Origin of the sequence: Paenibacillus sp. S25 (assembly GCF_019454085.1) — a bacterium.
Classification (GTDB): domain Bacteria; phylum Bacillota; class Bacilli; order Paenibacillales; family Paenibacillaceae; genus Paenibacillus; species Paenibacillus polymyxa_B.
In genome coordinates this window covers 4008762-4066432 of record NZ_CP073683.1, presented here as the reverse complement: position 1 = coordinate 4066432, position 57671 = coordinate 4008762, and the positions used below count along the sequence as shown (strand labels likewise).

General features: G+C 46.1%; 55 protein-coding genes and 1 other annotated feature (2 of these 56 cut by a window edge). Of the genes, 47 read left to right on the top strand and 8 right to left on the bottom strand.

Going from position 1 to position 57671, the window contains the following annotated elements; genetic code table 11:
* From KAI37_RS17730 to KAI37_RS17720, 3 genes are all read left to right on the top strand, one after another.
* A protein-coding gene (locus KAI37_RS17730; protein WP_071641900.1) for an ABC transporter permease crosses the window boundary here: on the top strand, window positions 1-365 show its end. It extends 631 nt beyond the left edge of the window; only the last 365 of its 996 coding nucleotides appear in the window; its start codon lies off the left edge, out of view; it ends in the stop codon at window positions 363-365.
* An 18-nt stretch (window positions 366-383) separates the two neighbouring features.
* Window positions 384-1277, top strand: coding sequence for a carbohydrate ABC transporter permease (locus KAI37_RS17725; RefSeq protein WP_071641899.1), 894 nt, complete (start codon window positions 384-386; stop codon window positions 1275-1277).
* A gap of 102 nt (window positions 1278-1379) precedes the next feature.
* A complete protein-coding gene (locus KAI37_RS17720; protein WP_071641898.1) occupies window positions 1380-2921 on the top strand; it encodes an extracellular solute-binding protein in 1542 nt (513 codons plus the stop codon).
* A 127-nt stretch (window positions 2922-3048) separates the two neighbouring features.
* Here the strand turns inward: KAI37_RS17720 and KAI37_RS17715 are convergent, their stop codons facing one another.
* Together KAI37_RS17715 and exlX are read right to left on the bottom strand one after the other, a co-directional pair.
* The gene (locus KAI37_RS17715) at window positions 3049-5310 is read right to left on the bottom strand and encodes a helix-turn-helix domain-containing protein (RefSeq protein ID WP_071641897.1); all 2262 of its coding nucleotides are present in this window, start codon (window positions 5308-5310) and stop codon (window positions 3049-3051) included.
* A gap of 225 nt (window positions 5311-5535) precedes the next feature.
* The gene (gene exlX, locus KAI37_RS17710) at window positions 5536-6249 is read right to left on the bottom strand and encodes an expansin ExlX (protein ID WP_071641895.1); all 714 of its coding nucleotides are present in this window, start codon (window positions 6247-6249) and stop codon (window positions 5536-5538) included.
* A gap of 587 nt (window positions 6250-6836) precedes the next feature.
* Here exlX and KAI37_RS17705 point away from each other — a divergent pair.
* Complete coding sequence (locus KAI37_RS17705; RefSeq protein ID WP_013311208.1) at window positions 6837-7553, top strand: metal-dependent hydrolase; 717 nt, start codon at window positions 6837-6839, stop codon at window positions 7551-7553.
* Window positions 7554-7651: 98 nt separating this feature from the next.
* Here the strand turns inward: KAI37_RS17705 and KAI37_RS17700 are convergent, their stop codons facing one another.
* Window positions 7652-8731 carry a M42 family metallopeptidase gene (locus tag KAI37_RS17700; protein WP_023989539.1) on the bottom strand — a complete coding sequence of 360 codons (1080 nt, stop codon included), beginning with the start codon at window positions 8729-8731 and terminating at the stop codon, window positions 7652-7654.
* A gap of 185 nt (window positions 8732-8916) precedes the next feature.
* Here KAI37_RS17700 and spoVAC point away from each other — a divergent pair, with 185 nt between their 5' ends.
* From spoVAC to KAI37_RS17625, 15 genes are all read left to right on the top strand, one after another.
* Complete coding sequence (gene spoVAC, locus KAI37_RS17695) at window positions 8917-9423, top strand: stage V sporulation protein AC (RefSeq protein WP_023989538.1); 507 nt, start codon at window positions 8917-8919, stop codon at window positions 9421-9423.
* Window positions 9420-10442, top strand: coding sequence for a stage V sporulation protein AD (spoVAD, locus tag KAI37_RS17690; RefSeq protein WP_023989537.1), 1023 nt, complete (start codon window positions 9420-9422; stop codon window positions 10440-10442). Before spoVAC ends, spoVAD begins: the two co-directional genes overlap by 4 nt.
* Entirely contained in the window at window positions 10439-10795 is a 357-nt protein-coding gene (spoVAE, locus tag KAI37_RS17685; protein ID WP_013311204.1) for a stage V sporulation protein AE, read from the top strand. Before spoVAD ends, spoVAE begins: the two co-directional genes overlap by 4 nt.
* Before the next feature lie 215 nt (window positions 10796-11010).
* The gene (locus KAI37_RS17680) at window positions 11011-11970 is read left to right on the top strand and encodes an AAA family ATPase (protein ID WP_028540432.1); all 960 of its coding nucleotides are present in this window, start codon (window positions 11011-11013) and stop codon (window positions 11968-11970) included.
* Window positions 11971-11973: 3 nt separating this feature from the next.
* Window positions 11974-13221, top strand: a complete 1248-nt coding sequence (locus tag KAI37_RS17675; RefSeq protein ID WP_071641891.1) for a DUF58 domain-containing protein — start codon at window positions 11974-11976, stop codon at window positions 13219-13221.
* A complete protein-coding gene (locus KAI37_RS17670) occupies window positions 13218-15464 on the top strand; it encodes a transglutaminase TgpA family protein (protein WP_220029906.1) in 2247 nt (748 codons plus the stop codon). Before KAI37_RS17675 ends, KAI37_RS17670 begins: the two co-directional genes overlap by 4 nt.
* 146 nt (window positions 15465-15610) lie before the next feature.
* Window positions 15611-16141: a YqeG family HAD IIIA-type phosphatase gene (locus KAI37_RS17665; protein ID WP_013311200.1), complete on the top strand. Its 531-nt coding sequence runs from the start codon at window positions 15611-15613 to the stop codon at window positions 16139-16141.
* Window positions 16134-17261, top strand: a complete 1128-nt coding sequence (gene yqeH, locus KAI37_RS17660; RefSeq protein ID WP_023989533.1) for a ribosome biogenesis GTPase YqeH — start codon at window positions 16134-16136, stop codon at window positions 17259-17261. The genes KAI37_RS17665 and yqeH overlap by 8 nt, the downstream gene beginning before the upstream one ends.
* 105 nt (window positions 17262-17366) lie before the next feature.
* Entirely contained in the window at window positions 17367-18236 is an 870-nt protein-coding gene (gene aroE / locus KAI37_RS17655; protein ID WP_071641888.1) for a shikimate dehydrogenase, read from the top strand.
* Window positions 18237-18304: 68 nt separating this feature from the next.
* Complete coding sequence (gene yhbY / locus KAI37_RS17650; RefSeq protein ID WP_071641887.1) at window positions 18305-18601, top strand: ribosome assembly RNA-binding protein YhbY; 297 nt, start codon at window positions 18305-18307, stop codon at window positions 18599-18601.
* A gap of 17 nt (window positions 18602-18618) precedes the next feature.
* Window positions 18619-19209, top strand: a complete 591-nt coding sequence (gene nadD, locus KAI37_RS17645) for a nicotinate-nucleotide adenylyltransferase (RefSeq protein WP_220029905.1) — start codon at window positions 18619-18621, stop codon at window positions 19207-19209.
* Window positions 19193-19789, top strand: a complete 597-nt coding sequence (gene yqeK / locus KAI37_RS17640) for a bis(5'-nucleosyl)-tetraphosphatase (symmetrical) YqeK (protein ID WP_023989530.1) — start codon at window positions 19193-19195, stop codon at window positions 19787-19789. Before nadD ends, yqeK begins: the two co-directional genes overlap by 17 nt.
* Window positions 19786-20133: a ribosome silencing factor gene (gene rsfS / locus KAI37_RS17635; protein WP_013311194.1), complete on the top strand. Its 348-nt coding sequence runs from the start codon at window positions 19786-19788 to the stop codon at window positions 20131-20133. Before yqeK ends, rsfS begins: the two co-directional genes overlap by 4 nt.
* Window positions 20130-21038 carry a CvfB family protein gene (locus KAI37_RS17630; RefSeq protein WP_076293525.1) on the top strand — a complete coding sequence of 303 codons (909 nt, stop codon included), beginning with the start codon at window positions 20130-20132 and terminating at the stop codon, window positions 21036-21038. Before rsfS ends, KAI37_RS17630 begins: the two co-directional genes overlap by 4 nt.
* A 3-nt stretch (window positions 21039-21041) precedes the next feature.
* Window positions 21042-21815 carry a class I SAM-dependent DNA methyltransferase gene (locus KAI37_RS17625; RefSeq protein ID WP_071641879.1) on the top strand — a complete coding sequence of 258 codons (774 nt, stop codon included), beginning with the start codon at window positions 21042-21044 and terminating at the stop codon, window positions 21813-21815.
* A 72-nt stretch (window positions 21816-21887) separates the two neighbouring features.
* On the opposite strand, the gene KAI37_RS17620 is transcribed toward KAI37_RS17625, so the two are convergent.
* A complete protein-coding gene (locus KAI37_RS17620) occupies window positions 21888-22277 on the bottom strand; it encodes a tautomerase family protein (protein WP_071641877.1) in 390 nt (129 codons plus the stop codon).
* A 184-nt stretch (window positions 22278-22461) separates the two neighbouring features.
* Window positions 22462-22719 (top strand) — a binding site (T-box leader).
* A 61-nt stretch (window positions 22720-22780) separates the two neighbouring features.
* On the opposite strand from KAI37_RS17620, the gene leuS reads away from it, so the two are divergent.
* On the top strand, window positions 22781-25219 hold the full coding sequence (gene leuS, locus KAI37_RS17615; RefSeq protein ID WP_220029904.1) for a leucine--tRNA ligase: 2439 nt from the start codon (window positions 22781-22783) through the stop codon (window positions 25217-25219).
* Here leuS and comER read toward each other — a convergent pair.
* Complete coding sequence (comER, locus tag KAI37_RS17610) at window positions 25200-26045, bottom strand: late competence protein ComER (RefSeq protein ID WP_071641873.1); 846 nt, start codon at window positions 26043-26045, stop codon at window positions 25200-25202. The two genes, leuS and comER, sit on opposite strands and share 20 nt — an antisense overlap.
* 295 nt (window positions 26046-26340) lie before the next feature.
* Here comER and KAI37_RS17605 point away from each other — a divergent pair, with 295 nt between their 5' ends.
* From KAI37_RS17605 to holA, 8 genes are all read left to right on the top strand, one after another.
* Entirely contained in the window at window positions 26341-26988 is a 648-nt protein-coding gene (locus KAI37_RS17605) for a ComEA family DNA-binding protein (protein ID WP_071641871.1), read from the top strand.
* 88 nt (window positions 26989-27076) lie between these two features.
* Window positions 27077-27595: a deoxycytidylate deaminase gene (locus KAI37_RS17600; protein WP_069010453.1), complete on the top strand. Its 519-nt coding sequence runs from the start codon at window positions 27077-27079 to the stop codon at window positions 27593-27595.
* Between the two features lie 179 nt (window positions 27596-27774).
* Window positions 27775-27927 (top strand): hypothetical protein, encoded by a 153-nt coding sequence (locus tag KAI37_RS26515; protein ID WP_258383107.1) that lies wholly within the window; start codon window positions 27775-27777, stop codon window positions 27925-27927.
* Window positions 27857-30427 (top strand): ComEC/Rec2 family competence protein, encoded by a 2571-nt coding sequence (locus KAI37_RS17595; RefSeq protein ID WP_258383096.1) that lies wholly within the window; start codon window positions 27857-27859, stop codon window positions 30425-30427. Before KAI37_RS26515 ends, KAI37_RS17595 begins: the two co-directional genes overlap by 71 nt.
* Window positions 30428-30553: 126 nt before the next feature.
* The gene (locus KAI37_RS17590) at window positions 30554-31543 is read left to right on the top strand and encodes an iron-hydroxamate ABC transporter substrate-binding protein (protein ID WP_220029902.1); all 990 of its coding nucleotides are present in this window, start codon (window positions 30554-30556) and stop codon (window positions 31541-31543) included.
* 223 nt (window positions 31544-31766) lie between these two features.
* A complete protein-coding gene (locus KAI37_RS17585) occupies window positions 31767-32315 on the top strand; it encodes an RNA polymerase sigma factor (RefSeq protein ID WP_013311184.1) in 549 nt (182 codons plus the stop codon).
* Window positions 32312-33775 (top strand): anti-sigma factor, encoded by a 1464-nt coding sequence (locus KAI37_RS17580; RefSeq protein WP_220029901.1) that lies wholly within the window; start codon window positions 32312-32314, stop codon window positions 33773-33775. Before KAI37_RS17585 ends, KAI37_RS17580 begins: the two co-directional genes overlap by 4 nt.
* Before the next feature lie 213 nt (window positions 33776-33988).
* Entirely contained in the window at window positions 33989-35020 is a 1032-nt protein-coding gene (gene holA, locus KAI37_RS17575) for a DNA polymerase III subunit delta (protein WP_076293523.1), read from the top strand.
* Between the two features lie 141 nt (window positions 35021-35161).
* On the opposite strand, the gene rpsT is transcribed toward holA, so the two are convergent.
* Window positions 35162-35434 carry a 30S ribosomal protein S20 gene (gene rpsT, locus KAI37_RS17570; protein ID WP_013311181.1) on the bottom strand — a complete coding sequence of 91 codons (273 nt, stop codon included), beginning with the start codon at window positions 35432-35434 and terminating at the stop codon, window positions 35162-35164.
* A gap of 198 nt (window positions 35435-35632) precedes the next feature.
* Between rpsT and gpr the strand changes: the two genes are divergently transcribed.
* From gpr to KAI37_RS17540, 6 genes are all read left to right on the top strand, one after another.
* The gene (gene gpr / locus KAI37_RS17565) at window positions 35633-36634 is read left to right on the top strand and encodes a GPR endopeptidase (RefSeq protein ID WP_023989518.1); all 1002 of its coding nucleotides are present in this window, start codon (window positions 35633-35635) and stop codon (window positions 36632-36634) included.
* Between the two features lie 223 nt (window positions 36635-36857).
* On the top strand, window positions 36858-38117 hold the full coding sequence (locus KAI37_RS17560; RefSeq protein ID WP_104497085.1) for a stage II sporulation protein P: 1260 nt from the start codon (window positions 36858-36860) through the stop codon (window positions 38115-38117).
* Between the two features lie 27 nt (window positions 38118-38144).
* Window positions 38145-38657 (top strand): hypothetical protein, encoded by a 513-nt coding sequence (locus tag KAI37_RS17555; RefSeq protein ID WP_220029900.1) that lies wholly within the window; start codon window positions 38145-38147, stop codon window positions 38655-38657.
* 71 nt (window positions 38658-38728) lie between these two features.
* Window positions 38729-40543, top strand: coding sequence for a translation elongation factor 4 (gene lepA / locus KAI37_RS17550; RefSeq protein ID WP_025723342.1), 1815 nt, complete (start codon window positions 38729-38731; stop codon window positions 40541-40543).
* A 523-nt stretch (window positions 40544-41066) separates the two neighbouring features.
* Window positions 41067-42254: a radical SAM family heme chaperone HemW gene (gene hemW / locus KAI37_RS17545; protein WP_025723343.1), complete on the top strand. Its 1188-nt coding sequence runs from the start codon at window positions 41067-41069 to the stop codon at window positions 42252-42254.
* A gap of 164 nt (window positions 42255-42418) precedes the next feature.
* Window positions 42419-42895, top strand: a complete 477-nt coding sequence (locus KAI37_RS17540; protein ID WP_013311174.1) for an N-acetyltransferase — start codon at window positions 42419-42421, stop codon at window positions 42893-42895.
* A gap of 82 nt (window positions 42896-42977) precedes the next feature.
* Here the strand turns inward: KAI37_RS17540 and KAI37_RS17535 are convergent, their stop codons facing one another.
* Window positions 42978-43544 carry a hypothetical protein gene (locus KAI37_RS17535; RefSeq protein WP_258382993.1) on the bottom strand — a complete coding sequence of 189 codons (567 nt, stop codon included), beginning with the start codon at window positions 43542-43544 and terminating at the stop codon, window positions 42978-42980.
* A gap of 329 nt (window positions 43545-43873) precedes the next feature.
* Between KAI37_RS17535 and hrcA the strand changes: the two genes are divergently transcribed.
* The 10 genes from hrcA to KAI37_RS17485 all read left to right on the top strand — a co-directional run bounded on the left by hrcA (window position 43874) and on the right by KAI37_RS17485 (window position 54912).
* A complete protein-coding gene (hrcA, locus tag KAI37_RS17530; RefSeq protein ID WP_013372178.1) occupies window positions 43874-44905 on the top strand; it encodes a heat-inducible transcriptional repressor HrcA in 1032 nt (343 codons plus the stop codon).
* 121 nt (window positions 44906-45026) lie between these two features.
* The gene (gene grpE / locus KAI37_RS17525) at window positions 45027-45599 is read left to right on the top strand and encodes a nucleotide exchange factor GrpE (protein ID WP_220029899.1); all 573 of its coding nucleotides are present in this window, start codon (window positions 45027-45029) and stop codon (window positions 45597-45599) included.
* Between the two features lie 87 nt (window positions 45600-45686).
* Entirely contained in the window at window positions 45687-47531 is a 1845-nt protein-coding gene (dnaK, locus tag KAI37_RS17520; RefSeq protein ID WP_023989512.1) for a molecular chaperone DnaK, read from the top strand.
* 247 nt (window positions 47532-47778) lie between these two features.
* On the top strand, window positions 47779-48909 hold the full coding sequence (dnaJ, locus tag KAI37_RS17515; RefSeq protein ID WP_023989511.1) for a molecular chaperone DnaJ: 1131 nt from the start codon (window positions 47779-47781) through the stop codon (window positions 48907-48909).
* 155 nt (window positions 48910-49064) lie between these two features.
* Complete coding sequence (gene dcuS / locus KAI37_RS17510) at window positions 49065-50720, top strand: DcuS/MalK family sensor histidine kinase (RefSeq protein ID WP_220029898.1); 1656 nt, start codon at window positions 49065-49067, stop codon at window positions 50718-50720.
* Complete coding sequence (gene dcuR / locus KAI37_RS17505) at window positions 50713-51420, top strand: two-component system response regulator DcuR (RefSeq protein ID WP_220029897.1); 708 nt, start codon at window positions 50713-50715, stop codon at window positions 51418-51420. Before dcuS ends, dcuR begins: the two co-directional genes overlap by 8 nt.
* A gap of 121 nt (window positions 51421-51541) precedes the next feature.
* Window positions 51542-52888, top strand: a complete 1347-nt coding sequence (locus KAI37_RS17500; RefSeq protein WP_025723347.1) for a 2-hydroxycarboxylate transporter family protein — start codon at window positions 51542-51544, stop codon at window positions 52886-52888.
* 64 nt (window positions 52889-52952) lie between these two features.
* Window positions 52953-54149 (top strand): NAD(P)-dependent malic enzyme, encoded by a 1197-nt coding sequence (locus KAI37_RS17495; RefSeq protein ID WP_025723348.1) that lies wholly within the window; start codon window positions 52953-52955, stop codon window positions 54147-54149.
* Between the two features lie 178 nt (window positions 54150-54327).
* Entirely contained in the window at window positions 54328-54702 is a 375-nt protein-coding gene (locus KAI37_RS17490; protein ID WP_071641850.1) for a hypothetical protein, read from the top strand.
* A 24-nt stretch (window positions 54703-54726) separates the two neighbouring features.
* Complete coding sequence (locus tag KAI37_RS17485; RefSeq protein ID WP_071641848.1) at window positions 54727-54912, top strand: YfhD family protein; 186 nt, start codon at window positions 54727-54729, stop codon at window positions 54910-54912.
* Between the two features lie 85 nt (window positions 54913-54997).
* On the opposite strand, the gene KAI37_RS17480 is transcribed toward KAI37_RS17485, so the two are convergent.
* Window positions 54998-55417 (bottom strand): hypothetical protein, encoded by a 420-nt coding sequence (locus tag KAI37_RS17480; protein WP_025723349.1) that lies wholly within the window; start codon window positions 55415-55417, stop codon window positions 54998-55000.
* Window positions 55418-55612: 195 nt separating this feature from the next.
* Here KAI37_RS17480 and prmA point away from each other — a divergent pair, with 195 nt between their 5' ends.
* The 3 genes from prmA to KAI37_RS17465 form a co-directional block, all read left to right on the top strand.
* Window positions 55613-56578, top strand: coding sequence for a 50S ribosomal protein L11 methyltransferase (gene prmA / locus KAI37_RS17475; protein ID WP_076293520.1), 966 nt, complete (start codon window positions 55613-55615; stop codon window positions 56576-56578).
* A 2-nt stretch (window positions 56579-56580) separates the two neighbouring features.
* Window positions 56581-57273: a site-2 protease family protein gene (locus tag KAI37_RS17470; protein ID WP_023989504.1), complete on the top strand. Its 693-nt coding sequence runs from the start codon at window positions 56581-56583 to the stop codon at window positions 57271-57273.
* A 286-nt stretch (window positions 57274-57559) separates the two neighbouring features.
* Window positions 57560-57671, top strand: the 5' portion of a protein-coding gene (locus KAI37_RS17465) for a 16S rRNA (uracil(1498)-N(3))-methyltransferase (protein ID WP_103049600.1). The gene runs 653 nt beyond the window's last position; the window shows 112 of its 765 coding nt (coding positions 1-112); the start codon lies at window positions 57560-57562; its stop codon lies off the right edge, out of view.

The window sequence follows — 57671 nt, the reverse complement described above, 5'->3', positions numbered from 1 at the left end:
CGATAACGGGTATCAGTGATGAATATTATGAGGCAGCTAAAATGGATGGGGCCAACATTTTTCAACGAATCTGGTACATTACCGTTCCTATGCTTAAATCGACATTCGTTGTGCTGCTGTTATTTGCGCTTGGTAGTATTATGAAAGGTCAATTTGATCTTTTCTATCAGTTAATCGGCAACAATGGGGTGCTGTACAACACGACTGATATTTTGGACACTTATGTGTACCGTTCCTTGAAAGTGACTTTTGATGTGGGTATGGCTTCAGCGGCAGGTGTATATCAATCAATGTTCGGCTTTTTATTAATCATGACCGTGAACTACATCATCCGCAAGTTGAACGACGAGTATGCCTTATTCTAGAAAGGAGGACCCAAACGGATGGCGATCAAAGAGGATTTATACACTCATATTTTTAAAATTATTTCTTATGTGATTATCATTATTGCTTCCATCGCTTGTTTACTCCCGTTCCTACTTATTATTTCGGCTTCACTGACCAGTAATGAATCGATTATCAAGGATGGATATCACTTTATACCTCAGCAATTCTCACTGGAAGGTTACCGGACGGTGTTCACCTTTCCTAAAGAGGTATTAAGGGCGTACGGAGTGACGATTTTCACCACGGTTGTAGGTACTTCGTTGGGGTTATTTCTAATGACGATGGCAGGATATGTGCTGGCACGTAGAGATTTTAAATACCGTAATGCGTTTTCATTCTATATTTACTTCACGACGCTGTTTGGAGGCGGGTTGGTACCTTGGTACATTATGATGACGAAGTATTTAGGATTACTTGATACGTATACAGTGCTTATTTTTCCGGGATTGATGACCCCGTTTCTAATTATTTTAATGAAAAATTTCATTCGTTCCTCCATGCCAGAAGAGCTATTCGAGTCGGCTAAAATAGACGGTGCGGGTGATTTCAAAATTTATTATCGGATTGTACTGCCTTTATCTACGCCGGGTATTGCCACTGTAGGTCTCTTTCTGGCCTTGGCTTACTGGAATGACTGGTTCTCATCCTCACTCTTTATCAATGATCCGCATAAATACCAGTTGCAATATTATCTGTATAATGTAATTAACTCTATGCAATTTATCGCTCAAATGGGTGCAGGTACTGGCGTAACCCTATCTAGCGATATGCCGACAGAGTCGACCAAAATGGCAATGGCTATCGTGGTTACTGGGCCTATCTTATTTCTGTATCCGTTCGTACAGCGATATTTTGTTAAAGGCTTGACCATTGGTGCGGTAAAAGGCTAAAGTGACACTCAAGGGATGGCATGACGTGCTGACGTTATGCCATCTAAATAAGAAACATTGTAAGCGTTTTAATTAGACTACCATTTCAAAGGGAGGATTCACATGACATTTACAAAGAAAAGAAAACAACGCATGTCCATCCTGATTGCAGTAATGGTCATTATGGCACTATTAGCTGGATGTGGAGGCGGCAGCGGGAACAGCGCTCAAAAGGCAAATGGAGAGGATGATAAATCCCAGAAGGTACAGCTTCAATTTTATATGCTGGGTGATGCTCCTAAGGATCTACCTAGCATCGAGGCGGAGATTAATAAATTAGCGGAAAAGGATCTGAATACTACCGTCAAATTCAACTATACGACATGGACAGATTGGGATCAGAAATATAAACTGTTGCTGTCTTCTGGTCAACCTATTGACCTGATTTTCACTGCTGACTGGACGCAGTATCAAGCTTATGCGAAGAAGGGCGCATTCCTGCCACTAGACGATTTGCTGCCTAAGGCCGCACCTACCTTGCAAAAATTTGTGCCCCAAGACATGTGGGATGGAGTTAAAATCGGAGGCAAAATTTATACTGTGCCTGGCACGTATAAAGAATATGTCACAAACGGTTTTGTATGGCGTGAGGATTTACGTGAGAAGTACAATTTGCCTAAACCGACAGATATGAAGAGCTACGAAGCTTATATGGATGGGATACGTCAGCATGAGCCCAATATGAAAACCGTATCTCTAAACAGCGATATCAAGGGAAATCTGCATGACCGATATACTGAATTAGTAACAAAAAGCGTGGGCGCACTGCCTTACGGTATCGGTATTAAATACGAAAAACCATCAGAGGTATATAAATATTGGGGCTCGGATGAACAAAAGGAAGAGTTGAACACTTACAAACGATGGGCAGATAAGGGATTCATTCCTAAAAACGTATTGAATGTAAAAGATACACTTCAGGATCAAGTGACGTCTGGTAAAGCAGCGAGTATTTTCGGTGACAATCCAACCCGGTTTAATGATATGGTCATTAAGCTCAAAGCATCTCATCCAGACTGGAAGCTGGATTACTATCCATTCCCTCTGACGACAGGCTATGCAACTCCAGTGCATCCGATTCATAACGGCTTTGCGATTCCAAAAAGCAGTCCGAATCCTGCGCGTGCATTGGCCTTTTATGAAAAGCTGGTGACGGACAAACGCTATAACCTGCTCACTCAATACGGCATTGAAGGCAAAAACTACGAAGTCAAAGATGGTTACTACCAAATGATAGGCAGCGGTAGCACTAATGGATTTTCACGTGAAGGTATGAATAGCTGGGCTTGGCGTAACCCGAAATACATGCTTTTTGATTCAGGATTTGACCGTGTGAAGAAGATTTTTGCCGAGCTGGATAAAATTCAGAAGCCCGATATATTTACTGGCTTTGCAGAGGACTACACAACCTACCAAGCAGAAAAAGCAGCTCTAGAACAGGTTGAGAAGCAATATCTGTATCCGCTCCAAGCTGGACTGATCGACAATGTAGATCAAGGCTTGCAGACCTTCTTGCAAAAGGCAAACCAAGCTGGTTTGGAAAAAATTCAAACCGAATATACAAAACAATGGGAAGCCTATGTAAAGGAGAAGGGAATTAAATAAAACATAAAGAATTGTGATAAAGAAAAAAGCAAGTTTCCAGAAAGTTGGAGGCTTGCTTTTTTTAATGTCAGTCTATTTTTTTGAGAGCAATGTTCCGTTCTCGGAGCAGACGTGTAGAGCAGTTTACTTATTGCGCATTTGCTTTAGAACGGCGAAAATCTGTCGGTGTTACGCCCAAGCTACGTTTAAACATACGATGGAAATAAGAGCTACTCGCAAATCCGGTTTGTTCTGCTATGTCAGCTACGGACCAGTCGGTCTGTTCCAGCAGCTCACAGGCCTTGCGAATACGGAGTTGCTGGATAACGTCCACGATAGTTGACATGGTCTGTTGCTTATATAGCCTACTGATATAGATCGGCGACATATCCAGCTCTTCCGCAATCTGATTGAGACAAAAATTGGGATCCGTATAGGCTTGCTCCATTCGTTCATTAATTTGCCGTACCAGTCGTTCCTGCTTCGTGTTTCGTTTTTCCGAAAGACTGGAGCGAATATGATCAAAGACCAATTGATAATGATCAATAAGATTCTCAGCGGTCTCTAACCGATCAGCGGATGGTAATTCAGGTTTAGATTCTATAGCAAATCCATTGAGCTCACTGATATGCCGAACAGCATTATTTACACTCATGATGAGCCGGGATATCGCCACTTGAACAGAGGAAAAAGGATATTTTTCCATATGCATCAATAATTCTTTGAACATACTGTGTGCATCCTTTGTATGACCAGACAGTAGCATATCTAACATTTTTTTCTCTTTATCGGCTGGATATACGTAAGTATTTTGGATATCCCCGTCTGTAGTGTTTTGCGCATTAATAATGCATCTGTGCCCCTGAAAAAATCGGTGCATAGATGCGTCTTGTACTTGGCGATACAGCAGATGCAGCCGTTCTGGTTGACTTGTGATGGCACTGTAAGTCAGTGAAACGCTCAGCTTCAAATATTCAAAGCAAGCTTCACGTATTTGGCGTAATAAGGTTTCTAGCAGTACAGTGTCTGTATGCTCTGCGGGATCGAGAATGTTAAGCATCAGCAGTACACTGTCCTCATCCATATCAACGGTCTCCACCTGGTACGTCTGTCCGCATATTTCAGAAGCAATGTTCATGATTGCAAACTTATAGGGTAGCAGATCAGGTCCACGTTCGCTTTGCCATCGGGTATATTCATCTATGCGTAGCAGCACAAGGCGGTAGTCTTTGTCAAACTGGAACGTAATTCCAAGCTCGCGCAATCGTTCCGGTTCTTCACCGGCAGGAAGATTTCGGATTCCCCGGATCACATTTCTTAAAATGTTTTGGCGGATCGTGTACATACTGTTTCGTTTCTCCGATTCCAGTGAATTCATATGCACAACAATTTGGCCAATAGGCGTATACAGCATTTTGGACAGCAGCCAAGAAGCCACGAATCCTGCCAATGCAATGATGGCGGCTATCAGTAACATCGCATTACGAATAACACTCGCCATTTTGATAACGCTTTCATATGGTGTGACACTAATATACTGCCAACCTAGTCCATCCGGAGAGGTGTAGGAAATGAGTGATCTTTTACCATGAAAGTCTTCTACAAAATAGCCTGTTTCTTGTTTTTTGACTCTCGTGTGCAGCCATAGCTGTTCTTTTTCGTTCAAAGTTTCGTCTGTCAGTGTTGTACCAGACAACAGTCTACCCTGATCGTCTAAAATATAAGCTGTCCCGCCTGAGATTGGATTTGCCGCCATTTCCTTGTTCATCCATGCCGCCGACACATTCACAATCACAGCCGAATTTATTGCTTCGTTCGAGTTAATTGCGTCATAACATAAATACGTATAGGCTGCGATATGTGGGCTTGCTTGCTCTACTTCAGCTCTGGAGTCTGAGGCAGACAGCAGCGGATACGTGCGTGGAATAGGCGTAAAGGGTTTATAGTCCTGATAATGATCCAGCACGCGAATGATATCTGTATCAGCTAGTTCATGTTTGCTGAATAACCCGTTTTGACCTTGTGAGGACGCAATGTAGAAGGTGCCGCTTTTAGGGTTAAACACGTAGATGGATTCGATATACGGCATGGAGTTAAGATAATTGTTCAATTCGGTCATGGCAGCGGTTACATCATATACATTAGGTTTTGGATAATACAACAACTTGGACAGGGTACTGCTGCGATACATTTGGAATGCCAACGATTGAGCAATAGATGTCATGTTAATAACCTCTCTGCTTCTCAACGTCAAGCTGTTGTGATTGGCCTCGAATGCCTGCTCCTTTTCCACGCGAATATAGTAAAAATAATACACAGTGGTGGATACCAGCAATGTTAGCGTAATACATAACGTAATGCTGACCAGCAATTTGCTGTGAAGCTTGTGATGCTTTTTGAAATTGCTCATATGAACAGGCCTCCTGTCTGTGTGCACGTAGCTGTAAAGTACACCCTATTTATGTATTCATTATACGTGTGATCTTGTGAACAGGACAGTGAACAAACCGATTCTTTGTGAAAAATAATGATTTTTTCGTAAAAAGGCCAGGAACACTTATACGCATTGGATTGCGTCGGTTCCCGGCCGGGTTTGTCTATTCAAATAAAAGAAGGAAAGATGACGGTACTGCAATTAGTCAGGAAATTGAACGTTACCTTTAACGATATAGGCTCCGCCTGTACCATTTTCCGCTAGAGCTGGGATTGTATCGTTCAGGACGACACCGCGAATGTCCGTAATTCGTATTTTCAGAGGTTGTTTTCCTAGGTTAGTACCTAGAAAGTGGTTGTAATCCTGTTTTTCGAGATTGAGCCATTGTCCGTTTTGTTGGACTTCCATCTTCAAGACCGGATATTTATGATTGCGTACTTGAATAGCTGCCCACCATTGGCTGCTGCCTTCTTTAATGCGGTAGGAGACATTGCCGTTAACCGGAGCTTTGACAACTTTCCATGAAATATTGATTTTTCCGTCTATTTGATTGCCAATCAGGTTGAACGCGTTTGGGGACAGATCGAGCGCGCCACTTGGACCTTCAGGGTAAAGATCAGTTACATATACGGTTGTTTTCCCTTTGGGACCTTGAACTTCCAAATAGGCTCCAGCTAATGCAGCTTTGATTCCGTTATAATTCAGTTGTGTGCGGTTAAGCGCTGTAATTTTGGCATCCGAAGGGATGGGATCAAGCAGTAATGCCCCTCCAGAGTAACCTGATCCCGTATATGTGGCGTACCCCGTGTATGTATCATTCCAAGCAGCTGAAGCGGGAAGGGCGAATAATATAAGACTTAGCAACGATGTCAGACCGATGGTTTTGAACTTTCGGAACGTCGATTTTTTTTGCATAAGCATTTCCTCCTTATTCATTTAATAGATTCATATAGTAAATACAAACACTATATTACCTAATATTTCAAATTGTACAATAGGACTTTGAGGCAAAAAGAAAATATTGAAGATGTTTGTCAACATACTCATAGGCCATATGTCTTGTTTTTTGGAAAATGGTTGAACAGTGCTCTTTTTCGCAGAAAGTTTGCAGGGCAGCCGATAAGGTCAGGAAGATGTTGCCTTATAACAGAGGGCAGGGCTGACTGGAGAGTAAGGACAGAGGAGGGGGTTAATAATGGGGACGAATGTCTTTTATGTACCGCAGTAAATTTGATGGGAAGCGGATGCCTGTTAGCGGACAATGCCATGAAAGATGTGTGTGCCCCTGGCAATCCTTTTCAGCCGACCCAAGAGGAAGTTATTACTTTGTTCCAAAAAAATACTTTGGAGCGATTAAACTAGGACTTTTGAATGAAGTCTTTTAAATAGAATAAGCGAACTATTGTTCTCCTTTTGTTTGTCGTATACAATCGAATCATGCTGATTCAAATGGAGTGATGTTGAACTCTGTTGTATGCTGCAACGAAAGGATGTTTTGCACCATGATGGGAAGAGCCCATTTGATTATTGGAACCGGGGTCTCCCTGTCGGTATTAGCTCTAAGTGGATACGAAGTGACCCCGGCTGCCGTGGCAGCTGCTGTGGTCGGTTCACTGTTGCCGGATATTGACGAGCCTAACTCCATGCTCGTGAGCCGAGCGCTACCAACCAAAATGCTTAGGCTCGTACAGCTTCTAATGATTGGGGCTGCTGGTTGGGTATTTTTCACCCGTTTGGCTCCACCTCCATGGAATCTTGTGTTGGCTTTGCTGATGATCAGTGCTTCTTTTATGCCTTCACGATCCATGCGCAAGGTTATTATCTTTTTAATTGGTATCGGCCTAGCCTGGTATGGAGAATCATATGCACCTTGGAATTATATCGCCGGGTGCCTGCTGATCATTTGTACGCTAGTCCCACACCGGGGGTTGACACATACGGTATACGGGACCGTCGCATGGACTGCGCTGCTTTATGGTACGACACGTTTGCACGGTGACAGCATATGGCTGGCTGGAGGTATGGCGTACTTGCTGCATTTACTGGCAGATTCCTTGACGAATAATGGAATTAAACCTTTGCCGCCGTTTAAATGGAAGCTGCGATTTAAATTGATGAGTACTGGAACCCGGAAGGGAGCTAAGGTAGAAAACGTCTGCATTGCTTTAACTACTGTACTTGTAGTGATTGCTTTGCTTCGTTATAAGCATTTGATTTGATATGTTCTATCTTTTGTTTCTATTAAATTAAAAAAACAGTCAATGCACATTGTACGTGTCTTGACTGTTTTTTATAGATTGCGATTCTCTGTTACACCTTAAGCTCGTTCAATAATGGTATTCAGCGTTGTACGATCCAGATTTTGAACCAGCTTGATAATCAGCTCTTTGGCTGCATCATAATCATCAGTGTGAATAATGGACGAGGAAGTATGGATGTATCGTCCGCAGATGCCTATGACGGTGGATGGCACGCCAATTCCGCTCAAGTGCACTTGACCTGCATCGGTTCCCCCTGTGGAGATGAAATATTGATACTTGATTTTGTGAGTTTCCGCCATGTCTTGCACGTATTCCACAATCCCGCGATGTGTAATCATACCCGGATCAAATACCCGCAGCAGTGCGCCTTTACCGAGATGCCCGTAAGCATTCGGGTCGCCGCCCATATCGTTGGCCGCACTGCAATCCAGTGCAAAGAATATATCCGGCTGAATCAGATTGGCCGCTGTGCGTGCACCACGCAGTCCCACTTCCTCTTGAACAGTAGCCCCCGCATACAATGTATTGGGAAGCTTTTCTTTTTCTTTATGTAACGCTTCAAGTAGTTCAATAGCCAAGCCTACACCGTAGCGGTTATCCCACGCTTTAGCCATGATTTTTTTAGGGTTTGCCAGTGGAGTGAAATCACAGATCGGCGCAATGGCCGTTCCTGGTACGATCCCCAGATCTTGCGCTTCTTGTCTGCTGTCTACACCGATATCCAGATACATATGCTTGATGTCCATAGGTTTGCTGCGTTGCGATTCATCCAGCAAATGAGGCGAGACAGAGCCAACTACACCGATAACTGGGCCTTTTGGAGTCAATACTTGAAGACGTTGTGACATAATGGCTTGGCTCCACCAGCCTCCAACCGGCTGAAAACGAATCATTCCATTTTCCGTAATACCATTCACAATAAAACCGACTTCATCCAGATGGCCTGCCACCATTACACGTGGTCCACTCTCTTGACCGCGTAGCACCCCAAAAAGACTGCCCAATCGATCTTGAACGATTTCATCGGTATAGCCGGATATCCGTTCCTTAACCCATGCCCGCAACTCACGCTCATGCCCAGGAATGGAAGGAAACTCCGTTAAGGTTTTAAACAATTCCAATGTTTTTGATTCCATGCTGTATACCTCACTCCTTATTAATTAACCAGTGGTCGTCATGTATTTAGTATGAATGGATTTGTACGGAATGTCCACGATATCATTTTCCGGACATAACATTTCTCCAAAAAGCTCATAATGAAAAAGACCCAAGCAATTCGAACCGCCAAGCGCGAAAACTTACAGACAAGGGGTGGTGAATGATGCCAGCTAAATCAGGGCAGCGCGGTTTTCGTACCAATACGTCGCCGCTGTCCATAAATGAGAAGGACTATCAGAATATTTCACAAAAGCATGAACCCTCGAGAAAAGTATTTGCCAATTGTGTGCGCGCTTTTCTGGTTGGAGGCGGGATATGTGTGATTGGACAGGCGATTCAAGAGGCTTTTATGGCAGGAATGCACATATCAGCCAAGGAGGCCGCCCCGCCAACCTCATCCATGATGATCTTGCTGGCGGTCATATTAACCTGTATAGGGGTTTACGATAAGGTTGCCCAATGGGCGGGCGCGGGAACCGCTGTGCCAATTACAGGCTTTGCTAACTCCATGTGTTCGGCTGCATTGGAATATCGTTCTGAGGGACTGGTGCTCGGAGTGGGCGCGAATATGTTCAAGCTGGCAGGCTCAGTTATCGTATTCGGGGTGGTGGCCGCATTTATCGTAGGCGTTATATATGCCATCCTTGGTGTGGGAGGCAATCACTTATGAGAAGACAGGGAGGACAAACCTGGAAGTTTGAATCAAGACCGCGCATCATTGGAAGTGCCACTGTTGTGGGCCCGGATGAAGGAGAGGGGCCGTTGTCCACAGATTTTGATTATATTTATGACAATATAGAAATCAACGAGAAAACCTGGGAAAAAGCGGAACGTAGATTGATTGAGCATTCTACAGAGCTGGCGCTAATTAATGCCAATTTGAACAAAGAAGAAGTACAGTTTTTTATTAGTGGTGATCTGATGAATCAGATTATCAGTAGCTCTTTCTCGGCTAGCAAGCTGGCCATTCCCTATTTGGGTGTTTTTGGAGCCTGCTCAACATCAATGGAAAGCTTAGCCTTAGCCGCACTTATTGTGGACTCAGAGGCCGGTGACTACGTGATGGCAGGTACGACGAGCCATAACTGTACTGTAGAAAAACAATTCCGCTATCCTAATGAATACGGATCACAGAAGCCCCCTACGGCTCAGTATACTGTTACCGGTTCCGGAGCCGCAATTGTAGGACATGCCAAGTCAGGGACGGTGGTGGATTGTGCTACCATTGGACGTGTAATGGACATGGGCATTAAAGACCCCTTTAATATGGGCGGAGCCATGGCTCCCGCGGCTGCGGATACGCTGTTGTCTCATTTTCGAGATACTGGCCGTGACCCTGGTTACTATGATCTCATTGTAACGGGCGATTTAGCCTCAGTGGGGCTACCGATTGCCAAGGAGCTGCTCAAAAAAGATGGATTCGATATGAATCAGACGGAATTTAATGATTGTGGTTTACTGATTTACGATATTAATAAGCAAAAGAAAGTCATTGCAGGAGGCAGTGGTTGTGGTTGCTCGGCTGTTGTAACCTATGGGCATTTGTTGAAGCGGATCGAAAAAGGAGAGCTGCAAAAGGTACTGGTCGTAGCGACCGGAGCGTTATTATCTCCTTTGACTACACAGCAGGGTGAAAGCATTCCTTGTGTTGCACATGCTGTAGCTTTTGAAGCGGGAGGAACGGTATGATATTTCTATGGGCTTTTTTAGTGGGTGGTGCCATTTGTGTCGTAGGCCAGTTGATGATGGATGTGTTCAAAATGACGCCGGCACATACGATGAGTACGTTGGTAGTGGCAGGTGCAATTGCTGATGCTGTTGGGATATACGATCCGCTTATTAAATTTGCAGGGGCGGGAGCGACCATTCCAATTACCAGTTTTGGTAACTCACTTGTACACGGCGCATTAACCGAGTTGGAGAAGGACGGATGGCTGGGTGTCATTACAGGGATCTTTAGTCTGACAAGTGCAGGAATTTCCTCTGCGATTATTTTCTCTTTTCTGGCATGCTTGTTTGTTCGTCCAAAAGGAAGTATATAAAAGCAGCGGACTTTAGATTTGACATAGTAAAATAAATAACTGTATACATGTGCCCTTCGGATCTAATGACCGAGGGGTTTTTAATTGTTCTGCATATGAAAAATCGAAAGAAGGATGAAGTCTGAATAATACGGGCAGGGGGTTAAGTGTACTCTGTGCCCACCTTCATGTACAATAATAGGAAACATGTTGCTATCTAGGAGGTTTACAGAGCTATGCCCGTACGTCAAGAATCTGTGCAGATTGTATCTGCAATCCGTTCTAATCTGGAATCATGTATATTAGGTAAATCCTTTGAAATAAAATTACTGCTTACGGCTATGCTGGCGGGTGGACACATTCTGATCGAGGACGTTCCGGGTACGGGGAAAACGCAAATGATCAAGGCTCTTGCCAAATCCATGCGCGGTGATTACCGCCGTGTTCAATGTAATCCTGATATTCTCCCGAGTGATATTACAGGGGTATCCATATTTCATCCACGGGACGAGCGTTTTTATTTCCGTCCGGGTCCTGTGATGACTAATATTTTGCTGGCGGACGAAATTAACCGAGCGACGACGAAAACACAGTCGGCTCTGCTGGAGGTTATGGAGGAACGCAGTGTGACGGTGGATGGGGACACGCATATGTTGCCTCATCCTTTTATGCTGTGTGCGACACAAAATCCGATTGATTTTGAAGGCACTTATATGCTGCCGGAAGCACAGTTAGATCGTTTTATGCTCAAAATCAGCTTGGGTTACCCTGACATGGAGACGGAGCGAAACATGCTGCTTCATCATCAGGCAGGCCAGCCAGCAGACCGTCTGGAGGCTGTAGCTCATATGGAGCAGGTTGCTGACATCCAGCAGGAAATTAGAGGAATTTATATGGACGAAGCAGTGACGTCCTATTTACTTGATATCGTGCGTGCAACAAGAGAACATCCATCCGTGCTGCTGGGAGCTAGCCCCCGGGCGGCGCTTGCTTTTGTAATGGCTGCGAAGGCATACGCTTTTCTGGACAACCGTGACTATGTGCTGCCTGATGATGTGAAGGCGCTGGCACCTTATGTGCTAACGCATCGTTTGTTGCTGCGTCCCGAGGCGCGTCTGGACAGTTCCAATGCTCAGTCTGTGCTCCAAGCTGTCCTTCGGCAGGTTCATGTACCCGTACGAATGGAGCGTCCTTAGGGAATGAATATGGTCAAAAGGAAGCGCAGGCTTCCCCGGCTGTCAGGCCGCATCTGGCTTCTGGTGGTCATATGGGTGGTGTGCCTGCTATATTTGTTGTTTCAGGGCGGCAAGACGTCGGTCATGCTGTTGTCTATGGTTACGCTGTTAATCGTTTATTTATGGATTGTTGGTCTGAGCGGAGTTCGCCGTGTGCAAGGCTCCCGGCAGCTTTCGCAAGGCTCGGAGTTTGGAGAACTGCTGCATGCGGGAGATCAGGTGCATGTAAAGCTGAGCCTCAGCATTCCTGGTTTTCTTCCGTTACCCTATGTCATTGTCCGTGAGGTCCTCAAGCGGCATACAGGTGAATCCTGGTCGTTTGAGGACAGTGTCATTCCCAGTCTAAAAGGGGGCGGTCAGCTTACATTTCAGACTCCCGCTTTAGAGCGAGGAAGCTACCACTTTGAGGAAACTGAATGTGTGAGTGAGGACATCTTCGGTCTGTTGGAGCACAAAGGCAGCTTGAACGCACGCGGTGAATTTCGGGTGCTGCCCCGAACGGTATTCATTCCATATTGGCAGATGTATGACCGTCGCTCAAGGATGTCTGGACCGCAGACCGTTCAAACTCGAACGCGGCGTGAAACGACACAAATTAACGGTGTACGAGACTATGTATATGGAGATCGGTTTTCGCGCATCCATTGGAATGCGACGGCTCGTACAGGTAGCTGGAAATCCAAGGAATTTGAGCATGAGACCGTTCCAAAAACGATGCTTGTGCTGGACGTACACATGAAGCATTATGTAAACGCCGAACAGTTTGAGCTAGCTGTATCCTCTACCGCTTCATTGCTGGAATATGGTGGACGGGAGCGAATGGGGGTTGGATTGTGCACAGCTGGAGAAAAAGGCACTGTCTATCAGCCAAGTGAGCAGACATTGGAACGACAACGAATGATGCATCACTTGGTAGACATACACACAACTTCACAAGGTAGCTTGAAATCCGCTATAGAAAGCAGTGTGCGCCAGTTTCCGCAAGGCTGTTATTTTATACTGATTAGTCCACTGAAGGATTATCAGGCGATGGAGCTTCTTCGCTGGGCCGATACCCGAGGGATGACTCCGTGCCATGTCTATATCGGAGAAGGTTCTGCTGAGGGAGAAGCTGAAGAATGGATGAGCATGCTTCGTGCAAGGGGAATCAAGGGCTACGATGTTGAGAGCCTTGAAGAGCTCCCGGCTGTAATGGGGGGAGGGACACTATGAAGAGCTGGTTACAATCGTTAAAGGGTTCCTGGGCCCCCGCTTTTACATTTTTATGGATTATTATTATTGCCATGCAATGGGTTTCTTTTGCTTCCGAATTATGGCTGAAAGAGACAAGAGCACTTATACTGATGACCATTACAATGCTGGCTCTGGTGAAGATTGTACTACCATTTCGTCCTTGGATTGAATTTATTGTTAAGGCGGCGGCGCTGTTTTTTATTTTGTATCGGACATTGGTGTCTTACTCCATCATTATCCCCTTCGGAGGGGTAGCCAATCGCCTGGACCAATTTATATCCAATATGTCTCCTTATATTTGGTTTTCCCTCATCGCTTGGCTAGTTATTGAAATGGTGCCGCTCATCGTTACAACGAAGCAGCGGATTCTTGTTTTTGTGGGTATTAATATCGCCGCGCTGGCAGTGCTTGATTCCTTTACGCCAACTGTGCTGTGGGAGGAGGTTGCCTGGATCGTCTTTGCTGGTATGGGTTGGCTAGTGACACAGCATCTGCAGTATTTTCGGCAGCATTATCCTCAAGGGTGGAAGCATATTCGACGCTATCCATATAAAATAGCAGCCAATATTGCGGTCATTTTTGCGCTCATTATTATGGCTGGTGTCAATATGCCCGAGGTACAGCCAGCTTTGACGGATCCCTATACAGCGTGGACCCAGAGAAATAGCTCAATCACCGCCGGGATTAGCAATGGATCTGGGGCACTGAATCAGCGGATGAACACCGCATCAGGTTATAGTCGCCAGGATAATCGTTTGGGTGGAGGTTTTAATTTTGATTATTCTCCTGTCATGACCATAACGACCACTCAACGAAGCTATTGGCGGGGGGAAACGAAACGAACCTATTCCGGTACAGGCTGGAGTGACGGGGGAAACGATGATCAAACGCTAAATGATGTTCCAATGACCGCAGAGCTTGAAAACACACAAGAAACGCGGCATTCGACTGAGCAGGTCGTTCAGACCATTACGATGCAAAACGACCAGAGCTATCCTGTTTTGTTTGGTGCCTATTCGGTACAGCGTGTTCAATCGGTGGACAGAGATTCACGGGCAGACGGGTTACGGTGGAACCCGGAACAGGCGGAACTGCTTTGGAATCCATCCTCCCGAAGAACTGCTTATCCTAAAACGTATACTCTGGTATCACATGTCCCTGTGATCCCTGAGAAAGAGCTACGCACAAAAACTTTTAATGGGTTGTACGGAAAAAACAAACAGGATGCCTATCTACAAATTCCAGATGAGTTGCCACAGCGGGTTCGTGATTTGGCTCAGAACGTAACGTCAACGGCGAAAACGCCGTATGAAAAAGTCGGATTACTACAGCAGTATTTGCAGCAAAATTATGCATATACGAACAACCCGGACCTCTCACGGAAAAGAAGCAGAGATTTTGTGGATGCCTTTCTGTTTGAGATTCGGGAGGGCTATTGCGATTATTATTCCACCTCATTAGTCATGATGGCTCGCTCTGTTGGGGTTCCAGCCCGTTGGGTTAAAGGGTATGCACCTGGTCAGCAGACGTTTTCAGATGATGCAACAACGGGCGAAGGTGACGAAAATATGTCCTCTTACTCCGTGACAAATGCGGATGCTCATTCCTGGGCGGAAGTATATTTAGGTGAATACGGTTGGGTTCCTGTAGAAGCTACGCCGGGCTTTGATATGCCGCTGCTTACGGAACAGGAGGATTCAAAGACTCCAGAAGCCCCAGAGGTTAAAGATCAATCTGAACCAGAACAGCCTGAGCAGAACCCGCAGACTGATCCGGAGGAAGGTTCAAAGATTCATCCTGTAATTATAGGTTCTGCTGCTGCAATTCTGCTGCTGTGGGCTGCTTATATCGTCTGGCGTAATCGGGCAGACATTCACTTTTACCTGCTGCGATTACGCAGAGGTAAGCCGCTGACCCCGGATGAAAAGGTGGTCGTCGAAACTGAGCACTGGTTAAGGTACATGCGAAGAAAGGGATTTGTCCGTGCCAGTCACGAGACGCTGAGGGAATCAGTTAATAGATGGTCGCTAGAAGTACCAGAACACGCTTCAATTTTACATCAGCTGCTTGGACGATTTGAACAAGCGCGTTATAGTCCCTCATCCGTAACCGCAGAAGATTGGCATATGGTTCGCCAGCAGGCCTCTCTGTTACACAAAGAAGGATGGATAAAACGATGGGCTGGACGAAAAGCTGCGACGGATCAGAAGGATCAAGACTAGTCTATTTTTGATTAGGTTCAATTTGCCGTCTATTTTAATCTTTAGCTATATATTTAGTGAAAAAGCTGTCCGTTTGTTGCGGATAGCTTTTTACTAAGCCATAGTAATATGGTATAGTTTGTCGTATGAAACTGAGGTGACCGACGTTGTTTGAAATGCTGATGCCCAAATTACGGGTGAATACCGTCTTTGATATTGATCTTGAAGGCTTGTATGCTCAAGGATATCGCGGCATTATTACGGATCTGGATAACACGCTGGTCGGCGCAAAAGCGCCGAATGCGACTCCCGAGCTGGTGGCCTGGTTTGAGAAGGTCAAACAGGCGGGTTTTAAGCTTGTCATCGTGTCTAACAACAATATGGACCGTGTATCCGTGTTTGCTACGCCTTTGGACATTGAATTTATACATGCCGCACGGAAGCCTTCCAACTCGTCTTTTCGTAGAGCCATCCGTATGATGGGGCTGACTCCGGAAGAGACTATTATGGTCGGAGACCAAATGTTGACGGACGTATTGGGAGGTAACCGACTGGGATTGCATACGGTGTTGGTGCTACCGATATCCATTCATGATGAAGGAGTCATGACCCGATTTAATCGGCGGTTGGAGCGAATCGCGCTCACAAGGTTACGTAAGAAAGGCTTATGGCTTGAGGAGGAAAAGAAGAATGACTGAAAGACCTGACGGCGGCACTGCCGTCAAATGTAGTGGTTGCGGTATCACCGTGCAGACCACTAGCCCGGAGCTTCCGGGATATATCCCTGAAAAATTGCTTACTCGCGAACCTGTCATCTGTCAGCGTTGCTTCCGGATCAAAAACTATAATGAGACGTCTTCAGTGACGGTGGATCAAGATGAGTTCTTGAAGCTGCTCAGCCAGATTGGGGACAAGAATGCGCTTGTCATCCACATTGTAGATATTTTTGATTTTGAAGGTAGCTTGATTTCCGGTCTGCAACGCTTTGTAGGCTCCAATCCGGTTATACTGGCTGTGAACAAGACCGATTTGCTGCCTAAGGTAACGAATTGGAACAAGGTACGTAACTGGGTACAAAAGCAAGCGAAGGAGCAAGGACTTCGCACGGAAGAAATTGTTCTGTGCTCAGCTAAAAAAAATCAGGGCTTTGACCGTCTGTTGGATGTGGTATCTGAGCTCCGTGGTAACCGCGATGTATATGTGGTCGGAGCGACAAATGTGGGTAAATCCACGCTCATCAACCGCTTGATTCGTGATTATAGCGATATGGAGCAGGAACTTACAACGTCCCGTTACCCGGGGACTACACTCGATATGGTGAATATTCCGCTCGACGACGGCAAGCATATTATTGATACTCCGGGTATTGTATACCCTTGGCGATTCAGTGAGATCGTCTCCCGTCAGGACTTGAGTGCTATTATGCCGGATAAGCCGCTGAAGCCTGCTGCGTATCAGCTTGATGCCGGACAAACATTGTTTTTCGGCGGTATGGCCCGATTTGATTTTGTGGAGGGTCAGCACCAATCATTTACCTGCTACATTAACGGTGGTCTTAAAATACATCGCACGAAGCTGGAGCGGGCTGATCAGTTGTTCGCTGATCATGCCGGGGAATTGTTATCTCCGCCAACACGAGATCAATTGGCAGAAATGCCGGAATGGACAAGACATGAATTCCGCGTTCCACGCAAATCTCCATCGGACATCTACATTTCAGGTTTGGGATGGATCAGAGTGAATAGCGAGAACGGAGCTCTGGTTGCGGTTCATGCTCCTCGGGGAGTCCGTGTGCTTTTGCGGCCTGCGTTGATATAACGTTGCTGTAACCATGTTATAGGGCGGCAAGGAACAGGTACTGGTTCCTGCCGCCATTCATGTATTTGTGCGGCCTAATATTTTGCAATATGGGGGAGAGCAACGATGAACAGCGGGGAGTCTGAAGCGACCGAACAAGGTCTTGTACTATTGGGCGTATTGGGTGATCCGATCAAGCACTCCAAATCGCCTCTTATGCATAAAATAGCTTTACAGGCAGCGGGGATTGAAGGAGATTTTGTACCTCTTCATGTCAAACCGAATCAGCTGGAAGATGCCATGAAGGGGATTCGCGCTATGCATTTCCGCGGAGTCAATGTGACGATTCCCCATAAAGTCGAGGTTATGAAATATCTGGATGAGATTGATGAAGGGGCCAGACTCATTGGCGCTGTCAATACGATAGTGAATGACAATGGACGGCTTAAGGGCTATAACACGGACGGAATTGGCTACGTACGTTCCCTCAAAGAAGAGACTTCTGTCGATTTGAAGGGAGCAAGAATTGCTGTTCTTGGAGCCGGAGGGGCTGCTCGTGGCGTAATTCATGCTCTATTGGAAGAGCGACCGGAATCGGTTATTATTTTGAATCGAACACGTGACAAAGCTGAGCAACTGGCATTAGAGTGGACGACGGAGGCGATCCCAGTAAGGGGGTATTCCAACGAGGAGGCCAAGAGCGTGCTCGCCACAGTGAATGTGTTGATTAACACAACCTCGGTGGGAATGTCTCCTTTATCGGATGAACTTCCACTGGAAACGAGCTTGATTCCGGAGGGAATCATTGTGAGTGATTTGATCTACAATCCGCTGGAAACGAGACTTTTACGGGAAAGCCGTGAACAGCGCGGCTGCACTGTACATGGGGGCTTGGGTATGTTCGTGTACCAGGGGGCTGTGGCTTTTGAGTATTTTACAGGGGTTGTCCCTGCTGTAGAGCAAATGAGAGCGGCTGTGCTGAGTAGCCTGTCGTAGGTAAGATTGTACATTAAAATTATGGAAATGCTGCATTGCATATGTGGCGACGAAGGGGTTAAATATACATGTTAACAGGTAAACAAAAAAGATATTTGCGTTCAATGGCGCATCATTTGGACCCGGTATTTCAAGTAGGCAAAAACGGTACGAATGAGCATCTTATGCGTCACATCAACGATGCGATTGAAAAGCGTGAGCTGATGAAAGTGCAAATTTTGAACAACTGTTTGGACGACAAACATGAAATTGCGGAAGAACTGGCCACGGAGACAGGTTCTGAGCTTGTTCAGATCATCGGGAGCACTATTATTTTGTACAAAGAATCTCGTGATCATAAGGAAATCGAGTTGCCTAGAGGATAACACGCGGGGAGAAAATTATGAAAATCGGTATTATGGGTGGTACATTTGACCCGATTCATATTGGACATCTGCTGGCTGGAGAAGCGGCAAGAGATGCCTATGGGCTGGATCAAGTATGGTTTATGCCTTCTCATATTCCTCCGCACAAGCATCAGGCGGGGGCGAGCGGTAAGGAGCGTCTGGAGATGACGAGTGAAGCGGTAGCGGGTCATCCTGCTTTTGAAGTGCTGGATATTGAAGTGCTTCGCGGAGGAGTATCCTATACCATTGACACGATCAAGGAGCTTCAGGAGTTGCACTCTGCTGTGGATTTTTATTTTATTATTGGTGCGGATATGGTGAACTACTTGCCTCAATGGCAGGGAATTGAGGAACTGGCGCAGCGAATTTGTTTTATTGGTGTTCGGCGCCCGGGGTTCCAGCTTGCGTTGGATGAGTTGCCACATTATTTGCAGGACAAGGTACTGCTGGCGGATATGCCAGTGGTGGACATTTCGTCGACGGATATTCGAGAGCGTGCTGCGGAAGGGCGCACCATCCGTTATCTTGTGCCTGATCGTGTGCATGACTATATTACAAGGGGCGGTTTGTATGAAGTACAGCCGTGAGCAATTAATGGAAGCCGTATCTGGTCAAATGCCTGAAAAGCGCTGGAAGCACACACTAGGTGTTATGCATACCTCAGTGGAGCTTGCGCAGCGATATGGAGCAGATCCGGATAAGGCCGAACTGGCGGCTATTTTGCATGATGTAGCGAAATATTGGCCTGTCCAGCAGATGGAAGAGGTGATTCGCAGTCATCCCGAATGTGATCAGGAGCTTTTGGAACATGACAAGCAGCTCTGGCATTCAGAGGTAGGATACTGCGTTGCAGCAAGAGATTACGGAGTGGATGATCCGGAAATAAGGAATGCGATCCGCTGGCATACGTCAGGACGCGTAGGTATGAGCCTGCTGGATAAAGTCGTGTGTCTTGCTGATTACATCGAACCGGGACGGGATTTTCCCGGGGTGGAGCATATCCGTAAACAGGCAAAGAAAAGCTTGGAGCAGGGCCTTATCGCTGGATTTGACTCCACGATTACATTGTTGCTGGAAAAGAAAAAGGTTATTTTTCCACTGACAGTCTTGTCGCGCAATGACTTGATTCAACAACTAAAACAGAGAAAAACGGAGGTTCATGAATGACCCTAACTAATGAGCAATTAATGCAAACAGCGGTTGATGCTGCAAATGATAAAAAGGCAATGAATATTGTCGCACTGGATTTGCGGGGAATATCACTAGTAGCTGATTATTTTGTCATCTGCCACGGTAATTCGGATACACAGGTACAGGCGATTGCAACAGAAATTCGCAAACGCGCTCATGATGAAGGTGTAACCATCAAAGGAATCGAAGGAATGGATTCCGCCCGTTGGGTTCTAATGGATTTGGGGGATGTCGTAGTGCATGTCTTCCATCGCGACGAGCGCGAATACTATAACATTGAACGACTCTGGTCGGATGCTAAGGTTGTGGAAAAGGTATGAGTTTGATCGCCGGTACTTATGTCACCATTATGGTGGATCGTGAGGTATCTCCTTTCGGTTACTTTCTCACTGTTGGTGAGCAGGATGTGCTGCTGCATTATACGGAGCTGACACGTGAAATTGAAGTTGGTGAACGGTTGGAGGTATTTATTTTTCACGATACAGAGGACCGCTTGGCCGCAACCATGAAAAAGCCGTTCTTGTCGTTGGGCGAAATGGCAAAGCTTGAGGTGGCCGATGTGCATCCGCGTTTGGGTTGTTTCCTGGAGATGGGATTGGGTCGTCAGCTTTTGCTGCCGATTCGTGAGTTGCCAGAAAACCGAGATTTACATCCTCGGGTGGGCGATTACGTGTATGCCATTATGGAGCATGACAAGCAAGGCAGATTGCGAGCTAAGCTGGCAGGGGAACAGGAGCTGGCTCCATTGTGCTTCCACGCCCCTGATTCGTGGTTAAATACATGGGTGCAGGCGACTGTGTACAAGCCGCTTCAGATGGGCACATTCGTCCTGGTGGACGGAGGTGTGCTTGGTTTTGGCGCGATTGGAATGATTCATTCCTCGGAGCGTAATCGGATGCTTCGCTTGGGCGAAGAGGTCAAGGTACGGGTCACGCTTGTTCGGGAAGACGGTCGGGTCAATCTGGCGATGTCACCACGCAAGGAAGTAGGCCGTGATGAGGATGCGGATCGGCTGATTGCTTTTCTGAAAGAGCGTCCGGGCGGCGGCATGCCTTATTCCGACGCAACACCGCCGGATATTATCAAGCAACGGTTCGGTATCAGTAAATCCGCCTTCAAGCGTGCGATGGGCAAGCTGATGAAGGAAGGACTGGTTACACAGAAGGAAAACTGGACCTACCTGGTGGAGAATATACCTGAACCGAAGGACGGGAATGGGGAATAAAAAATGGCTTCTTACCGGAAGTTTGCCTATGTGTATGATGAGCTGATGCAGGACATGCCGTATCCAGACTGGTTGCGCTTTGCACGGCAGGCTTGGGATCAGTACGGTATGCCTCATACGGTGGCCGAGCTGGGCTGCGGAACGGGTTCAATTACGATCCCCCTAGTTAATTCGGGCTTCGAGGTGGCTGGAATCGACTTATCCTCTGACATGCTGGCAGTAGCCCGTCGCAAAATGGAAACCACTCCACAGGGACAGCGATTGTTTCGTGAAGGAAGCGTTCGCTGGATACAACAGGATATGAGAGAATGGATTTTACCCGAGCCTGTGGATTCTGTAATTTCTTTTTGCGATTGTCTGAATTACTTGTTGGAGGAAGAAGATATAATTTCTACTTTTCGCAGAACGCATGCTGGTCTGAAGCCTGGCGGAACCTTCTTATTCGATGTACATCATCCCCAGACGTTTTTACGTTATGATGAAGAGCAGCCTTTCGTACTGGACGAACGCTCTATCTCGTATATCTGGACATGTGCGTTGGACACTCCCCGTTGTGAAATTGAGCATCATCTTAGTATCTTTGCGAAAGCAGAACAAGAAGGACGCGATCTATACCAGCGTTTCGAGGAAATACATGTACAACGTGCCTATGACCCAGACTGGATGAAGGCAGAATTGTCCAAAGCGGGTTTTCGTGAGGTGAAGGTATATGCGGATTTTGAATGGGTAGAAGCAGAAGATGACGCGGCGAGACTGTTTTATGTTGCAGTAAAATAGCAAGGCTTCATTTAGCGAGTATGGGAAAAGAAAGACGCTTTTCATGATGACATGAAGGGCGTCTTTTTGCACTTATATATTCACTTTATAGTTCAACTGAAGCTCATCACCCGGTACACCCCGAATGCCCCAGTTATGTTTGGGCGTTTCAAATATAGTAATCTCAAGATCCTGTGGAGAAATACCCAAAAGATCGTTAATTCTTTGGAATAACAGGTTAATGAGTTGCTTCTTAGCTTCTGTCGTTCTGCCTTCAAAGATACTGATTTCAATAATGGTGTACGCCTCAGAGCGACCATCGGCATATATAAAGTCTTCCTGATCCATAGGAAAAAAACGATGAAACCTCTTGTCAGGAGGATATTTGAACGCATCCACCACAGCAGAATGAATCACCTCTGAAAGTTGCTTTTTGATTGGATTTAGAGTTTCTTTTATTCCGTAAATTTTTATCTGTGCCATTTCTCAGCTCACCTTTCTTATCTCAACTCATCTCAACTTGAAGCGATTTAACTCGGAATTATTATAAAACATTCGTATGCATGTGTCATGAACAATTAGTATGAAGAGGGTCTTTAACACCAAAGGTAGTCCTTATTTGACTTTTTTCGCGGTTTTCAATATAATAGTGCCATTATTAACGGTTAAACAATCGCTGATGAGGAATAGTAGCTTTGTCTGGACATGTAGAGAGCCGGCGGGTGGTGCAAGCCGGTTGACAGTGCAAAGTGAACTCGCCTCGGAGATATGCGTCCAACGCAGGAACGCCCTATACAGGTGCTTGTATCCTGTTATTAACCCGCATCGGATCACCTCCGTTATCAGGTGCAAAGGGAGTAGAACGCGAAGAACGCTTTCTGCTAACTAGGGTGGTACCACGGGAATATAACCTCTCGTCCCTAGCGCTGACACGCTACGGGATGCAGAGGTTTTTTTGTTGCATACCGTTTGAGGAGGAAAAGACAATGACAGACACACAGCCGAAGCACGGCTATCAACCGCAAAGTATTGAACCAAAATGGCAGAAATATTGGGATGAGAACAAGACGTTCCGCACCGGGGAAGAGCCGGGCAAACCTAAGTTTTATGCTTTGGATATGTTTCCGTACCCATCTGGAGCCGGCCTGCATGTAGGCCACCCGGAGGGCTACACAGCTACGGATATTGTTTCACGATATAAAAGAATGCGCGGCTACAACGTACTGCATCCGATGGGTTGGGACGCCTTCGGTCTGCCTGCCGAGCAGCATGCGCTAGATACAGGGGAGCACCCACGCGAAATTACGGTGAAAAATGTAAATAACTTTCGCCGCCAAATCAAATCGCTCGGCTTCTCCTACGACTGGGATCGTGAAATCAGCACGACGGATCCTGATTATTACAAATGGACACAGTGGATCTTCATCCAGCTGTACAAGCGCGGCCTTGCATATGTAGCTGAAGTACCTGTGAACTGGTGCCCAGCGCTGGGAACGGTGCTAGCGAATGAAGAAGTTATTGACGGTAAGAGTGAGCGTGGCGGTCATCCGGTCGTCCGTAAACCAATGCGTCAATGGATGCTGAAAATTACGGAATACGCGGATCGTCTGCTGGAGGATCTGGAGGAACTGGATTGGTCTGAGAGTATTAAGGATATGCAGCGGAACTGGATCGGTAAGTCTACCGGGGCAGAGGTTCGTTTTCCAATTGAAGGCTATGACGAGCAACTCACAGTATTTACAACCCGTCCAGATACACTGTTCGGCGCAAGCTACTGTGTGCTGGCACCAGAGCAGGAATTGGTGGATATTATCACTACGCCTGAGCAAAAGGATGCTGTACAACAGTACCGTGAACAAGCTGCTCGTAAAAGCGATCTGGAGCGTACAGATCTGGCCAAGGATAAAACAGGCGTATTCACAGGAGCTTATGCAGTGAACCCGGTGAACGGCGAAAAGCTGCCGATCTGGATTGCTGACTATGTACTTGCAGGCTACGGAACTGGAGCGATTATGGCTGTACCTGCTCACGATGCGCGTGACTGGGAATTTGCCAAGCAATTTGGATTGAATATCATTGAGGTTGTCCAAGGTGGAGATGTGGCTAATGAGCCATATACTGAAGATGGACCGCACGTCAATTCCGGCCCGCTGAATGGACTTACCAACGAGGAAGCGATTCCGAAGATGATTGAATGGCTGGAAGCTGAGGGCAAAGGACACGGCAAAGTCACCTATCGCCTGCGTGACTGGTTGTTCAGCCGTCAACGCTATTGGGGCGAGCCGATTCCGGTAATTCATCTGGAGGATGGAACGATCAAAACGGTTCCTGAGGACCAACTTCCGCTCGTACTGCCGGAGATGGACAATATCAAGCCTTCAGGTACAGGTGAATCCCCGCTGGCGAACGCAACAGATTGGGTCGAAACCATTGATCCTGAGACAGGTATGAAAGCACGCCGCGAGACAAATACAATGCCACAATGGGCAGGCAGTTGCTGGTATTACCTGCGCTTTATTGATCCGAAAAATGACAAAGAGCTTGTATCCAAAGAGAAACAACGTGAATGGATGCCTGTTGATTTGTACATTGGCGGAGCGGAACATGCGGTTCTTCACTTGCTGTATGCCCGTTTCTGGCATAAGGTACTGTATGATATCGGCGTAGTGGAAACGAAAGAGCCTTTTTATAAGCTGGTCAACCAGGGTATGATTTTGGGCAATAACAATGAAAAAATGAGTAAATCACGCGGTAATGTCATTAATCCTGATGATATTGTCAATACGTTTGGCGCCGATACGCTGCGTATTTATGAGATGTTTATGGGGCCGCTGGAAGCGACCAAGCCATGGAATGAGAATGGGGTAGAGGGAGCACATCGTTTTCTGTCCCGCGTATGGCGCCTGTTTGTTTCCGAGGATGGTAGCCTGAATGATAAAATTACAAATGACGGCGGTAGCGATGAGTTCAATCGTACTTGGCATAAAACGCTGAAAAAAGTAACCGAAGATATGGATGCACTGCGCTTCAATACAGCGATCAGCCAGCTGATGATCTTCACCAACGATGCATACAAAGCAGACCTTCTGCCGCGTGCAGCAATGGAAAACTTCGTGCAAATGCTGTCGCCGCTTGCACCCCATCTGGCCGAGGAATTGTGGCAGCTGCTGGGGCACAATGATAGCATTACCTACGCGGCCTGGCCTGCTTATGATGAAGCATGGACGGTGGACGCCGAAGTGGAAATTGTTGTGCAAGTGAATGGTAAAATTGTGCAGCGTGCAACGATTGCCAAGGATCTTGATGCTAAAGCGATGGAAGCATTCGCTGTGTCGTTGGACAATGTTCAGCAGGCACTGGCCGGCAAAACGATCCGCAAGGTAATTGCTGTTCCAGGTAAGCTGGTTAATATTGTTGCCGGTTAATTGGCTTTAAGCCGAAGGAGACATCCACCTTTTGCATGTCTTCTTCATACTTGTTGTGCGTGGCTTGTATCAGCTCGGGAAAGACACTATGCAGGCTGATGTCCAACAGTGCGAGAGCTTCGGCAGTAATACCTCCGGGAACCGCCACTCTGGCCTGTAACTCGGCTGGTGTCATCCCGCCTTCCGTGAGTAGCTTTCCAGTGCCGATAATCATTTCACCGGCCAGGGCGCATAGCTCCGTACGGTCTATACCTGTAGCTTGCACTGCGGCTTGAATCCACTGGTCCATAAAAAAGGCCAAGAAAGCAGGACCGCAACTCGAAAAATCCGACGTGATCCGAGTATAAGATTCTTTAACCCGAATCGGCCTGCTGATGTGGGACATAAGCTCTTCCAGAAGGGTGCGGTCCTCCTCTGTAATCCGGCTTCCATGGATGCATAGTGAGGCTCCGCTGCCCACTTGGTGGGTGATACTGGGAATAATTTTGGACACTTTGGCTTTCAGTGCATGCTCCAAAATACGAATCTGCACAGGGCTTGTGATAGATACGACGATTTGCTCTTCTGTAATGACGTTGCGTATTTCATCCGTTACGGCTTTTGACTCCAGCGGCTTCACACAGATAAACAGAACATCGCTTTCCGCTGCCGTTTCACGGTTGCTTTGGGCTGCATGCAAACCTGGATAACGACGGGCTAGCTCGGTTACCTTGGAATGCGTTCGATTGCTTGCTGATATTTGCTGCGCCTTGAGTGCTTTAGAATTAATAAAAGACTCAATTAGCAGACTTCCCATGCTGCCAGTCCCGATAAATCCAACTTTCATTGTTCAACGTCCTCCTTTCATACTTTGCGGTATAGACGCTGTGCTGTCAGCTGTCATTCTTCTTAGTGTATGCGCCTGGTCTTGGCCGACATGACGAATTTTATGTCTGAGCATGTTAGATCGTGCCCGAGGTCGTACCACTTTTTTGTAAAAATGCTCACAGCGAGACCGTATGGAGGTTGTTTGCACCCTCCGGTTTAACGGGAATTGGACAGACTTGCTCTGTTTGATTGAGACGGTGTTTTCAGTCGGCTCAATTTCCTGAAATCCATGTGGAGTAGGGGACGATACGGAAATGAAACGCGTATGGACAGGAACAGCGATAACGCTTGCTGTAATCGGGAGTGGACTTATTTTATTTGCCGGAGGACAGCGCTCTGAGCCGCAAGAAGAGTGGACTTTACTTAACCATAAGGTGGAGCAGGCTGTGGCGATGGATTCAGAGCCAAATGAGTCGCAGCGCAGCAGTGACTATACCCTGGAAAAGCCTGCTGTAAAAGAGAATTCAGACAAAGCTGAAAGCAGTACGAATGCCGAAGCCGTTGCCAATGTGAAACGTGATACTGTGCAGATTTCTACTGGTGTATCTGCTGCTGTGAGCGAAAACTCTATTGCGGGAAATTCAAGTACCGTAAAGCAGTCAGGTGTTGCGAATCCGAGCTCAAACACAGGTATTGTTAGTTCGAGTGGTGCAGCGACGAGTAGGATCAATACGGTAAGTGATTCGGTTACTACACCCGTTTCCGGCGAAAAAAAGGTAAACATCAACACGGCGACTGCTGCCGAGTTAATGGAGCTACCAGGGGTTGGGGCTAAAAAAGCCGAGGCTATTTTGAACTACCGTAATCAGCACGGGGCGTTCAAACGTGTGAACGATTTGGATCATGTAAAAGGAATCGGAGCTAAAATGTTGGCGAAAATGAAGCCGTATGTCAGCTTGTAACTTATATAAGATTACAATGTACAGGCTCTGAGAGCGGCGGTAGCGGATATGGTTTACGTTTTAACTTGTTTATACGGGAGAGATGGAAATGAGTGCAGATGTACGCAAGGACTGGGACACCTATTTCATGGATATCGCTTATATGGTATCCACCCGTTCGCGCTGTGCGCGGCGTCATGTTGGAGCCGTACTTGTACAAGGTAAAAAGCTCTTGGGAACGGCCTATAATGGAGCACCATCCGGGGTGCCTGACTGTTCTGAGGCAGGCTGTATGATCTCAGAGGAGTATGAGGTCGTTCACCGTGATGGGCACGAGGAAATGGTTAAGAAGCAGCGTTGTATTCGCACTATTCATGCGGAGCAGAACCTGCTACTGTTTACTGACCGAATTGATCGTGAAGGCTCTTCAGTATATGTCACCGACCAGCCATGCTGGACGTGTGCCAATATGTTGGCGAACAGCGGTATTGTGGAGATTGTATACCACAGACCTTATCCCAAAGATGCCGACAAGGTTCGTGCTATGATGGAGGAAAAGGGAATCGCCTTTCGTATGCTGAAGACCTATCATCCACCGAAAGAAACGCTGATGGATGTAATGAATTAAAAAGTAAACGAGGAAGAACCTCTGACGAATGCTATTTTGTCAGAGGTTCTTTTTGTTTAGTGTTTTTTTGACAGAAAGCAATGTTTGCTACCGGAAGGTGATTGTATTCAAGCTAAACTTGTGTTAACTAGACCTATATTGACCCTTACTGTTTGTTGGATTACAGGAAGTGCAGGAGCATGTCTGTATTCTGGACGGATGCTTTTGTTGCTCTGGGCGGGGGTTACCCTGATCCTTCCGCTTATAGCTTTATTGATGAAAATCCCCATCCGGCATATGGTATTACTTTGGCTTGCATTCAGCGGTGGTGGATTTCATTGGTATTGGCATGATATGCATAATGATAGCAGTATTCCCGATGCTCTTCATGTATCGTCTTCTATGGTGGAAGACATGCCTGTTCAAGCAGCAGGGCTTATCGCTTCTGAAGTACAGGTAGATGGTGATCGAACACAGTTTGAGATGAGAGTCACCTCAATCAATCACTACGGAAGTCATTCGAAAAAGGACGAGAATCGTGCACTAATTTCTGAACAGGTCATTGTTCATATCAAGTTGGCTTCCAAGCAGGAACAGCAACTTGCGGCAGCGTGGCAACGTGGAGATGCAATCCTACTGCGTGGCACCTTAAAGGCTCCTGCAAAAGCGGGGAACTTTGGTGGCTTTGATTACAGTGAATACCTGCACACACAGGAAATCCACTGGCTTTTCAAAGGCGATGGGGCAGCCTCATTACAAAAGCAGGAGGCTTCACTGTGGAACCGCTACACTTTGTTCAGATGGAATGATCAGCTTAGGGAGCAGCTAGGGCAGAGAATGGAATCGGCATTTACATCACTTCATCACGCAGGATATATGAAAGGACTGGTACTTGGGGTAACAGATGAGTTGGACCCAGCAACGTATAACGAGTTTACGCAGCTTGGTTTAACGCATATTTTAGCAATATCGGGCATGCATGTGGCGGTATATGCAGCTACACTATTATATTTACTCAAGCTACTAAGAGTTAGCCGCGAGACATCTCTTACGGTGGTGATGATACTCATTCCGGCTTATGTCCTGCTGACAGGTGCTTCTCCCTCTGTTGTGAGGGCGGGAATTATGGCGATGATCGGCTTGTTTGCAGCCCGACGAGGTATGCTCAAAGACGGACTTAATATTCTAAGTATATCCGCGTTGCTCATGCTGATTTGGAATCCATATTATCTACTTAGCGTCAGCTTTCAGCTTTCCTTTTTGGTGACAGGTGGATTACTCATTTATATGCCACTTATGAAGCCGTTTTTCGCCAAATGGCCTTTCCTGATCGGCGGTGAAGTTGCGATTACAATTACGGCACAGCTTGTTTCGTTTCCAATGACAGTATTCTACTTTAATCAATTTTCGTTGTTATCATTTGCGGCCAATTTTGTGCTTGTACCCCTTATTACATATATCGTGCTTCCATTAGGTACGGTGGCGATGGGGCTTTCCTTTTTGTGGGGGGATGGGGCTCGTATTCTTGCGTGGCCGGCAGAGCAATTGAACGATTTGACCTTTTTACTAGTGAAATGGCTGAATGTAGATGATGCTTATGTGAGTATTTGGCCGTCTTCTTCCATCCTGTGGGTCATGGCGTATTACGCAGCTCTGTACAGTGTTTTGTACTGGCTCAAAAGGTGGCTGACATCCCGCAGGCAAACGAACGACATTACCGTCTTGAATTCTACTGCCATTTCATCACCTATATATACAGGATTAGCAGCTTCTCCAGAATGGGCGGCTATATTGCATACGGCTCCTGAACCTGAGGGAGCAGGGAAATTTGCGAGTCGACAGTGGAATGGTTATCGTCATTTGGCACTGGCTCTAAGTGTTATTGCTTGGCTTGGAATATTGTATACAGGTTACCAATCTCCTGGTGGAGGAAATACGGGAACTGTTCAATATCTGGATGTGGGCCAAGGTGACAGCATTTTAATTACAACGCCGGGCGGGAAACATATTTTGGTGGATGGCGGGGGCACAATGGACTTTGCTACAGGGAAAAATGCTTGGCGCAAACGCGCAGATCCCTATGAGGTAGGTAAAGATACGATTGTACCCTTGCTAAAGCAACGAGGTGTGCATCGCCTGGACGCTGTCATTTTAACGCATGGAGATCATGATCATGCCGGAGGACTACAGGCTGTGCTTGACCAGTTTCCTGTATCTACCTTGTTTTTTAACGGTACCCTGACAGATAAAACCCCATTCCGTAAGCTGTTGAACACGGCTTTAGACAAGCAGATCAAGCTGTATGGTGCACATCATAGTATGGAATGGGAACCAGACCAGGCTACGAAAATCCGCTTTCTCTATCCGTTTACGCTACCGGAGGACGAATCTGAGCAGTTGCCTGTTATGAAGGAGCAAAATCATTACTCTGTTGCCATGATATTGGAGATGGAGGGAACCTCTTTTTTGTTCACAGGAGATATGGATGATGCAGCAGAGTCGTCGTTGCTCTCTGAATTAACTCGTTTTTCATCAAGTGTGAAAGATAAGGGAATGGGGGCTGTCGGGAAAGCTATAGACGTCATGAAAATAGCACATCACGGTAGCAAGTATTCCACCTCGGAAGAGTGGTTATCCTACTGGCGACCGAAAGTATCCGTTATTTCGGTCGGTGCGACCAATACTTACGGACATCCGAATGAAGCGGTATTGGAACGTTTATCGGGAGTTGATTCTGCTATATATCGAACAGATACGATGGGAGAGATACAGATTCGAGCGCAGCAAGGAAAACTGAGTGTGCGGTACCAACGCAAACAGTACAAAACAGATACTAATACAACAACATACTAAAACGGGTGCTCACTCTCAGGAGTGGGCTGTTTGCTTTGAATCCAATCTGCATGGACAGTAGCTGTAGGCTTTGATAGAATCATATGAGTAATGAAAATGAGAATCATTATTAATGGGAGGAATATTGTGAGTTATTTTAAATTTAGGGCATCGGCTTGTTTGTTTATCATTTCGTTAATGCTGGTATTGAGCGCATGCGCTACAAGTGGGGGTGGGACTGTAACAGAAAGCGGTCAATCGACTGCTTCCAAGACCACATCAACTGGATATAAAGCTGCCACGCGTACATATGAAAGTGATAAAGGTACAATTACTCTTCCTAAGCATCCCCAGCGTGTCGTGGTGGCAGTCGGTGATTATGTAGGTGATGTGCTAGCACTTGGTATTACACCTGTAGGGGCTCCAGACACCGTATTTGATGCACCATATTATAAAAAATACTTGAATGGGGTTGAAAATATCGGTGATAGCTCCGCACTGTCCCTTGAAAAAGTGACTGCCCTGAAGCCGGATCTGATCATTACCTATGATGAGAAAGCATATGAAAATCTGAAAAAAATAGCGCCTACAGTATTTATTCCATATGGTAAATATCAATATAAGGACCGTCTGATGGAGCTGGGCAAAGTGTTAAACAAGGAGCAGGAAGAGAAGAATTGCCTGGCTGATTTTGCAACCAAGATTGCTGAGAAGAAACAGGCTTTGTCTGATGTCATGGATTCGGGCAAAAAAATCGCTATTTTTGAGATTACAGGAAAAGAATTATATCTATATGGAAAATCCTATGGACGTGGAGGAGCCATACTTTATGACGAGCTGGGACTTCATGCTCCTGAGAAGGTAGAAAGGGCAGCGTTCGAGAAGGGATGGGCCAGCATTTCAATAGAGGCTTTACCGGAGATGCTGGGCGATGCCGATTATTTAATGTTGGGTATTAGAGGCGACGGAGCAGACCAAGGAAAAGATATTTTATCTAAAAGTGTGTGGAAGAACCTTTCTGCCGTTAAATTAGGTAAAGTATATCAATACTCAATCGACGATTTTTATTTTCAAGATCCGATTGCTCTGACTTATCAATTAGAACTCATATCTGATTTTTTGGTTGCCAAGAAGTAACAATATGATCTTGCAGCTCGATAGGCTAGCATTTAAATGTATGTAGGAGGGAAGGTGACTACCTTCCCTTTTTCTGTTATTCTAAGGGAGGATACGCTGGGGAATCTGGGCTTTTTGGTATAATTTTTTTTGTTAAAAAAATAAAATTAGTGTCAGACGTCTATCCTGCAACAATTTGCAAAATGGATACGTCTGTAATATTGCAGGGAGAGGGGGATCCTTTGTGGTAGAGCAGGGACTCATTCGAGCCGCTCAATCGGGCGATCGCGACGCTCTCATTACCCTATTAAGAGAGATAGAACAGCATGTGTACCGTACGGCATATTACATTCTAAACAATGAGCAGGACGCCATGGATGCTTCACAAGAAGCCCTCATACGGATCTATTCCAAAATTAACTCTTATGAGGAAAAAGCGCAGTTTAAAACCTGGGTCCAACGCATTGTAACGAATATATGCATCGACAAATTCAGAAGAACGAAGCCCTCGGTTTCCATTGACGAGCACGACATGATATTCAACGATCCCCAAAACGTGGAGGTCGAGGTGTTGACCTCTTACATGGCACAGGATGTTCGTGAGGCTATACAACAACTTCCGGAGCACCACCGGACGGTAATTGTCTTAAGATATTTGCAGGATTTCTCCTATAACGAGATTGCAGATTCTCTGGATTTGCCGCTAAATACGGTCAAGTCATACTTATATCGTGCAAGACAGCAATTGCAAGGGCTACTTCAGGAATATCAGAAAGGTGGTGTATCAGGATGAAGTGTGGGGAAGAGGTGATGGATTGGATGCAGCGTTATGTGGATCATGAGCTGGGCGAAGAAGAGACGTCCCAATTAATGAACCATATTGCGACTTGCCCGGACTGTGCGGAAAAATTTCTTATTCTTCAGACACTCTCTCGTGAACTGGAGGAATTGCCTACGGTTTCCCCGGCGTTCAGCCTGGTGGATTCCATCATGCCTCAGCTTGATGCCATTGACCGCGCACGTGAAGAGCAGGGAAGTGCGCTTCAGGAAATGCAGCCTGTGGCTTTAGAACCTGGACCAGTGCCTAGACAAAGTACCCAGCCTACACCTTGGTGGAACCGAATGGCTGGGCGCGCTGCCATGGGCGTGGCTGCCGCTGCTGTTGTACTGGGGATTGTAGTGTTTAACTTCGAGCCTAAAACAGTGCAGGATGCGGAAGGCATACTTACAACCCAGACGCCCGAAGTGACGAATCGGCAGAATCAGACGGAAATCCTTCCAGGTACAGCCAATGGCAGTGGAGGCCGTGATGCAGCCATTGGTTCGGATTCTACACAGCAGCCGTCAGAGCAGGGGCAAGAAACGGATGCATCCCAGCTACCTGCGGATAAAGATCCTGACCTGAGCAAACAAGGTGCAACCAATGCAGATGATGAAAAGAACTCTTCCAAACGGGATGCTGAGAAACGTGACGATCAGCGAGCTGGGGAGAAAGATTCGACGAAGTCTGCACCAGCTGAACATTCTTCTCGTCAGGATGAAGGGCAGGGACAGCTACGTACGGATCGTCAGGTGACAAAGGAAAATCCGTCTGCTGGAGATGCTCCTAAATCTGAGGACAAACAGTTAAGTCAGGAAAAATCTGATCAATCCACGATTGCTCCTGCTGAACAGGTGGAACCGAAAATGGAAAAAGCACCCCTAGCGGGTACGGGTACCGCTCAGGACGATAATAATGGTAACACAAGTACGAATGATTCTTCTTCGTCGCTTAGTCAGGATTTGAAGGTACAGGATCGAATTGCGTCAAATGAAACGTCAAAAGAAACGACTTCCAAAAGCATCACCAAAGATTCGGGCAATGCCTTGGGAACAGATAGCAGCAATGCATCTTCTAATGATCAGCAATCATCCGTGTCGCAAGACTCGGTTCGTAAAGAAGGATTTGTATCTAATTCACTGGTCTCTCCGGACAACAATAATGCTTCCAGCTATAGTGCCCAATCCGCCTCTACAGATCAGCTCAACTCGCCAGATGGTAGCTATGCGGTGGCTATTGAGGGCAAAAAGCTGAAAGTGTATAAGCTTTCCGATAACGGTGTAGACCGAACAACACTGGAAGTCCGTACTCTAAAAGGTGCCTGGGTCAAAGGAAGCTGGTCAGAAGACAGCCAGACCTTTATGTATGAGACGGAGCAGGATGGGACAGCAAGTAAATATACGTACACCGTCCCGCGCAGTACTGGAAAATAGTTTCCGTAAGTTGACACACTTTTAAAAACAGAGAATATACTATATGAACCGACGTCGTATCCCGACGGCCGAAAGTTTCTAGAGCTTTCTGCTGCCGTGTTGATATAGATGGTGGTGAAGGGATCCTGCCTATAGGCAGGGTCCCTTCGTTTGTGTCATGACTTGCCTTCCGGTCGGATGTCGGGTACGATCAGTGGGTGGGGGGAACGGAAAATGGATGTAAAAACAGCCACTAAGGCTATTCGGAAAGGCGACATTTCGCCAGTGTATTTGCTATACGGTAGTGAAAAATATCAAATGAAGCAGTTTGTTGAGATGCTTAAAGAGAAAGTGGTGGAAGAGGAGCATCGTGACTTCGCCATCATTCCTTATGATTTAACCGAAACGCCAATTGAGGTGGTCGTGGAGGAGGCGGAAACAGCGCCTTTTCTGGTACCAAAGAAGCTGATTATTGTACGGGATACCAGTGTATTTGCAGCAGGCAAAGATAGCGGTAAGATAGAGCACCGGCTTGAGACGCTGTTGACTTATATGGATAACCCGACTGACTATAGCGTCATCGTTTTTACGGTTCAGGCTGAAAAGTTGGATGAGCGGAAAAAGATTGTCAAAAAACTGAAAAGTGATGCTTCGGTTATTGCTTTTGCTCCAATGGGTGGAGATGATCTTATAGCTTGGATCCATAAGCGTGCAGGGGAAAGAGAAGTGCAATTGGCTGCAGGAGCTGCTGAAAGCCTCATTCAATTCACAGGTACTGGGCTGCAATCCTTGGCTGCCGAGATAGACAAGCTCTGCTTGTACGCAGGAGCACAGGGAACGATCTCATCCGCTGATATAGAATCCCTGGTGCCTCGTAACACAGAGCAAAACGTATTTGCGATGGTTGAGGATCTGGCTAATTTGCGGCTGGATAAGGCGCTCAGTATTTTTTATGAGTTGCTTAAGCAAAAAGAGGAGCCGATCAAGATTGCCGCTTTGATCACGCGACAGTTCCGTATTATGTTGCAGGTCAAAGAGCTGGCAGGTCAAAGCTATTCCCAGCAACAAATTGCGAGTCAGCTTAGTTTGCATCCTTATGGGGTGAAAGTTGCAGGGGACCAAGCGCGGAGGTTCCGCCCTGAGCAGCTGCGTCAGCTTCTCTACGAATTGGGCGAGCTGGATTATCATATGAAAACAGGTGTCGTTGACAAGGTACTGGGACTGGAACTATTTTTGATGAAAATGGGTGCGGGGGCTTCAATCTAATCCCCCCATGTGCTGTTATAGGGTCGGCTCATGTAGCGTGGAAAGCTGACTCTATAAATTAACAAAAGTTATAAACTAAAAAAACCTGATCAGCCAAGGCTGGTCAGGTTTTTTTCATTAACGTATGAAAGTAGCTCTTGCTTACGCTTGAGCTGTAAGAGCGTTAAGTTTTTTCGCCAAGCGGGATTTCTTGCGAGCAGCTGCATTTTTGTGGATCAGACCTTTAGTTACAGCCTTGTCCAGCTTTTGGGAAGCTACTTTGAAAGCAGCAGCAGCAGTTTCAGCTTCGTTACCTACCAACGCTGTATCGGCAGCTTTTACTGCTGTACGAAGCGCGGATTTTTGGGAAGCGTTCAACGCACGGCGTTTGTCGCTAGTTTTAACGCGTTTGATAGCGGATTTGATGTTTGGCATTACATTCACCTCCTGTAAAGGCATTACTTATGAACACAAACGTTTCACAACTTAAAATATTTTAGCATGCCACACCTCAAATTGCAATAAGAAAACATTCTGAAGCGATGCGAATTACAGGATGAAAATGGATGTGCATAAACCTGTTGGGTGTCTCGCACACTATAGTCAAAGATGGTATCCAAGGAGGCTTAAAAGATGGATCTGGATTTGCAGAAGTATGCGGTACGCACGGATTTGGCATTAGAGGCAAGAGAACTGGCTGAACGGGATCAGCCTGTACCTCTGTCGGGCATAAGTGAGAACGTGGAGGAAGATAACGGAATCAAAATCACACGGCTGGACGTACTGAATGAAGAAGGAGCCAACCGTATTGGTCGGGTACAAGGGCATTACGTCACGTTGGAAGTACCCGGCTTGCGTGAAGGCGACACGGGGCTCCAGCAACGTGTAGCTATTGCATTTGCAAAAGAAATGGAGCATTTTATACAAAAAATAGGGATCTCTAATACGGCAAAGGTACTGGTGGTAGGTCTGGGCAACTGGAACGTTACTCCCGATTCGCTGGGGCCGCTTGTCGTTGAAAATTTGATGGTGACTCGTCAGTTTTTTGAACTGACACCTGATCAAATCAACCCGGGCTATCGAGATGTGAGCGCAATTGCACCGGGCGTCCTGGGTATTACGGGGATCGAGTCCAGTGAAATCGTTCAAGGCATCGTGGATCGCACAAAGCCAGAACTGATTATTGCCATTGACGCTCTGGCGTCACGTTCACTGGAGCGCGTCAATACGACCATTCAGGTGGCTGATATCGGGATACATCCAGGTTCAGGTATTGGCAACAAGCGGCGGGGTATCACCAAGGATATTATGGGTGTTCCGTGTATCGCTATCGGCGTTCCGACGGTATGCTACGCTTCTACCATTGTCAATAACGTAATCGAACTGATGAAAACACATTTTACCAAAGAAAAGGCTTCTACAAAAGCAATCCTGGGGATGTTGGACGATATTTCAGAACCTGAGAGACTTGGGCTGGTGAGAGAGGTACTGCAGCCGCTGGGGCACGATCTGATTGTGACTCCTAAAGAGATCGATGAATTTATTGAAGATATCGCGAACATTATTGCTACTGGATTGAACGCTGCTCTGCACGAAGCTGTTGATCCTGGCAATGTCGCCGCCTATACGCATTAATCAAGGGTTGGTAAAATCGTATTTCATACCAAAAGTCTCTATTTAACAGGAATCTAATCTCTTTCAAAAAGGGAGGTGATAAACCTGTGGTAGAGATTTTTTGTGTTCTAGCAATTGTTCTCCGTTCATAGAGTTGAAGTATAAGAGATTTCCGCAGCAGATAGGAACCCTATGTTCCGAATATAAAGCGGGTTTCGACGGGACGAAGGAGGACAAGGCTCACATGAAAAAAATTCAGACCTGGAACGTCGGAAGATGGAGAAGAAAAGGTATCGAAATTTTGGCGATGGGACATACGCTTGTGCTGCTGATCATGGGCTCGGCGCTTTTATTTGTCGTTTTGGGGCTAGGGGGATTGGCAGAAAATCGTCTACAAACATCTCCTGTTTCTTCGATGAAAGGATTGGCAGGTTCGGTGTCTAGCGGTTTTTTTGCGGATATGCTAGGTATGGAAGTACCTCATTTGGCACAAAAGAAACAGCAATCTTCGTTGTCGGGTGAACAATGGTCGCCTTTTGTTTTTCAGATGCTTACAGGAATTAATCCGCAGGATCCCAAAAGTCTCATTTCTCGTGAGATTCCTGGCATGTCTGCGGGAGCGCCTGTCTTGCTGCGCAAGGGTTCGGGGAACACAAAGGTAGAGGGTCCTACGGATTATCAGCCCGATCAGGGAACGACGGATGCCCCTGGTGGCTCAGATGCATCTGAGAACCCACCGACTACTACGCCGGATATTCCGACAACACCGCAAACAGATCCGGCACGTGAGGATCATCCAGGTGATACGGCCAAAGGGGACAAGCGTATATTAATCTACCATTCTCATCCCAGAGAAGCATATAACCCACTGCTCAGCAAAACCAGCCCCAACCCCAATTCAGGTTCTAAATCAGCCAATGTGTCAAGGGTAGGAGACTTCGTAAAGAAGAGGCTGGAAAAACAAGGGATATCCACACTGCATGTAAACAAGGATTATGCCACTACAGTTCAAAATTATAACTGGAACTATTCCTATAAATATTCACGCGAAACAGTTAAGGAAGCTTTGGCTGGAAATAAAGGTTTAACTTATCTGCTTGATATTCATCGAGATTCTCAACGTCACGGAAAAACAACAGCAACCATTAATGGACTTTCTTATGCGAAGGTGTATTTTATTATCGGGCATGACAACAAAAATTGGCGCGAAAATGAAGCTTTTGCTGCTCGTATTCATGAAAAGCTGGAAAAATCGTATCATGGCGTATCACGTGGTGTATGGGGGAAAGATGGTGGCAAAGGCAACAACGGTGAATACAATCAAAGCTTATCATCGCATAGCATCTTAATTGAAATCGGGGGTATTGACAACACCGAGGAGGAGTTGAAACGCACCTCAGACGTTTTGGCGGACATGATCGGTGAAGTGTATTGGGAAGATCAGAAAGCTCAGAAAGCGGGCACTAACGTATCGGATACAAAAAAGAGCAACAGTGGCAATTAAATGAGGTAGCGGTAAGGGGGAAAGGTAATGTCTGGACATTTTCGTAAGAAAGCACTTGGATTTGTAATGCTCATGGGGGCAGGCATTCTACTCGGTATGCAACTGGCAGGATCTGGCCTGCGTTCAGTGTATGGACCGGAATGGAACGGGGATACGATTCAATCGGTAAATCAACAGAAAGTCGGATATGAACAGACGGTTATTGAGGATACACCCGCAGCTAACGCTCGTGCATATACCGGTACGTATAGCACAAGTGGAAATGTTAAGGTTGATCCGAAACCGGGAGCGGGTATAAATGAAGCTAGTGGAAGTGAAGAAAATGAGGAGCAGACGGAACTCGGGGCGTCCAGGTGGTATTCGACGACTGCGCAGCATGTCAATACTCAGGACCTGGAGACGCCTCGTGAACTGCTAGCCGTCAAGGGACAACAAGCCTCGGTGGATACCATGGCGGACAAAACGGCTGGGCTGCTGCAAAACCTGTCAAGACAGGGGATTCGATGGGTTGTGTCTGTTTTTGACGGAGTGACAGAATAGAAATATTGCTGACCCCCTATACAACTGCTATAATAAGCTGATTGACACTAGGCATTGTGTGGGGGTAAGGCATGACTGACATATTGGCAAGACAACGTAAAATTCGGAACTTTAGTATCATTGCACATATAGACCACGGTAAATCCACGCTGGCTGACCGGATTTTGGAATACACCGGTGCACTCACATCCCGTGAAATGCAGGAGCAAGTGCTTGATCAGATGGATCTGGAACGGGAGCGCGGGATTACAATCAAGCTCCAGGCAGTGCGACTCACTTATAAGGCCGATGACGGCGAAGAGTACATTTTGAATCTGATTGATACACCGGGACACGTCGATTTTACGTATGAGGTTTCCCGAAGCTTGGCAGCCTGTGAAGGGGCCTTGCTAGTTGTAGACGCGGCACAGGGTATTGAAGCACAGACGTTGGCTAACGTATATTTGGCGTTGGACAACAATCTGGAAATTCTGCCAGTGCTTAACAAAATTGATTTGCCAAGTGCTGATCCTGAACGGGTGAAGCAGGAAATCGAGGATGTTATCGGCTTGGATACGAGCGAGACTGTCCACGCATCGGCCAAAGCTGGAATCGGTATCAAGGAGATTTTGGAACAGGTGGTCAGAAGCGTACCTGCTCCGCAAGGGAATCCGAATAATCCGCTGAAGGCGCTTATTTTCGATTCGCATTATGACCCATATAAAGGCGTTATTGTGTATGTCCGCGTCGTAGATGGTAGCATCAAGGCAGGCTCCAAAATTAAAATGATGGCGACCGATAAAACGTTTGAGGTTATCGAGGTAGGAGCCTTCATGCCACGTATGAGCATCGTGGACGAGCTGAACATCGGTGATGTTGGTTTTATCGTTGCTGGTATCAAGCATGTGGGTGATACGCGTGTCGGGGATACGGTGACAGATGCAAAAAATCCAACATTAGAACCGATGCCAGGCTATCGGAAAATTAATCCGATGGTATATTGCGGTCTGTATCCAATCGAAACATCGGAGTATAACGATCTGCGTGAGGCGCTTGAAAAGCTACAACTGAACGATGCTTCGCTCAGCTTTGAGCCAGAAACATCAAGCGCGTTGGGTTTTGGCTTCCGTTGTGGATTCCTTGGTCTGCTTCATATGGACGTTATTCAGGAACGGATTGAACGTGAATTTAACATTCCACTGATTACAACGGCACCAAGCGTTATTTACCGTATTAAGTTGACGAATGGGGAAACGATCCAGATCGACAACCCATCGAATTATCCGGAAATCGGACGGATTGAACATGTGGAAGAGCCTTATGTTAAAGCAGGCATTATCGTCCCTAATGATTACGTAGGTACAGTGATGGAGCTTTGTCAAACTAAGCGTGGTGAGTACGTAAATATGGAATACCTGGATACGACACGGGTAACCATTACGTATCAAATTCCGCTGTCTGAAATCGTATATGATTTCTTCGATCAACTTAAATCAAGTACCAAAGGCTATGCTTCCTTTGATTATGAAATTTCAGGCTATCGCCAGTCCAATCTGGTGAAAATGGATATTTTGTTGAATGGCGAGCAGGTCGATGCGCTGTCGTTCATCGTGCATAGAGATCGGGCTTATCATCGCGGACGTATTATCTGTGAGAAGCTTCGCGAGCTAATCCCGCGTCAAATGTTCGAGGTGCCGATCCAGGCATCTGTGGGAACAAAGGTCGTAGCGCGTGAAACCGTTAAGGCGATGCGTAAAAACGTCTTGGCCAAATGCTACGGCGGCGATATTTCCCGTAAACGGAAGCTGCTTGAAAAGCAAAAAGAGGGCAAGAAGCGTATGAAGCAGGTCGGTAACGTAGAAGTACCACAGGAAGCATTTATGGCGGTACTGAAAATAGATGAGTAAAGCTGCTTGAATCAGCAGTATCGTATTGAATTCGGTACATCACAAATGTGTGTATAAATTGAATACACATAAGCAACAACAGCATGATTCTGTAGTAGCTTAGGTACAATCACTCTGTGAGTACCTCAAGGTATTACAATCCGCTTGATTCCAAGCGGTATTCGTCCATTCTTTCATGGGGCATTTGCCGTGCATGGAGAATGGACGTTATTTATTTGAGCAAGCTATCCAGAGATGGAGTGTTTGTTATCTCAGTTGCAAAAATAGTATAACAACAGCATCTTTAGCGTATTTCTAAAGATGCTTTACTCTTACTGCAACACCTACATCACAAAAAATGAACGATGGTGGTGGGCAGCAGCGGAGTGGATGGAATCGTTCTGAAGAAGCGTTAGCGTTCGCCTTTATCCCCGGATTTTACCCTATTAAGTTTTCAAAGAAAAAATCCGGGGGTAACAGCGTTCTCCCCCCTCTTCGCCATTTTTTTCAATCACTACAACCTGAATTGACAAGGAGGATCGGTATGACCGCATCCATACAAAAACATGAACATTCATCCGCGCCTCAAGCGGTTTACCTGCATATACCTTTTTGCACGAATAAATGCTTTTACTGTGATTTCAACTCTTATGTGCTCAAGGATCAACCTGTTATGGAATATCTGTATGCACTGGAACGGGAGATGGAACATACAGTCAAGCTTCACCCGCCAGGAGAGATTAAAACCATTTTTGTTGGGGGCGGAACACCAACTACCCTAAACCCGAAAGAAATGGAATATTTCCTGAAGAGCGTCCGAACCTATTTCCCAAATTGGGCGGAAGATATTGAGTTTTCCATGGAAGCCAATCCGGGTACCACTGATTTTGAAAAACTCTCTGTAATGAAAGAAGGCGGCGTCAATCGACTCAGCTTTGGTGTACAGGCTTTTCAGAATGAGCTACTCACAGGCATAGGTCGTATTCACAGTACAGATGACGTATATCGCAGTTTGGAAAACGCCCGTAAGGTTGGCTTGGACAACCTGTCGATTGACCTGATGTTCGGTTTGCCGAACCAAACGGTGGAGATGCTGCATGAAAGCGTCAGTAGAGCGCTAGAGCTGGAGCTTCCTCATTACTCTATCTACAGCTTGAAGGTTGAAGAAAATACACTCTTCCATACGCTGTACCAGAAAAATCAGCTGCCACTTCCACATGAGGATGACGAACTGGAAATGTATTTACTCCTCATGCGTCGTATGAAAGAAGCGGGGTATGAGCAGTATGAGATTAGTAATTTCGCAAAACCAGGCTTGGGGAGCAAGCACAACATGACCTATTGGCGAAATGAGGACTATTACGGTCTCGGCGCTGGGGCACATGGATATGTTGGCAGAGAGCGTCATATGAACATTAAGGGCATTAATCCTTATGTGGAGGCTAGTCGTAATGGTTTACCACGTCTGGATAGCTTTGAGGTGCCGGCGGCGGAAGCCATGGAGGATTTTCTTATGGTCGGTTTGAGAATGCTGGAGGGCGTTTCCAAGTCCCGTTTTGAAGCTCAATTCGGTCAGGCGTTGGAGGATACGTTTACTGCTCCTCTCGGAAAAATGCTCAATGCGGGGTTAATCGAATCAATTGAGGACGGTTATCGTTTGAGTGAACGCGGCATTTTATTCGGAAATGATGTATTTGCAGAGTTCATCGGTTCAATCACGGTAAATTCATAAGTCGTAAGTCGTAAGCTTCAATATAGCACGTTTCAACTTCGTAATCTGGGACAATCATTTTATAACACCATTCTGTCACAGCAGGGTAAATGGAGTATTGCGATTCTATGCGTTATGTTGTATATTTATTCATTATATGCGGCAAGCGGCAGGAGGAGAGCAAGATGGCTTCAGTGTGTAAAGATGTATTGTGCAGAAGTGCGGTTCCTGAGGATGTGGAGCCTTTATATCAAATGATTAGCGGCTATGCAGAGCGGGGGATTATGCTGCCACGTTCGAGGGAAGTGCTTACGCGCCAACTGGAGCTATTTATTGTTGCAGAGGTGGACGGCGAAGTTGTTGGTTGTGGTTCTTTATGCAAATTGGGCGCTGATCTGGTAGAGATTCGCTCCCTTGGCATCTCTGAGGGACATAAAGGTATGGGTATTGGCTCCAAGCTCGTGGAGGGCCTTATTATAGAAGCACGGCGGCAACGTATTCCTAAAATTATGGCATTGACCTACGAGGTCTCCTTTTTTATAAAAAACGGTTTTGATGTAGTAAGTAAAGAGATTTTCCCTGAAAAGGTATGGACCGACTGCATTCACTGTAGTAAACAAAACAATTGTGATGAAATCGCAGTGTTGAAAGTACTGAACTGACCTGTCAATAATGAGGTCAGTTCTTTTTTCAACAGGCCATAATCGTGCGTATGCTATACACCCTACATTGTTTAATCCTGATTCATTTCTCATATGATTGGAGCAACCACCAAATGAATTGATGATGAGGCTCCAGTTCGGAAGGTATTCCATTCAGGCTTCTTATGGGATGGTCCTTATGATAATCAGTATCATTATAAAAGTATGCAGTGCCGTCTAATGGAACTCGGTGTTTATATTTATACAAGGCTACAACATATCTTTCAGACTCACCGGTTCTGCTTGGACTATATGTATATCCTTCCCAATCGCCTAGTGTTAAATCATCGTAATGTTGTATAGCCGATATACTGTATTTTATTTGCTTGGGAATACTTGGACTGAATTCTTGAGGGTAAAATAAAATGGTATTCCACATGCTTAAGAGTATTGTAGGAACCAAGATTAAGGTATAACACAGAGGGCTTAATTTGCGAATTAAATGGATGACTGAAATAATAAGGGCTGCATTGAGGATGAAAACTAATGGCAAAGCAGCTATTCTTCCTAGTCCTGTATACGGAAACAACTTGATTAAAATCTGAAACATACAAATTGTAGGTAAAAGTGCGATCGATGCGTATAAAAGGTTGCGGCGATTAGTTCTCAAATTTAATTCCTCCTCAAGGACAAAAAAGATGTAACGGTATAAAGACATAGTCTCGAACGAATTTTCTGTTTTTGAATCTCTATACATAAATACGGTATTAATACGATGAATAATGAGATTTTCCGTAAAAAAGTGTAAACGGTTTGCATTTGCTGCAGTAAACTAAACTGTTGTAATAAATCTTGTTTATTGAAAATACTGATCTGACTTGACAATGATCAGGTCGGTTTGGTATTTTTGTATTATCGGTTAGCACTCATCGCGAACGAGTGCTAATGATTCCATTTAACAATCATGCTATTATGGATAAACAACAAGGGGGGATTCGCTTGTTAACCGAACGTCAGAGACTCATTCTGAATGCGATTATTGATGACTACATTCGTTCGGCTGAGCCAGTGGGTTCCCGCAGCATATCCAAAAGGCAGGATGTCGGATTCAGCCCGGCCACGATCCGTAATGAAATGTCGGATTTGGAAGAACAGGGCTATCTGGAGCAACCCCATACTTCTGCGGGACGCATCCCGTCTCATAAAGGCTATCGTTATTATGTGGACCATCTGGTGCCACTGAATACACTGAAGCCTATGGAAATGCGGGAACTGAAAGCCTTTTACGCCGAAAAGCTGAATGTAATGGAGCAAGTGATCCAGCATGCGTCAGGCATTTTGTCCCATATGACCAATTATACTTCCATCCTGCTTGGGCCGGAGGTTTTTCATACTTCATTGCGTCATTTTCAGCTGCTGCCGCTCAACGAAACGACGGCTGTAGCGATTATCGTGACCAATACCGGTCAGGTGGAGAATAAAACGGTAGATATTCCACCGGGAATTTCGATTTCCGAGATGGAGAAGGTTGTGAATTTACTGAACAGCAAGCTGGTCGGTGTGCCGATTTATCAGCTTAAATCACGCCTTTACACCGCACTTGGTCAGGAGATGGAGAAGCATGTGTCTCATTTTGAGGACGCTATGAAGGTGCTGGATAAAGCACTGGATAATGAATCGGATCAGCGCTTGTATTTGAGCGGTGCGACGAACATGCTCAATCAACCTGAATTTAAAGATGTTGAAAAGGTTAAACATATTCTCGATCTGCTGGAGGAAACACCAACGCTGCTTAAACTAATGACACCTGTTGCCGGGGCACCTGAAATTCAAGTCCGCATCGGCACTGAAAATGATCATGAGGCGTTTGCCAATTGCAGCCTGATTACTGCTACGTATGCAGTAGACGGAGAAGCGTTGGGCACTATAGGCATACTGGGTCCGACACGGATGGAATATGCGAGAGTTATTAATATTTTGGGTATCCTGTCTAAGGATTTGACCGCAATGCTAACGCAACGGTTTAAATAGAACAAGACCGCATAGGTTGCGGTACTACATGTTCCGCGCCGGGATACGGTTTGTATCCTGCGCGGGTGCATTGTTGCGTGTTTTTGTAAAGGCAGTTATGACTTGAAGGAGGTGAAACATTTTGAAGGAAGAACAAGCGTTCCAAGAAGAAAAACAACAAAATGTAAGCACAGAGGAAGCCGCCGAAACGAGCCAGCAGGAAGAGCCGATTAATGAAGCGGCAGCACTGGAAGACCAAGAAAGCGAAACAGAACTGACTAAGCTTCGCGCACAGGCGGAAGAGCATCAACAGCGGTTTTTACGCGCTCAGGCGGATTTTGATAATTTTCGCCGTCGTACGCTGAAAGAAAAAGAAGACCTTGCCAAATATGCATCTATGAAGCTGGTTACCGAGTTGGTGCCTGTTTTGGATAACTTCGAGCGTGCGCTGGCAACAGCACCGCAAGGAGCGGAGTCTGAGTCATTCAGCAAAGGCGTGGAAATGATTTTCCGCCAGTTTGAGAGTGTGCTTCAGGCAGAGGGTGTAACGGCCATGAATTCGGTGGGACAACCGTTTAATCCGGATTTCCATCAGGCTATTATGCAGGTGGAGAGCGAAGAGCATGAGGAAGGCATCGTCGTTGAAGAGGTACAAAAAGGATACATGCTGAAGGACAAGGTGCTTCGTCCAGCGATGGTAAAAGTGAGCATGTAGCTTTTTCAATATACATTAGAAATACATCATTTTGATTCAACCATTCTGGCCTGCGGGCCTCGTATATGCAGAAGGAGGAATTGTCCGATGAGCAAAGTAATCGGTATTGACTTAGGTACAACCAACTCTTGTGTGGCTGTTATGGAGGGCGGCGAAGCGGTCGTTATTCCAAATCCGGAAGGCGCACGCACAACCCCTTCCGTTGTTGGTTTTAAAAAAGATGGAGAACGTACTGTAGGGGAAACAGCAAAACGCCAAGCAATTACGAACCCGGATCGTACAATTATGTCCATCAAACGTCACATGGGTACAAACCATAAAGAAAGCATTGACGGCAAGGAATATTCCGCACAGGAAATTTCCGCTATGATTTTGCAAAAGCTGAAATCCGATGCTGAAGCTTACCTGGGACAAACGGTTACTCAAGCTGTTATTACTGTTCCAGCTTACTTCAATGACGGTCAACGTCAAGCAACCAAGGATGCAGGTAAAATTGCTGGTCTGGAAGTTCTGCGGATTGTCAACGAGCCAACAGCGGCTGCATTGGCATACGGTATGGAAAAATCCGAAGACCAAACGATCCTCGTGTATGACTTGGGTGGCGGTACATTCGACGTATCCATTCTGGAACTGGGCGACGGTTTCTTCGAAGTTAAAGCAACAAGCGGCGATAACAAGCTGGGTGGCGATGACTTTGACCAGGTGATTATTGATTACCTCGTAAATGAGTTCAAAAAAGATCAAGGCATCGACCTGAGCAAAGATAAAGCTGCTGTACAACGTCTGAAAGATGCAGCGGAAAAAGCGAAAAAAGAACTGTCCGGCGTACTGACAACGACGATTTCTTTGCCGTTTATCACAGTAGCTGATGGCGTTCCACAGCATTTGGAGTTGAACCTGACTCGTGCGAAATTTGAAGAATTGTCTGAAGGTCTGGTAGAACGTACATTGGGACCTACTCGTCAAGCAATGAAAGATGCAGGCATGAGTGCCAGCGACATCGACAAAATCGTTCTGGTCGGCGGTTCCACACGGATTCCGGCTGTACAAGAAGCAATCAAAAAGCTGACAGGTAAAGAGCCACACAAAGGCGTAAACCCTGATGAAGTGGTAGCTTTGGGCGCGGCAGTTCAAGCGGGTGTACTGACTGGTGATGTGAAAGACGTCGTTCTCCTTGACGTAACTCCACTGTCCCTCGGTATTGAAACCGCAGGTGGCGTGTTTACTAAAATGATTGATCGTAACACGACGATCCCTACGAGCAAATCGCAGGTATTCTCGACATATGCCGACAATCAGCCTAGCGTAGAAATTCACGTGTTGCAAGGTGAACGTGAAATGGCAGCAGGCAACAAAACACTGGGTCGTTTCCAATTGGGAGATATCCCTCCAGCACCACGTGGTGTACCACAAATCGAAGTTACCTTTGATCTGGATGCGAACGGTATCGTGAACGTATCCGCTACAGATAAAGGCACAGGCAAAAGCCAAAAAATTACGATCACATCTTCCAGCGGCTTGAGCGACGAGGAAGTAGAACGTATGATGAAGGATGCCGAGTTGCATGCGGAAGAAGATAAAAAACGCAAAGATTTGGTAGAAGCGAAAAATGCTGCGGATCAACTGATCTACTCTGTAGATAAAACGATTAAAGATCTGGGCGAAAAAGCGGATGCAGGCGAAGTCGAAAAAGCAAATGCAGCTAAAGAAAATCTGCAAAAAACGCTGGAAACCGACAACCTGGAAGACATCAAAAAAGCTACTGAAGAACTGACTGAAATCGTTCAGCAATTGTCTGTGAAGCTATATGAGCAAGCTGCTCAAGAAGCACAGGCTCAACAAGCTCAAGATGGCGCAGCAGACAGCAAAGGTCGCGACAATGTGGTTGACGCGGACTATGAAGTTGTTGACGAAGACCAGAAGAAAGACTAAGCTACGGATCGGGTAGTGGTAGCTTTACGGTACACCGATGCGTTATGATATACTGAATAGTAATTGCAGCGTAGCTGCCTGGATAAATAACAATTAGCCGAAGGGTAACAGTTATTTCCAAGATAAATAAGCATATTACGGGTTGTACTGCCTTGAAATGATGGGAAGGTCAAAGCCGGGTCATCCCGTGCCTTTGGCTTTCCTTTTATATGTAGTGCAGACACGTTGTAGGCATGGGGGTGGAACATTGGCTGATAAGCGTGATTATTATGAGGTGCTGGGCGTCGCGAAGGGCGCTTCGGATGAAGAAGTCAAAAAGGCTTACCGTAAGCTTGCGCGTCAGTATCATCCGGACGTGAACAAGGCTGCGGACGCGGAAACTAAATTTAAAGAAGTGAAAGAAGCTTACGATGTTCTCAGCGATGGTCAGAAGCGGGCAAGATACGATCAGTATGGTCATGTAGACCCGAACCAGGGCATGGGAGGCGGCTTCGGTGGTGGCGCCGACTTCGGTGGCGGGTTTGGCGATATTTTTGATATGTTCTTTGGCGGCGGCGGCAACGGTCGACGTGATCCGAATGCACCGCAGCGTGGGAACGATCTTCAATATACGATGACGATTGAATTTAAGGAAGCGGTGTTCGGTAAAGAAACCGACATTCATATTGAACGTACGGAAACATGTGATACGTGTCACGGTACGGGAGCCAAAGCGGGTACTCAACCACAAACCTGCTCCGTCTGCCACGGCAGCGGACAGGAAGAAGTGGTGCAGAATACACCGTTTGGTCGTATGGTTAATCGACGCGCCTGCTCCAATTGCGGCGGTTCCGGTAAAATCATTAAAGAAAAATGTACGACTTGTAGCGGTTCGGGTCGGGTACGCAAGCAACGTAAAATTCATATCCGCATTCCAGCGGGTGTGGATGACGGCGCACAAATGCGTATTAACGGTGAAGGCGAAGGCGGTGTCAACGGAGGACCGGCAGGTGACTTGTACGTCGTGTTCCGTGTGAAATCGCACGACTTCTTTGAGCGTGAGGGAGACGATATCTACTGTGAAATTCCGCTGACGTTCTCACAGGCAGCATTGGGAGATGAAGTCGAGATCCCGACGTTGACCGAGAAAGTGAAGCTGAAAGTTCCAGCAGGTACGCAAACAGGTACTTACTTCCGTCTTAAAGGAAAAGGTGTGCCAAAACTGCGTGGCGTAGGTCAGGGTGACCAGCATATTAAGGTCGTTGTGGTAACGCCTAGCAAGCTGAGTGAGGAACAAAAGGATTTGCTGCGTCAGTTCTCTTCGCTTAGCGGAGAGCAGACACATGAGAATGAGCAGTCTTTTTTTGACCGTGTGAAGCGCGCCTTCCGAGGCGACTAAGCCCAATTAGGAATCGCGGAGCTTCAACCATGAATCAAAGGAAACTATTCCGCAATTGCGGGATAGTTCCTTTTTTTATATTCACGTAAACACATACATAACCATTTTTGTATAGGCATGTTGAACTATTGAGGCTTAATATCAAGTAGAAAGGGGTGAGCTCCATCGGAAATGTACAGCTCAAGCTACGTCGGGGTAAACCGCTATTAAAGCTCAGAGGCCTAATTACACTGCTAGTATGTCTAGTTATGGCACTTGTGCTTCTGCCTGTAACCCTGTTATTTGCTGAGAGAGTGGAGCATGAAACTGAGAAGGGACTGGAAGAAAAGGCAATGTCCATCGCGCGTACACTCGCTCATACGCCGCTTATTGTCGAGCAATTGCAAGGGACGGGTTCGTCTCCTTCCATGCAGGAGTATGTGAAGAGGGTTTCAGCAGCAAATCACATCCAGTTTATCGTGGCTATGGATATGAAGGGAATTCGTAAAACGCACCCGGATGCTAAGATGATCGGCAAAGCCTTTGTCGGCGGAGACGAGTATACTGCACTTCATGGCCATGAGAGTGTGTCCGTTGCGAAGGGAACATTGGGCCTGTCCATGCGAGCCTTTTCCCCCGTGTTCAGTTTAACGGGGAAACAGGTAGGGGCGATTGTTGTTGGTATATCCATGCAAGATGTACAGATGGCTCAGGAAGGCAACAACCGTCTTATTGCTATCGCCATTGGCACTGGAATGTTAATTGGCACTGGAGGTGCGGTTGTGCTGGCTCGTAAAATCAAAAATATGCTAGCCGGACTGGAGCCGGCGGAAATCGCACGCTTGCTAGAGGAACGCAGCGCTATGTTGCAATCCATCAAGGAAGGAGTTATTGCGGTAGATGAATTCGGTCGCGTCATGCTGATGAATGCAGAAGCGATACGTCTGCTTAGGCAAGCGGGGATTGAAGATTTCTCATTCTCCGGACAGGAGATTACCGTTTATTTATCCGCTTTTCGATTGCAAGACGTCTTGGAAGCAAGTACTCCACAGATGGATGAGGAAATGGAGATGGGTGGAATAACCTTGCTGACCACTAGTGTTCCTATACGGGTCAAAGGGGAAATTGTGGGAGCAATTGTAACCTTTCGAGATAAAACGGAGATGAACCAGCTTGCGGAACGTTTGACAGGAGTGTCCCTGTACACGGAAGCACTACGTGCGCAGGCTCATGAGTTTATGAACAAGCTGCATGTCATTATGGGGATGGTACACTTGCGAATGTACGATAAACTGGAACATTACATTATGGATGCCGTCGAGCATCATCAAGTGGAGATTGGCTCTATCACCCGGCAGATCAGGGACCCAGTTATGGCAGGGTTTGTGTTGGGGAAATTAAGCCGGGCCAGAGAAGTAGGGGTGAATTTTGAACTAACTCCAGGTAGTTACTTGCCCGAATCCAGTCAAACTCAGACGACGCATGAACTGATTACTATTCTTGGCAATCTGTTTGATAATGCGGTGGAGGCGATGGAATCTTTGGAGCACAAGCGGATTACCCTTTCACTTTATTATGAGGAAAGCCAGAAGAACGGCTATCTGACCTGTATCATGTGCGATAATGGTCCGGGTATACCGGAAGGGCTTGTGAAGGCTATATTTGAAAAAGGTTTTTCGACCAAGGGAGAGTCACGAGGGATGGGCCTTTATCTGGTGGCGCAAAGCGTGAAAAGATTACAGGGAAGTATAAAGTTGATCCCAGCCGAGCAAGGGTGCTGTTTTCAGATTACGATTCCATACATTATAGCGGGGAATGATGAACATGATTAATGTCCTGATTGTAGAAGATGATCCGATGGTTGCGGAATTTAACCGCAAATATATGGAGCAGGTGGAAGGTTTTCGATGTGGGGGTTGGGCTTCTTCTGTGGAAGAGGCTAAGAAGTATATAGCTGAACAAGCCATTGATTTGATATTGCTAGACGTGTATATGCAGGAAAGCAATGGCCTCGAGTTACTGTCATTCATACGGGAGACAGGCGCAAATATAGATATCATTGTCATCTCGGCTGCAAGTGACATGAACAGTGTCAAAAAAGCGATGAACTTCGGCGCGGTGGATTACTTGATTAAGCCGTTCCACTTTAACCGTTTTTTGGAGGCCCTCACGGGGTACAGAGAGCACATTAGCATCGTGCGTGAGCGTAGCCTACTTTCTCAGGAGGAGCTGGACCGACTGATTTATCATAAAAGCTTGACTAAAGACTTGGCACGGTTGCCCAAAGGTATAACTAAATCCACGCTGTCTATGATATGGAATTGTATCCAGCGGCATAATAAGGTGCTATTTTCCACCGAGGATATCGCGGAGAGTGCAGGAATATCCAGGGTGTCTATGCGCAAGTACCTGGCTTTTATGACAGAGATTGAGGCTCTTTCCATGGAAACCATATACGGTACGATAGGGCGTCCTGTTTACCAATACCGGATATTGCCACAGGCAGAAGGCATCATGAATAGTTTTATTTAAATCTTCTTTCTGATTACTTTAATTACAAAAGTGAATGATTAGTTTTAAAACCAAATAAAGCGTTTTCCAAGGTGTAGAATGGAAACATGATCATCATTCTTCACTTTATGGAGGGAGATTTATGGAAAATGCTACGAATCAGCCTGTCATTCAAAAGGGGCAAAGATGGAGTAAAAATTTTGTAGATGGCATCAGAATACTGGGTAGGGTAAAGGTAGGAGTTATTCCTCTTCCACTCTATGCCGTGATCGCGCTGATTGTTTATGCAGCTGCAATTACTGAAAGACTTCCGAACGATCTGTTAGGCGGGTTTGCCGTCATCATGATTTTAGGTATACTGCTCAGTGATCTAGGGGCCAAGCTTCCGTTGCTTAAGCATATTGGCGGACCGGCCATTTTATCTCTTATGGTTCCATCGCTAATGGTATTTTGGAATATGTTCAGTCCATCTGCGATGGGTGCTGTACACACGCTTATGAAAACCTCGAATTTTCTTTACTTCTACATCGCATGTCTAGTAACGGGAAGTATTCTTGGCATGGATCGGAAAATGCTGATGAATGGAATTGTCAAAATTTTTGCCCCCATTATTATAGGATCTATTGCAGCTGTTGCCGTAGGGATGGTGGTGGGGATGGCTTTTGGCTATAGCGCCTATCATACATTTTTTTTCATCATCATTCCGATTATCTCCGGTGGGATTGGGGAAGGCATTTTACCGTTGTCCATTTCGTATGGATTGGTGCTGGGCAAGGATTCCGCAGTATTCGTATCTCAGTTTATCCCGGCTGCAATTATCGGGAACATTGTTGCAATCATAGGTGCGGGTGTTCTGAAGAGATTAGCAGAGAAAAATCCAAAAACTTCAGGTAACGGAAGGTTATTAAAACTAGAGAAAGATGCGGATAAGTTAGCTCCAGCAAGTTTGGAGCAATCGATTTCTTTTCCATTGATGGGAGGAGGTCTGCTGTTAGCTTGCACTTTCTTTATTGTGGGTAAGTTGCTGGAGCCGTATCTCCATATTCCAGGTCCGATCCTCATGATTCTGGCGGCGGCATTAATTAAGTGTATTCAGATCATGCCGAACACATTGGAGCAGGGAGCTTTTCACTTGTACAAATGTATAACGGCAAGTCTGACGTGGCCCTTGATGGTGGGATTGGGTATTTTGTATGTACCTTTGGATAGTGTAGTTGGGATTTTAACGGTTCCTTATGCCATCACCTGCGCATCTGTTGTAGTTGCATTGATTGTTACCGGATACTTTACAGGAAAATGGATTCACATGTATCCCGTAGAGGCTGCTTTGGTGACTAGCTGTCGCGGTGGATTAGGGGGCACCGGAGATGTAGCCATTCTGTCTGCGTCCAATCGGATGGAGCTGATGCCTTTTGCGCAAATTGCAACACGTATTGGAGGGGCAGGCACGGTCATTTTAGCAACTTTGTTACTCCAATTATGGAGCTGATGAGTTTTATACACAGGACTGAGATTCATATCCAAATAGAGACACTGAAAGGACGGAGAAAAATATGAGCAGTTTAATAGATGAAATTAGAGAATTACACGCAGGTGGCAAAATGGAGACCTTACCAAAGAAGCCAATTGAAACGATGGAGGGGCTGTCCAAAGTTTATACGCCGGGTGTAGCTGAAATCTGTATGGAAATCGCCAATGACCCAGCCAAAGCGTATCAATTAACGATCAAAAAGAATACAGTAGCAGTCGTATCAGACGGAACCGCGGTACTTGGATTAGGAGATATCGGCCCGGAGGCCGCTATGCCAGTGATGGAGGGTAAAGCAGTGTTGTTCAAACAATTTGCAGGTGTCGACGCCTTCCCAATCTGTCTCAACACGAAGGACGCTGATGAAATTGTTCAAATTGTCAAAATGATTGCTCCTGCCTTTGGAGGTATTAATTTGGAAGATATATCTTCGCCACGCTGTTTTGAAATCGAGAGACGGTTGAAGCAGGAACTGGACATTCCAGTATTTCATGATGATCAGCATGGTACGGCAGTCGTTGTATTAGCGGGTCTGGTCAATGCATTAAAGGTATGTGGCAAAAAAATGGAGGATGTCAAAGTTGTATTTGCAGGGATCGGTGCGGCGGGTATGGCCTGCTCCCGTATGCTGCTTAAGGCAGGTGTGCGCAATCTGATTGGCGTTGATCGACAGGGAGCTATTCATCGTGACGTGGAGTACAGTAACCCGCATTGGACAGAGTATGCGAACATGACTAATCCGCACAATTTAAGTGGAAGTTTATCCGATGTGATTGTGGGAGCTGATGTGTTCATCGGTGTGTCAGGCCCGAATATACTGACTGTGGAGGATATACAGAGCATGGCAACTGATCCTATTGTGTTCGCCATGGCGAATCCGAAGCCGGAAATTGATCCGGCTGTAGCCGCACCTCATGTACGTGTGCTTGCTACCGGCCGCTCCGATTTTCCAAATCAGATTAACAATGTGCTGTGCTTCCCGGGAATTTTCCGGGGTGCTCTAGATTGCCATGCTACGACGATTAATGAGGAAATGAAACTGGCTGCCGGACTTGCCATCGCTGATGCCATCTGTCCTGAGGAGCTAAGTGAAACTTATATCATACCGAATGTTTTTAATCCGAAGGTGGTTCAAAAGGTACGGGATGCTGTCATTCGTGCTGCATGGGAGACAGGAGTGGCCAAGTCTGGTGAAGCTCCGGCTGCTACTTTACACCCGTAAAAGTTATATTCTTCACAAACTATGGTTCACAGTCTTGGCCTGATGTTCTCGATACCGCCTGATCCGTCTAGCTTCGTAGGGAATATAAAATCGTGCCAATGAGCAGGATATAACAAAGCGTAACGCTCTATGCTCTTGAAGAGCAGTTGCGCTCAATACTACACAGGGAGATTTTGAGATGGGCGAAAAAAATATTTTGGCGTATTTCAAAAGTCCTGAGGAAGCACAGGGAGCCGCTAGAAAACTGGAAGCTCTCCGGGTAGCCGATGTGTCGATAGACCGATTTAGCCGGTATCCGCGGCAGTCTACTGGCAACGCCGGATTGCCTGTATTTTCAGGACAGATTAGCAGCTTGTCCTCACTGACACAGGGCGTGGACTTTACAGATGCAACTCCAGCAATACTGGCTGCAGCTGATCCGTCCGCCAGTGGCATGAGTGATGGGGGACAGGGCGGACCGACGGGCCGTGATATTTTGTTGACTGCTGTGGTGGATGAATCCATTCATCATCAGGCGCTGTCCATCGTGGAACAAGCGGGTGGAATGCTGTGAAAAGTTTGGAAGGAGTAGTGACCGATGTCCAAAAACAAACGGTTTGATAAAGTGCTGACCAAAACGGAGAAAATCAAACGCATGCAATCTGCTAAAAATGAAGATGTAGAGTTCTCGTCAGATCAGGCAGATGCTGAGGATCTAGAAGCGATCCGGCGTAGCGAAGTAGCTGACCGTCGTCAGCAGCGTATCATAATCGACAATGAGTAGAATTTAATAAGACGGGTTATCTCCATTAATAAGGATGATTTGTGGGATAGCCCGTCTTATTTGTGTTCTTTCTTCTTTCTATTCATTATCCGCTGTATGCTGTTGCACTAAAAACAAGAGGACCGGCGACGAAAGCAGTAGTTGCAGGCGTTTGATTTTCAATAATCAGTTGGTAGTTTTGTACGCCCAGAGGCGCAACGTCTACCGTTTCGACATTAAGAATAATATTGTTATCGAAGACATTGGATTCCAGTCCGTAATAAATTTCCTTGCCGGCTCTCCAAATCCGTACAAGCACTCTAATATTGCCGGCACCGACAAAACGTAGTCCAATCGAGGCTTTTAACTCTACTCGGTTGTTGACAGCTCCAGGAATAGCAGGATCAATAAATACAGACGTCGTAGCAATTCCAAGTCCGGCTGGAGAAATCGGAACAGGAAGATTTATACCATTAGTGATAGGTGTAATCACACTGGCATTATAATCTAACACCGTCTTTGCCATACTAAATCACTCCTTTTCTAGTATATTGTATTGTATGTACTAGAGTTAAGGGTGCTTGGACTAAAAGAGTGGACAACATATACAAGCTCTACAAAAAATATTTTGAACTCCGATAATATTAGCTTTTTTGAACTCCTGTGCATGTATATAGTACAATGTAATGTATGCATGTGAAATGAGGAGGAAATGAAAACCATGTTGTGGAATGAAATTACAATACATACAACCGAAGAAGCCATCGAAATGATTTCGAATTTTCTGCACGAAGCAGGTGCAGGAGGGGTTTCCATTGAAGAATCCGGTTCGCTCAACAAGCCACGGGATACGTCCTATGGACAGTGGTATGATCGGCCTTTGAACGACATACCTGAAGGACAAGCGATCATCAAAGGCTATTTTGCCGAAGAAGTGGACATGGGTAGTATTCGTTCGCAGATTGAGCCGCGCGTCGAAGAATTGAGAACTTTCGATATTGATCCTGGTGAGGTTCAGTATGAACTGAAAACAGTTGATGAGGATGACTGGGCAAATGCTTGGAAGCAATATTTCAAGCCTTTGCGTGTGTCGGATCGTCTGACGATTAAACCCACTTGGGAGGACTATGAGCCTGCGAGTGAAGAGGAAAAAATCATTGAGCTGGACCCTGGTATGGCCTTTGGGACCGGAACGCATCCTACGACATCCCTTTGTCTGAGAACGCTGGAATCTGTAATTAAGGGCGGAGAAGAAGTCATTGATGTCGGCACGGGTTCCGGTATTTTGGCCATTGGAGCTGTAAAGCTGGGAGCGAAGCATGTACTTGCCTTGGATCTGGACCCTGTGGCAGTATCCAGTGCGCGGGAAAATACGCGTTTGAACGGACTGGAGGAACGCATTACCATTAAAGAAAGTGATTTGCTATCTGTGCTTAGTGCAAGCGATCCAACGCTGGGTATCCAGCTGCCGGTCAAGCTCGTGGTAGCTAATATTTTGGCAGAGATTATTTTGCTGTTCATTGATGATGTATATAAAGCCTTGGAACCAGGTGGTATTTATATTGCTTCAGGGATTTGGAAGAACAAAGAAGAGGTTGTCGAAACTGCGTTGAAGGCAGCTGGCTTTGAGATTGCCGAAATAAGCCGGGATGAAGATTGGCTGGCGTTTGTGGCGAGAAAGAGGTAAGTATGGATTTTTTACAAAATATTTTTCGTGTAAATTTAAATGTTCTTCCATTTTATTTACTGGCTGTGATCATATCGTTCACGGTTCATGAGTTTGCACATGCGTATTATGCCAATAAATTTGGCGACCCTACAGCCAAGCTACTTGGGCGCGTGACTTTAAATCCGGCAGTGCATATTGACCTGCTGGGTACGCTGCTGCTGTTGATCGGAGGCTTTGGCTGGGCCAAGCCAGTTCCGGTTAATCGTGACAATTTTAGCCGTCCGCGCCTCATGGGCATTATCGTATCGGCTGCGGGTCCGCTCAGCAATCTGTTGCTTGCATTTGTTACTACTTTGATCTATGCCGTGCTCCTTCATTTTCAAGTATTGCCGGGGATGGAGAACCAACGGGTGGCTCAAGCAATCTATTTGTTTATCAATGCCCTGATCAATTTAAATCTGTTTTTGTTTATCTTTAATTTGATCCCACTGCCTCCACTGGATGGATACCGGATTGTGGAAGATGTGGCTCCCACTCCTGTACGCCGCAAACTCCAGCAGTTTGAACAGTGGTCGATCTTTATTTTTCTACTTATACTGGTCATTCCGCAGGTTCGAGCTGTAACGATTGAACCTCTTTACACGCTGGCCCAGATGATTTATATACAGTTTTTGCAGTTCTCTTTTTATATCACTGGATTATTCGGAGCCTAAGGGCTCCTTTTTTTACGAGAATAGGTAGGTATAACCTGAATGGAAGAGGGAACAGACTGGTCATACAGGCGCAAAAGATGATATGATGTTGCTTGGTGATTTATTCGGATTTTGTACGGAACGTTAGTGGATAATAGTTATTTTTAGAATGAGGATTTTGCAAAAATCCAATAAGCGACTTCCAATGAACAAGATATAGATCGAAATGGTCTAGTTCGTCTAGATATTGCACTTTGGAGCGACTGGAATTGAATTTTGCAAAATCCAGGAATAGGTGAGAGAGAGAATGCAGCGTTATTTTATTCCGGCAGAGCAATTTCTAGAAGATCACGTGATTGTTGCGGGTGAGGACGCGCGACATATCGCTAAGGTCATGCGGGGCCGTAGTGGTGACAAAA

Excerpts from the sequence above, each read along its gene's own strand:
- KAI37_RS17580 (WP_220029901.1), top strand. The coding sequence starts at position 32,312 with ATGAAGTGTGGGGAAGAGGTGATGGATTGGATGCAGCGTTATGTGGAT.
- KAI37_RS17725 (WP_071641899.1), top strand. The coding sequence starts at position 384 with ATGGCGATCAAAGAGGATTTATACACTCATATTTTTAAAATTATTTCT.
- aroE (WP_071641888.1), top strand. The coding sequence starts at position 17,367 with ATGAACAGCGGGGAGTCTGAAGCGACCGAACAAGGTCTTGTACTATTG.
- KAI37_RS17680 (WP_028540432.1), top strand. The coding sequence starts at position 11,011 with ATGCCCGTACGTCAAGAATCTGTGCAGATTGTATCTGCAATCCGTTCT.
- holA (WP_076293523.1), top strand. The coding sequence starts at position 33,989 with ATGGATGTAAAAACAGCCACTAAGGCTATTCGGAAAGGCGACATTTCG.
- comER (WP_071641873.1), bottom strand. The coding sequence starts at position 26,045 with ATGAAAGTTGGATTTATCGGGACTGGCAGCATGGGAAGTCTGCTAATT.
- dcuR (WP_220029897.1), top strand. The coding sequence starts at position 50,713 with ATGATTAATGTCCTGATTGTAGAAGATGATCCGATGGTTGCGGAATTT.
- KAI37_RS26515 (WP_258383107.1), top strand. The coding sequence starts at position 27,775 with ATGTCTGTATTCTGGACGGATGCTTTTGTTGCTCTGGGCGGGGGTTAC.
- KAI37_RS17620 (WP_071641877.1), bottom strand. The coding sequence starts at position 22,277 with ATGGCACAGATAAAAATTTACGGAATAAAAGAAACTCTAAATCCAATC.
- yqeH (WP_023989533.1), top strand. The coding sequence starts at position 16,134 with ATGACTGAAAGACCTGACGGCGGCACTGCCGTCAAATGTAGTGGTTGC.
- hemW (WP_025723343.1), top strand. The coding sequence starts at position 41,067 with ATGACCGCATCCATACAAAAACATGAACATTCATCCGCGCCTCAAGCG.
- KAI37_RS17705 (WP_013311208.1), top strand. The coding sequence starts at position 6,837 with ATGATGGGAAGAGCCCATTTGATTATTGGAACCGGGGTCTCCCTGTCG.
- spoVAC (WP_023989538.1), top strand. The coding sequence starts at position 8,917 with ATGCCAGCTAAATCAGGGCAGCGCGGTTTTCGTACCAATACGTCGCCG.
- yqeK (WP_023989530.1), top strand. The coding sequence starts at position 19,193 with ATGAAGTACAGCCGTGAGCAATTAATGGAAGCCGTATCTGGTCAAATG.
- dnaK (WP_023989512.1), top strand. The coding sequence starts at position 45,687 with ATGAGCAAAGTAATCGGTATTGACTTAGGTACAACCAACTCTTGTGTG.
- KAI37_RS17700 (WP_023989539.1), bottom strand. The coding sequence starts at position 8,731 with ATGGAATCAAAAACATTGGAATTGTTTAAAACCTTAACGGAGTTTCCT.
- gpr (WP_023989518.1), top strand. The coding sequence starts at position 35,633 with ATGGATCTGGATTTGCAGAAGTATGCGGTACGCACGGATTTGGCATTA.
- spoVAE (WP_013311204.1), top strand. The coding sequence starts at position 10,439 with ATGATATTTCTATGGGCTTTTTTAGTGGGTGGTGCCATTTGTGTCGTA.
- nadD (WP_220029905.1), top strand. The coding sequence starts at position 18,619 with ATGAAAATCGGTATTATGGGTGGTACATTTGACCCGATTCATATTGGA.
- KAI37_RS17560 (WP_104497085.1), top strand. The coding sequence starts at position 36,858 with ATGAAAAAAATTCAGACCTGGAACGTCGGAAGATGGAGAAGAAAAGGT.
- KAI37_RS17630 (WP_076293525.1), top strand. The coding sequence starts at position 20,130 with ATGAGTTTGATCGCCGGTACTTATGTCACCATTATGGTGGATCGTGAG.
- KAI37_RS17485 (WP_071641848.1), top strand. The coding sequence starts at position 54,727 with ATGTCCAAAAACAAACGGTTTGATAAAGTGCTGACCAAAACGGAGAAA.
- KAI37_RS17495 (WP_025723348.1), top strand. The coding sequence starts at position 52,953 with ATGAGCAGTTTAATAGATGAAATTAGAGAATTACACGCAGGTGGCAAA.
- KAI37_RS17675 (WP_071641891.1), top strand. The coding sequence starts at position 11,974 with ATGAATATGGTCAAAAGGAAGCGCAGGCTTCCCCGGCTGTCAGGCCGC.
- KAI37_RS17555 (WP_220029900.1), top strand. The coding sequence starts at position 38,145 with ATGTCTGGACATTTTCGTAAGAAAGCACTTGGATTTGTAATGCTCATG.
- KAI37_RS17715 (WP_071641897.1), bottom strand. The coding sequence starts at position 5,310 with ATGAGCAATTTCAAAAAGCATCACAAGCTTCACAGCAAATTGCTGGTC.
- KAI37_RS17625 (WP_071641879.1), top strand. The coding sequence starts at position 21,042 with ATGGCTTCTTACCGGAAGTTTGCCTATGTGTATGATGAGCTGATGCAG.
- KAI37_RS17720 (WP_071641898.1), top strand. The coding sequence starts at position 1,380 with ATGACATTTACAAAGAAAAGAAAACAACGCATGTCCATCCTGATTGCA.
- KAI37_RS17540 (WP_013311174.1), top strand. The coding sequence starts at position 42,419 with ATGGCTTCAGTGTGTAAAGATGTATTGTGCAGAAGTGCGGTTCCTGAG.
- prmA (WP_076293520.1), top strand. The coding sequence starts at position 55,613 with ATGTTGTGGAATGAAATTACAATACATACAACCGAAGAAGCCATCGAA.
- KAI37_RS17600 (WP_069010453.1), top strand. The coding sequence starts at position 27,077 with ATGAGTGCAGATGTACGCAAGGACTGGGACACCTATTTCATGGATATC.
- KAI37_RS17605 (WP_071641871.1), top strand. The coding sequence starts at position 26,341 with ATGAAACGCGTATGGACAGGAACAGCGATAACGCTTGCTGTAATCGGG.
- yhbY (WP_071641887.1), top strand. The coding sequence starts at position 18,305 with ATGTTAACAGGTAAACAAAAAAGATATTTGCGTTCAATGGCGCATCAT.
- exlX (WP_071641895.1), bottom strand. The coding sequence starts at position 6,249 with ATGCAAAAAAAATCGACGTTCCGAAAGTTCAAAACCATCGGTCTGACA.
- rsfS (WP_013311194.1), top strand. The coding sequence starts at position 19,786 with ATGACCCTAACTAATGAGCAATTAATGCAAACAGCGGTTGATGCTGCA.
- KAI37_RS17500 (WP_025723347.1), top strand. The coding sequence starts at position 51,542 with ATGGAAAATGCTACGAATCAGCCTGTCATTCAAAAGGGGCAAAGATGG.
- KAI37_RS17480 (WP_025723349.1), bottom strand. The coding sequence starts at position 55,417 with ATGGCAAAGACGGTGTTAGATTATAATGCCAGTGTGATTACACCTATC.
- rpsT (WP_013311181.1), bottom strand. The coding sequence starts at position 35,434 with ATGCCAAACATCAAATCCGCTATCAAACGCGTTAAAACTAGCGACAAA.
- KAI37_RS17670 (WP_220029906.1), top strand. The coding sequence starts at position 13,218 with ATGAAGAGCTGGTTACAATCGTTAAAGGGTTCCTGGGCCCCCGCTTTT.
- leuS (WP_220029904.1), top strand. The coding sequence starts at position 22,781 with ATGACAGACACACAGCCGAAGCACGGCTATCAACCGCAAAGTATTGAA.
- KAI37_RS17490 (WP_071641850.1), top strand. The coding sequence starts at position 54,328 with ATGGGCGAAAAAAATATTTTGGCGTATTTCAAAAGTCCTGAGGAAGCA.
- KAI37_RS17470 (WP_023989504.1), top strand. The coding sequence starts at position 56,581 with ATGGATTTTTTACAAAATATTTTTCGTGTAAATTTAAATGTTCTTCCA.
- lepA (WP_025723342.1), top strand. The coding sequence starts at position 38,729 with ATGACTGACATATTGGCAAGACAACGTAAAATTCGGAACTTTAGTATC.
- spoVAD (WP_023989537.1), top strand. The coding sequence starts at position 9,420 with ATGAGAAGACAGGGAGGACAAACCTGGAAGTTTGAATCAAGACCGCGC.